Origin of the sequence: Haloarcula marismortui ATCC 43049, from assembly GCF_000011085.1 — an archaeon.
GTDB lineage: Archaea > Halobacteriota > Halobacteria > Halobacteriales > Haloarculaceae > Haloarcula > Haloarcula marismortui.
Genome location: NC_006396.1, coordinates 2,471,249 through 2,525,305, shown reverse-complemented (window position 1 = coordinate 2,525,305; position 54,057 = coordinate 2,471,249). Strand labels below are relative to the sequence as shown.

Genomic DNA, 54,057 nt, shown 5'->3' with positions numbered 1-54,057 from the left:
GAGTCCGTCGATGTGGCTCCCCAACAGTCCCGTCTGTGATTGCCGATTCGACCCGCTCCAGCGCGCGCGCCGTGACCGTCTCGTCCGTGGCGACAATCTCGCCCAAATCCACCGCCGCGGCTTCGACGGCCTCCCGCGACCGCGCTAGAAAGGGGTAGCGTGCGTGGAGCGGTTCCATTGCCACCACCTTTCGGATGGGAGCGAATAAAATTGCCGTCACCGAGACGGTCGGTGTCGAATTCCCGACAGCGAGAGCGACCAGACCGGGGGCTATACATATAGCCCAACGCTGGACGCAGGTGAATACAGCTAGTAGATAGACGGATGCCCGCCACTCTCCAGTGTGCAAGTGTGGTAAGGACACGCGGGTCGGCGACGGCACTCGGTTCAGTCTGGGAACTGGACCGGTGCAGTCATTGCCGACGAGGTAACTGCCAAACGAGACGCGGAGCACACTGATGACGCACGAGCACGACACTAATTCACAAGAGGGCATCCGAGCGACATTCGAAGAGTACGACGTTGGCGTGGATACAGTCGCCCATATCGGCGACCCCGAGAACCCGTCTGCGTGGATTCAGTCGACGGTCTTTGTCGACGTAACCCAGTAGGACCAGTCGACGCATCGGCGGCACCAGCGAAGCGGGCGGTTTTGCGGCTGTATGGAGCGAGTATCCCCGCCCAGCCAATCGGTCGCGGTGGGCAACCCGTTTGCCGGGAAGTGGAGGCCGGTGTTTTGTGCCGACCTCAGAGGGATCGCTGTACCGTTTCCGTGGCACTCCGGACCACTGTCTCGGGCGGGACATCTTCAGTTACAGTGGTCCCAGCCCCGATGACGGCGTTTTCGCCGACCGTGACACCCGGGAGGACCACCGCGCCAGCGCCGACGAAAGCCCCGTTCTCGAGGACGATTTCGTCGAACGTGTCGTTCTGGAACTCCATGCCCGCGTCGGTGAGGTCGTGGGTTACGCCGACGATAGAGGCGTTGGGCCCGATCTGAACGGACTTGCCGAGCGTTGCGTTCTCAACGTAGACGTTTGCGTTGATATCAGTCGGGCCGTGGATGGTCGCCTTCTTGATCGAGGCCCCCTCGTAAATCTGGACGCCGTCGTCTATGTCGGCGTCGTGGATTGTGACGTATTCTCGAATCTCGACGGTGCCCAGTGTCGCATTCTCAATCTGAGCGGTTTCGTGGACAGCCATACCGAGACATCAGCGCCGACACTAATCATCGTGGTGACGAAAACCAGATATTTTAGCCACAACGCAAGAAAGCCACCCGATCGGTTATCGCGTGTCAATTCCATCGGTCGCCGCTCGCAGTTTGGCGACCTTTCGCTACGCTCGGGGTCATCCTACGTCTCACGGCTTCGCCGTTCGGCGTGTTAGTGGTTCTCGCTCCGCTCGAACCACTCTATGTCCGCCACGGGTCGCTTCGCTCCCCGTTCCGGTGCGAAATTCTTCGCACCGCTCAGAATCTCGCTATGTCCCGTGCTGCCAGGAATCCATGTACTCGGCCTGGGTATCAGTCAGGGAATCGAAGTCGACACCCTCGGCGTCAAGTTTGATTTCCGCGACCTCCTTGTCGAGTCGGTCCGGGACAGCGTGGACACCGGCCTCGTAGTCGTCGCCGTTTTCGACCAGTTCTCGGACACAGACGGCCTGCACGCCGAAGCTCTGGTCCATCACTTCGACAGGGTGGCCCAGTGCGATGGGCGTCGCAAGGTTGACCAGTCGGCCCTCGGCAAGCACGTTCAGGCGGCGGCCGTCGGCCATCTCGTAGGTCTGGACGCCGTTGCGGGCCTCGTAGGTGTCGACAGCGAGGTCGGACAGCGCATCGAGGTCGACCTCCACGTCGAAGTGACCGGCGTTGGCGAGCAAGACGCCGTCCTGCATCGCTTCGAAGTGCTCCTCGACGATTACATCGCGGTTGCCAGTGGTGGTGATGAACACGTCACCTTCAGCGGCCGCCTCGGCCATCGGCTTCACGTCGTAGCCCTCCATGTGCGCTTCGAGCGCGCGGCGGGGCTCGACTTCGGTCACAATCACGTCGGCGTTCTGACCGCTGGCTTTCTTTGCGACACCTTTGCCGCAGTCACCGTACCCGGAGACGACGACGGTCTTGCCGGCCCACGAGAGATTCGTCGTCATCGCAATCGAGGCCAGCGAGGATTCGCCGGTGCCGTGGACGTTGTCGAACAGGCGCTTCATCGGCGTGTCGTTGACAGCGAACACAGGATAGTCGAGTTCGCCGTCATCGTCCATCGCGCGCAGTCGGTGGACGCCGGTCGTCGTCTCCTCTGCCCCACCGATGATAGTGTCGATGAGTTCCGGATAGTCCTCGTGGATGGCCGCGACGAGGTCCATTCCGTCGTCGACGGTGATGGTCGGCTTGTGGCCGATGACAGCCTCGATAGCCTCGTAGTACTCCTCGTCGTCGACGCCGCGCTCGGCGTAGGAAGTGATGCCGTCGACGGCGTCGAGTGCGGCACTCACGTCGTCGTGCGTCGAGAGCGGGTTACAGCCGGTGATGGCGACTTCCGCGCCACCGACCGCGAGGATTTCCGCGAGAACAGCGGTCTTGGCTTCGACGTGCATCGCCATGCCGATGCGTTCGCCGGCAAAGGGCTGGTCGGCCTCGAACTGCTCACGGAGCGCGCCGCAGATGGGCATATGCTGGATAGCCCAGTCCATCTTTCGGCGGCCGGAATCGCGAGCCTCGTCAAGGTCATCAAGTCGCTCCGAAATAGGCGTCGTCATGTCACAACAGAGGAAGAGAGTTCCTAAAACGCTACCGAAGCCGTTCAGTTACCGCGTTCGTCCGGCGGGCCAGCGTCGTCCGGTCGGCCGCGGTCGCCGTCGTCATCGTCGTCGCTATCGGTGTCGTCGTCAGCATCGTCGTCCTCGTCTTGCTCTTCTGACTCGTCTTGCTCTTCCGTCTCGTCTTCCGGTTCCTCGGTTTCGTTCTCGTCGTCTTCAGTCTCGTTCTCCACGTCGTCGTCATCGCGGTCCTCGGGTGGCCCAGCGTCTTCGGGCGGACCACGACGGTCGTCGTCCGTCTCGTTTTCGTCGTCCGTTTCATTCTCCGCGTCATCGCTGCCCGGACCGCGGTCTTCGGGCGGTCCGGCGTCCTTGGGCGGGCCGCGGCGGTCGTCTGTCTCGTTTTCAGTCTCGTTCTCGTCGTCACCGAAGATGTCCGCCGGCGGACCCTGTCGTTCGCTGGGGTGGGTCTCGTTGTCGTCGGACTCGTTCTCACCAGTGACGTGTGCTGGCGGGCCAGCGTGGTCCGGCGCGTTGCCGGGGTTGTTCGCCGTCACGAAACTGGCCACGGCCGGGCCGATACCACCGGTCCGGTTCTCGTCGCTCAACAGGTCGTTCACGTAGGCTGACACTTCGAGTCCGAAGGTGTCGAACTCGGTCACGTTGGTAGCGTTCGGCGCGACAGTCAGGTCCGCCGTCGTCGTCGCAGTGTGATTGTCGGCCGTCGCCGTCACGTCGACCGTCACGTTCTGCTCGGGGGCGGGCAGTCCAACCGTCCCGTTGCTGTCGGTCGTGTAGTTTCCGGTCCCGACGTAGGAGGTGTTGTCAGCCGTCTCCACGGCAACTGAGGCGTTTTCGACGCCCGTCTCGTTCTGTGTGACCGATACCGTCGCGCTGCCGTCGTCAGCCTGTGAGACACCGACAGCGAGGGTGTTCCCTGCGTCGGTGTTACCGGCTGAGTCCGCAGCGGCCGCCAGTCCCGGACCGACGGCCAGCAATGTCAGTCCGACAGCGGCGTACAGTGCGAAGAGTTTGGTGCGCATCGTAGCCAATTGGTTCGCCGAGAGAGCGATAAACACCCCCTCTCGTTCAACCCGTTCAGGCCGTTTGCAGAGTCGACAACACCGACTGAGGAATAGCTATACAGTTTAAAGCCAGCTCTCAGCGTTTATTCCACCGGTTCAGTCACCGGCTCGTTCGACCAGCGAAGCCGCGTGCTCGCTGGCCCGTTCGCGGACGGCCTGCTCGTCGAACACCTCGACAGTGCGGTCGCGCATGAGCACCTCGCCGTCACAGACCGTGTGGCGCACGTCGCTCCCGTGGACGGCATAGGCAAGGTGCGAGACGAGGTCGTGGGCCGGCGTCAGGTGTGGGGCGTCGAGGTCGATGACGGCCAGGTCCGCGTTCGCGCCGGTCTCGATGCGGCCGCTGTCGAAGCCCAGCAGGGCCGCACCGTTTGCGGTCGCCATTTCGACGACAGTGCCAGCATCGACCGCGCTGGCGTCGTCGGCCGCGAGTTTGCCGATCATCGCCGCGTCGCGCATCTCGTCGAACATGTCGAGGTCGTTGTTCGAGGCCGCGCCGTCGGTGCCGATACCCACGGTAACGCCAGCGTCCAGCAGGTCCTGTACCGGGGCCATCCCGCTGGCGAGTTTCATGTTCGAGGCCGGGCAGTGAGCAACGCCGGTACCCGTCTCGGCCAGCAGGTCGATTTCACTGTCGTCGACGTGGACGCCGTGGGCCACGTACGTGTCGCCGTCGAGCAGGCCGATATTGTCGGCGTAGGCGAGCGGGCGCTGTCCGTGTTCGTCGACGATAGGCGTCACCTCATCGCGCGTCTCGTTGGCGTGCAGGTGGATCGAAAGGTCGTCCTCAAGCGCCTGTGGGACGAACTCGCGCAGGTACTCCTCGCCGACGGTCGTGAGCGAGTGTGGCTGGAACGTCGTCCGAACCCGTCCATCAGCCGCACCGTCGAGTTTCCGAGCCACGTCGAGGCTCTCTTCGAGGTCAGACCGCGCGGCCTCGTCATCCTTGCCGACGGTGACTGCAGTAAAGCCAAGCACTGCTCGCATCCCAGCCTGGTCGACTGCGTCCGCGATCTCCTCGACCTCGAAGTACATATCCGACAGCGCCGTCGTCCCCGACCGTATCATCTCGACCAGCCCGAGTTCCGCCCCGGCGCGGATGTCGTCGGCGGTCAGTTCCGCTTCGACGGGCCAGACATCCTCCTGCAGCCAGGCGTCGAGGGGCTTGTCGTCAGCGAGGCCGCGAAGCAGTGTCATCGCGACGTGGGTGTGCGCGTTGACCAGACCGGGGATGACCAGCCCGTCGCTGGCGTCGAGTTCATCGTCGCCGTCCAGTGTGCCCGGGTCGTCGACAGCCACGATGTCGCCGCTGTCCTGTGAAACCAGTACGTCCGCACGCTCGACGGTCAGGTCAGGTCGGAGGACCTGTCCGCCGGTGACGAGAAGTTCGCTCATGGCGGTGGCTTCACAACCGCGGACCTTAGTTCGCCGGGTCCACGCCGCCGTCGTGTGGCGTGTTGCCACATCTATGGGCAGGTGTCGCAGTGACAGCAGTGCCTGTTCCGCAGGGGTCTTTCGGCTCCGGTGCGTTCAGGTGGGCAAGAGAATGGCGGCGGCAGAGCAACTCCGACAGCGAGTCAACGCCATGCGGCACGGAAGCCCAGCCCGAATGCTGCTTGCCGTTGCTGCCGGCTGGTTTCTCGTCCTCGGGATGCGGTTTGTGGTTCCTGCGGTCCTCCCGACGATACGCAAGGAATTCGTCATCTCGAACGCAGAGGCCGGACTCGCGGTCACGGTGCTCTGGCTCACATACGCGGCGGTGCAGTTTCCGGCCGGGGTGCTGATCGACCGGATCGGGGAGCGGACACTACTGGTAGCCGCGGCGTTGCTGTCGGGCGTCGGGCTTCTGGGCTACTTCTTCGCGCCGGTGTTCTCGCTGTTCCTTATCGCAACGGGCGCGTTCGGGCTCGGGACGGGGCTGTACGGCCCGACCCGCGGGACCGCCCTCTCGCGGACATTTGATGCCCGCGAGGGGACCGCCTTCGGTGTCGTGATGGCGGCCGGCTCTCTCGGAGCGGCGGCACTACCCGCCATTGCCGCGTTCGTCACCACACGGTACGGGTGGCGGCTGGCACTTGCCAGCGCCGCCCCGCTGTTCATGCTTGTCGCCGGCGCGCTCTGGCTCTCGGTGTCGGACCGTCCGACCGGCGAGTCCGAACGGAGCCTCCGGCAGGACCTCCGAACGGTTCTCACCGGCTTTCGCAACCGACGGCTCGTGCTGTCGGTTTCGGGCAAGACACTGATGCTGTTCGCCTTCCAGGCCGTGACAGCATTCCTCACCACGTATCTGGTCACGGTTCGGGGCCTCTCACAGGGAACCGCTGGGGCGCTTCTCTCGGTGCTGTTCGTCGGTGGCGCGCTCTCACAGACAGTCACCGGCCGGCTCGCTGACCGATACGGAACGCCAAGTGTTCTGACCGCTGTCGCGCTCGTCAGTACCGTTCCACTCGTGCTCATTCCGTCCGTCCGCGGCGTCGTGCCGCTGGCCATCGTTTCCGGCGTCATCGGTGTTCGGATGAGTGTCGGCCCGCTGGCAAACGCCTACATCGTCGATACGCTGCCTGACACCGCCGAAGGCACCGGCTGGGGCCTGCTCCGGACCGGCTTCTTCGCGATCAGCTCGCTGGGCTCGACGGCTGTCGGGCTGCTCGCCGACCAGAACCTGTTTGCGCTCGCGTTCTACGGTCTCGCTGGCCTGACACTGCTGGCTGCGGGTACCTTCGTTGTCCTCCCACGCCGGGACCGCCTGTGACGACTTCGCTCACAGACCCCGGCCTGAGGGGAAAGACAGTTGCCCCGTGGCCTGCCAGTAGGCGTATGCGAATCGCCGTCCCCAACAAGGGCCGCCTGCACGAACCAAGCGAGGAACTGCTCGAACGGGCCGGCCTCCATCTGGTCGACGGGGCCGACCGCCAACTGCACGCCGATACTGTCGATCCGGACGTGACCGTCCTGTACGCCCGCGCCGCTGACATCCCCGAGTACGTCGCGGACGGTGCTGCCGACGTGGGTATCACCGGCCTCGACCAGGTCCGGGAGTCTGACACCGACGACCTCGTCGAACTCCGGGACCTCGATTTCGGCCGCTGTCGCCTCGTTCTTGCCGCGCCTGAAGAGAGCGACATCGAGACCGTCTATGACTTTGAGGACGGCCGCATCGCCACGGAGTTCCCTAAAATCACCCGCCGGTACTTCGACCGGGTCGACGTGGATGTCGACGTGACCGAGGTGTCCGGCGCGACGGAACTGACTCCCCACGTCGATATCGCCGACGGTATCGTCGATATCACCTCGACCGGGACCACGCTCCGGATGAACCGGCTGGCTGTCGTCGACGAGGTGCTCGAAAGCTCCGTCCGCCTGTTCGCTCGTGAAGACACCGCTGACAACGAGAAGGTGAAGCAGGTCGACACCGCACTTGGCTCAGTTCTCGCCGCCGACGACAAACGCTATCTGATGATGAACGCCCCCGAGGATGCCCTTGATGACGTGAAAGACGTGCTTCCGGGCATGGGCGGTCCGACCGTGATGGACATCGCCGGTTCCGACCAGCTCGCCGTCCACGCCGTCGTCGAGGAGCGTGCTGTCTTCGAGACCATTAGCTCGCTCAAGGACGTGGGCGCGAGCGATATCCTCGTGACGGAGATAGAGCGGCTGGTTGAATAGTACTTTTTTACGTCACCCCCTCTCCTCGCGCGCTTTATGAGCGCGCTATGGGGAGCGGGTTCGCAAAAATCTACGCTACAAACGACCTCCGAGTCGCGGCCTGCGGCCGCGCTCGGAGTGAAACCGCGCCGAAGGCGCGGTATGCAGGCCGCGCTCCGCGCCCGCATTCGGCAGACACTCCCACCACAGTCCCGGCTCGGAGGGTCAGAAGAACATAAAAATGTTGTTCAGCGCGAACCCAAGCACCGCCGCAAACGCCAGATGCAGCGCCACGAGCGGGGCCGTCGAGCGGGTCGACAACCGATAGGAGAGGCTGATGGCGATCCCGTCAGCAACGAGAGTGAGCAACAGGACGACAGCGACGCCGAGGTCCGCCGAGACGACGCCGGACTCGACGCCCCAACGCTGGAGGATGAGCGAGACGATTGCCGGCGCGAGGGCCGCCTTTGCGGCGAGTTGGCTCGGCACGTCGCCGATAAAGAACGTCGCAGCCAGGTGGAGGGTCAGAGCGTAAAAGAGCCAGGTGACGAGGACGGTCACGAGGACCGCGAGGATACCACCGCCGGTCAGGCTAGAGAACCCGGACTGGAGCATACTCGGGGTTCGTCGGCCGCTCGCTTGTGCGTTTTGTTCCCGGGCGCGACCGGCACGCTCATAGCCGCTCGCCCACACCGCTCGGGCGTGTACGTCCTCGAACTTGGCGGGCAGGACGACGCGTTCGCGCGGCGGGAAGCCGCAAGCGCCGCGAGCGCCGTCGACGTGCTCGCCCCCGGACTGGCGACGGCACGGGGTATCAGCGACCGCGTTCGCCACCTCGCGTTCACCCACCGGGCCTGTGACCTGATCGGAACCTCGGACCCGGACATCGAAAGCGCCGCCGCGCTGCTATCGGCCGCGACCATCGACCGCGAAGGGAGCGTCGCCGTGCGTGCGGTCGACGTGCGAGCAAGCACCGGTATCGACACCCAACAGGCCGAACGGACGCTGGGCGGCGTGCTCACCGACCGCGGCTTCGCCGTCGACCTTGACGACCCAGACCACGTCCTCTATGCCTATCTCTCAGACCCCGACGGCGACGAGGAGGGCGGGACCGGCGAGGCCTGCTGTGCGCTGGGCTGGCTTACCGCCGAGAGCGTGCGGGACTTCGGCGGCCGACAGCCGACAGACCGCCCGTTCTTCCAGCCCGGCAGCATGGACCCGCTCGAAGCCCGCGCGCTGGTCAATATCGCCGGAGCCGGCCCGGACGCAACGATACTGGACCCGATGTGTGGCACCGGTGGTCTCCTGCTGGAAGCGGGCCTGGTCGGGGCCGACGTGGTCGGCGGCGACGCACAGGAAAAGATGGTCTCGGGGACACGCAAGAACCTGGCCTACGCACTCGACGGCGACGGCCACCCTGAGCGAGCGTCGTACCCGGACCCGGGCGAGTGGGGGGTGTTCCGGTCCGACGCGTCCGCACTGCCAGTGGCCGACGACACCGTCGATGCCGTCGTCTTCGACGCCCCCTACGGTCGTCAGTCCCGTATTGAAGGTGACCTGGCCCCGCTCGTGTCCGGTGCGCTCGGCGAAGCCGCCCGCGTCGCAGGGCGGTGCGTCCTCGTCGCCGACCGCGACTGGCGCGAGGCCGCGACCGGGGCGGGCTGGGCCGTCACTGACTACTTCAAGCGACGCGTTCACCGCTCGCTGGTCAGGCACGTCCACGTTCTTGAGTGACCATACGTTCACTTTCTCTGGACAGGTGTTGTCTTTTGTTTGGGTATGAGCAAAGTTTATGCCGTGACAAATGCTAATGAGTCACAAGTATGCCAACGTGGTCAGACCCCGCCCCATGCGACGACGACGAACAGCTGTTTGAATGCCCGGACTGCGGGAAGCGTCTCTGTAGCGAGCGCTCGACGGTCTCCTGTGGCCGCTGTGAGACAGAAATGCAGAACCTCAGCGTCCCTCGGCCGGAATAAAATCAGTCCGCGCTTTTGCTAGTTAGTTCGACACGAGTGCAATCGCTCGCTCGGCGTCGCCGTCCATCCGCTCCAGCAGCGACCGGACCCGGTCCCGGGCTGTGTCGTCGCAGTCGGCCAGCACCATTCCCTCGTCCGGTTGGCCGTACACGACACTGGCACCAGCAGGCGCGGCAAGCACTGCAGGGAGCGTAGCGAGGTCCTCCTCGCCGTCGACATCCAGAAGTGTCGTCTCGTCGCTGTCGAGACCGTCTCTGAGTGCAGCAAGCAGGTCTGCGGTGAGTGTCGCAGCCGGGTTGTCGACTGAGAGCGTCCGGTCGAAGCCGTCGATTGCCGCTGCCACGTCCGCGTCGACGGCCGAGCGCTCGGTCCGTTCGTCGACTAGCGCGAGGTCGGGCGTCCGCCCGGCCTCGATGAGGTGGTACGTGACCATGTCGCCGACGGCGATGATGGGGTCACCGGCGTCGGCCAGCAGCGCCGCTGTATCAGTATAAATCCGTCCGAGCGGCTCTTTCAGTTCGTGCCGCAAGTCACTCGGGAGTTCGAGAACGACGTCGGACACGTTAGCGGACTTTCAGCGCGTACTTGCCCGGCTCGGTCACTTCCATCTCCTCAGCGATGTCGGACCGCTCCGGGTGCGCGATGACGACGTAGCCGGCCCAGTCCTCGGTCAGTGCGGTGCCGCCGCAGGCCTCACACTGGCTTTCGATCTCCGCGCTCTGGACGCGGTGACAGTCGCGACAGACGAGTCGGTCCGCCATCAGCTATCACCGGCTTCCGCCGTGCCTTCACGGCGCTCGCGCTCCTCCTGGAGCCAGCCGTGCTTGCCCAGGCCGACCTGTTTCGCCGTCAGGCCGATCTTGGAGTCGCGCGGGTTGCGCTCGTCGATACTCTTGGTGACGATACGCGCCCGGACGGCGTCACCGACGGTGAGCGTCCGGTTAGACTCCCGTGAGGCGAGTTGCTGGTTCTCCTCGTCGTAGGCCAGATACTCGTCGGATATCTGGGAGACGTGCAGCAGGCCATCGACCGGCCCGATGCCGATGAAGGCCCCGAAGTTGACGACCTCGACGACCTCGCCGTCGACCACTTCCTGCATCTGTGGGTCGAACGTGAGGGCGTCGAACTCGGCCTCGTAGTAGACGCCGGGCTTGTTCGGCAGCACGGCACCGGTGCCGATGTCGTGGACCTCGATGACGGAGACGACGCTGCCGACGTCTTCGTCCATTCGTCCTTCGAGCTTCTCTTGCAGGAGCCGTTTGACCAGCCCCGGACTGACCTCCGCCAGAAAGCGTGGCGGGACTTCGACCGTATCGCGTAGGCGTACCCGTTTATACATGTGTTATGGTTGAGTGATACCCAGTTTGTTCCGGCCCCTTAAACTAATTACTGGAACGCCCGCGTCCAGCAGGCGTCGTTTGAGGGGGTTGTCGTTCGTAACCGCGTGTGTCGCATCGTCTGTCTGTGCCAGTTCGAGGACGGCGTCGTCCGCGTAGTCCGCCGTCGTCTCCCGAATCGCACACCGGTCGAGCAGGTCCTGCCCGACAGAGGCGGCCGTCGCTTCCGCGCCGGCCCCATCGGCCAGTTTCGCCAGTTCGTCGCGGACGGCAGCGGGCGCGACGTAGTCCGTCGCGTCCGGCAGCACCCTATCGAGTTCCTCGAACAGGCGTACGTTACATTCGACCGGCATCATCAGCGCGTTCGTGTCCAGCACGATCATCACCGCAGCGTGCCGACACCGATGAGCCGCCACCGAGCGCCGACACGGCGGTTGATCGCGATCTTCGAGCCCGACGCCGCACAGACCGGGCGCTTGAGCGCGACTTCACATTCGTCGTCGCGCGCGCTCGTCACCGACCCGACCGTGGTTGCGGTGCCGATAGTCAGCATGAGCGGTTCGCCGGTCGAGATTTCGTCGACCTCACCGCCATCGTCACCGACGATGCGTTCCAGCAGGTCCACGTCCATCGTGAACGTCTCGTGGACCGGCGGGAGGCTCCCGGGCGGCCCGGCGACCTGTCCGGCGAGCGCGTCGCCTTTGGTGATTGCGGGGTCGAGCCCGGTCCCGACGCCGAGCAGGCCACCCGGCGTGACCGTGTCCACGAAGTCGCCGCCGGACTGGAGCGAGCGGACCGTCGTCGTCACGGGCTGCCACTCCGTCTTGCCGCCTTCCTCGACCTCGCGGCCGGGACGGAGTTCGATCTCGTCGTCGGCGTCCAGTTGGCCGCCAACGAGCGACCCGCCAAGCACGCCGCCCATCAGGTCGTCCCAGGTCGTACCGGGACGGTTGATGTCGAACGAGCGTGCGACCATCATGCGGGCGTCCTCGTCCGGGTCCCGTTCCGGCGTCGGAATCTCAGACTGGACAGCCTCGATAAGCAGGTCGATGTTGGCCTCCTGGCCCGCGCTGATGGGGACAACCGGTGCGCCTTCGGCGACGGTGCCCTCGACGAACTCCTGAATCTGCTCGTAGTTCTGCATCGCCCGCTCCTCGTCGACAAGGTCAACCTTGTTCTGGGCAATGACGATGTTGTCGATGCCGATGATATCGAGCGCGCTCAGGTGCTCCTCAGTCTGGGCCTGCGGGACGGGCTCGGTCGCCGAGATGACGAGGACGGCCCCGTCCATGATGGCCGCGCCGGACAGCATGGTTGCCATCAGCGTCTCGTGCCCGGGCGCGTCCACGAACGACACCGTCCGGAGGTGGTCGGTGTCGACGTCGTGGTCGTCGCAGTGCTCGTCGACGGTAAAGGCCTCCGGCTCCTCGGCCTCCGGACAGCGACGGAACGTCGCGTCGGCGTAGCCGAGTCGGATAGAGATACCGCGCTTCATCTCCTCGGAGTGCTGGTCGGTCCATTCGCCGGACAATGCCTGTACGAGCGTCGTCTTTCCGTGGTCGACGTGCCCGACGAGTCCGATGTTCACCTCCGGTTGTTTGTTCGATGTCATTTCGAGAGTAATCTTGGTGGAGTTTCGCCGCGTGCAACTGATAAACCTACTGTTTGCGCCCCGCCGACCCCGGTTCAATCGCCGATTTGGTCCCTGCTGACCGCGGCAACGTCACCGGATTGCTCGGTATTGGCCCCGATATAGCGACGCGACCCCGTCACTGAGCGAGCAGCGGACTGTGCGAGTCGGGTGCTACGCCGGCTATCGCCATTGCGATACTGTCGGGGGCAGCAATCAGCCCATGCTGTCGCCCGTGACGAACCGGTCGAACCCTGCTCAGTGAGCGGGACTGAAACGCTGAAGCGATCGTGTATCGTGGACATCTTCTGTCACCGATATTACGTAACTGTGTTTCTGTGAACGCTTTTGTTTATGCAGGAACAGGTCAACGTACGATGCGAGTCGATGAGTCCCCCGAAACGGATGCCGACATTGACCCGGCGACGGCGTTCTCGGTCATCGCAAGCGAGACGCGTCTGGACATTCTGGAGGCGCTGTGGCGCGCAGATGACCGACCAGTTCGCTTCTCGGAGCTGTTCGACGCCGTCGAGCTAGCCGACAGCGGGCAGTTCAACTATCACCTGCAGGAGCTCACCGGCCAGTTCGTCAGCCAGGGAGCCGACGGGTACGACCTCCGGTACGCCGGGACGCAGGTCATCCGCGCGGTGCGGGCAGGAACGTTCACGCGGACACCCGACATCGACCCGTTCCCGGTGACCGGGGCCTGTACGCGGTGTGGCGGCGGTCTGCTGGCCGAGTACGCCGACGAGCAGTTCGCCATCGACTGCGAGGACTGCGGGAAGGCCCACGGCGAGTACCCGTTCCCGCCGGGCGGTCTGGTCGACCGGACACCGGCGGAAGTCGCGACGGCCTTCGCCGAGCGGGTGCGACACCTCCACTGTCTGGCCGCCGACGGCGTCTGCCCGGACTGCGCCGGTCGGATGGGGACGGAGATATCCCGCGATGGCGACTGCTGTCTCGACGTGTCGGTCCGCGCCGAGTTCGTCTGCGAGCGGTGTCGCCACGAACTCTGTTCGCCTGTCGGGCTGACGCTACTCGATAACTCCCGCGTTGCAGCGTTCTACGACGACCACGGCGTCGACCTGTCGAGTCGGCCTTACTGGACGCTGCCCTGGTGTGTCGACGACCAGTACACCAGTGTCGAAGCCACCGACCCGTGGCGGCTCGCGGTCCAGATTCCGCTGGCCGAAGCGGAACTGACCGCCTATCTGGACGGCGACCTCCAGCCGGTCGAGTTCGAGCGACAGGACTGCGGGCACTGAGCCGACCTGTTGGTCCTGTGGGGGTACGCTGTTTTTCCGCTGACTGAAATCGTTTTCAGGAGATCCCCGATGCGTGTCTCCCGCAGAAATATCATTCAGATTATACTTATCGGCGTTCGGGACCATTGTTTCACTGTAATGTACCAGCCTGCGCCCTACGCCGACCCCGAGCTGTACAGGCCGACGTATCCACCCCTGACCGGCCGTTCCCTGCTGGGAGTGCTAACTGTCTACCTCGGCTTGCTGACGCTACTCTCACAGAGTCCGGTCCTCGCGCTGGCGGCGCTGATCTGTTTCTTCGTCGCCAGCCGGTAACCGGGCGCGGGGCTTTTGCCCGTCCCAGCCCTGCCTCCGGTCGTGCGGGAGTTCGACTTCGAACTGGCGCTGTGTGCCCATCTTGAGCGCGAGGGCCGTCTGGTGAGCCGGCAGCTCGGCGGCGCTGTCCACGGCCGGCGCGTCCTCGACACCGTCGTCGTTGAGCCGGGTCCTGAACTCGACGAGCGGGCGGCCATCACTCCCGAACGGCTGCCGACGGCGGCCATCGAAAGCGACGTTGGCCCAGGTCGGGCGCGGTACTGGAAGGACGCCTTCGACTGTCACCCCGACCGCGCCGAGCGGGCCGTCGAGCTGGCCGCCGAGCGAGGGTTTTTCGAGCGCGAGCGTCGGGGTGGCCGGACATACGTCCGACAGACGACGCGATATCCCGACTGGTTCGGCGAAATCGTCGCCATCGAGAACAAGCCCGACCTGAGTCGCCCCGGCGATCTGGAATCACAGTTGCGGACCGACGTGTCGCTCGCGCTCGCCGACCGCGTCGTACTGGCGACAGCGTCCTACGTTACCGGGGCGCACCTCAACCGGATTCCCGAGGAAGTCGGCGTCTGGCGGTTCGACGCCGACAGCGGAACGATAGACGTCCGTCGAGAGGCGACACCACTGTCGACCGACGACTCTGGCGTCGAACTCCTTGCGGAGCGGCCGGTCCAGACGGACGTGCGGATGGTCGGCGCTTCGGAGAAGGCCCGCGCGCGTCGGCAACTGGCCGAGCGAGCGTACGGCAAGGGATGGCGGAGTTTCGACTACCCCGCATGTGAGCGCTGTTCACCCGACAGTGACGGAATTCCGTACTGCCAGTGGAAGGACCGCGCTGTCCGCGAAAGCGACGACTGCGGCCCGGACTGCGGTGGGCACGAGGCAGCCGACCCGCCGGCCGTCGACGGCGACTCACTCCGGGCCGAGCGGACGCCGTGGCGGGCAGACCCCGACGGACGCGGGCGTCGCCAGTCGGGACTGGATCGGTTCGGATAGCCACGAGAAGTTGTCACCGCTACCGGGTGTCGTCCGTCGAGGGGGTGTCATCGGGAGGGGAACCGCCGTCGCCAGCGGTCGGGCGGCCGTGCTGTTCGTAGTTGTCTTCGGTCACCGCCGGTGCTTCGGTAGCGACTTTGGCCGCGTGTTTCGTTCTGGCCTGATAGTTCGCCGCGGCCGCGATACCGACACAGGTGACCAGTCCCACCACCAGCACCCAGTCGATACTGCCCACGATACCCTGCTGGACGGCGATTGCGAGGACGCCGCCAGCCAGCGACAGCCCACCGACCTCCGCGATGCCGCGCCTGTCCATACAACGGCATTAGCTGCCATGGCCTATAATCTACGGTCCGTTTCACCCAGCCGAATCCGGGTCAGAGCATGAACTGCTCGCCGTCGAGTCCGATGTCGTCGGCGAAGGCCCTGTCCGCGGGGACGTAGTGCGCGGTGTGGACGATACGGTAGTCGTCGGCCTCGATGTCGGCAGCGAAGTCCCGCGCGCCGGGCAGGGTCATGTGTTTCGTGCCGAAGGTTCTCGGAACGCCGTCCTCGTTGTGGTGCGTGCCGCCTTTCGGGTGGTATTCGCAGGCCTCCGGGTGAACGATGCCCTCGACGAGCGCGAGGTCGGCCCCGGTCAGCACGGATTTCGAGCGGTCGGGCACGTCATAACAGGTGTCCCCGGAAATCGACAGCACTGCACCGGTCTGTGGTTCCTCGATGCGCAGGCCGTAACACAGAAGCGGCGGGTGCGTGACCGGGACGAGCGTCACCTCGAAGCCGGCGACGGTGAACGGCTCGAGCGGCGTCTGTGCGTGGACCGATACCGTGTCAAGGTAGTCATAGCGGCTCCGGACGGCCTCAGCGACGCTCTCGTCAGTCACCGGGTCCGTCTCGTCGGCGGCGTGGACCGGCAGTTCGTCGAACAAACGGTAGGCATTGCCGAGGCCATCGAGGTGGTCAAAGTGAATGTGCGTAATGATAGCCGCGTCCGGCAGCGGGACCGACTCGCGGAGGAACTGGTGACGGAAGTCCGGACTCAGGTCGACCAGCAACGACTCGCCGGTTGTATCGTTCTCTACGGCGACGGAGAAGCGCGACCGTTCGACCCCGCCGGTAGGGTCGATGCCGCGCTCGCGAACATTGGCCCGGAGTTCCTCGTCAGGGTCGCGCGCCCGTTCGCACGTGTCACAGTCGCACTGGACAGTCGGCGTCCCCGTCGTGTCGCCGGTCCCAAGCAGCGTGACCTCCATTACCGGTCCTTCAGAGTGCGACCCGCCTAAGCCCCTCGCTTTCGTTACTGGCTATCGAACAGGTTCGCCGGGTCGATGCCCTGTCGCTCCATCGTCGCCACCAGCAGGGACTGGGCGCGTTCGTCGGCGAGGTCGTCGAACAGACACTCGAAGAATCCCTCAAGTAACTCCGGGCGGATGCGCAGGTCGACGTACTCGACTTGCTTCTCGGCGATAACCACGTCTACGTCCCACTCGCCTTCCTGCGGGTCAGTCATGCGAACGTCAACCCACGACTCGGCGGGGTCGTCTGTCTCGGTGAATACGCTGTCGTCAGCCATGGCTACCGAATGGTTCCTGCATTGATAAGTAAATCGCTCATACCGATAGCCAGAACGGGTGCCTGAGCGGGTAAGCAATCGCTCAGTGGTCGTGGTCGTGGTCGCTGCCGCCGTCGCCGGAGAAGCCGCCGCTCCCGGCGACCAGCGCGTCGGCGTCGCCGTCCATCATGTCCATGTTCTTGAGGTTGTCCCGCTCCTCGAAGTCGATGATGGCGTCTTCGAGGTCCTGTTGTGTGAGCGTCGTCCGCTCCTCGGTCAGAGCATTGAGCACGGCCTCACGGAGCACGAGCCGAAGGTCGCTGCCGGTCAGCCCCTCGGTGAGGTCGGCCAGTGTCTCCGGGTCGAAGTCGTCGATCTCCATCTGCTGGGTGACGATACGGAGGATGTCCGCGCGCATGCCGCTATCCGGCTTGGGGAAGTTGACGATTTCGTCGAAGCGCCGCCAGGCGGCGGCGTCGAGCTGGTCAGGGTGGTTCGTTGCGCCGATGAGCAACACCTCGTCCTGAATAAGTGAAATCTCGTCGATGCTCTTGAGGAGGGTGTTGACGGCGCGCTTGATCGCGGCGTGTTCGTCGGAAGAGCGGGTCTTGGCGACGAAGTCGAACTCATCCATGAAGAGGATACACGGCGAAAGCCGCTTTGCGACCTCGAACACCTTCTCGACGTTCTTGGCCGTCTCGCCGAGGTACTGGCTGGTGATCATCGAGAGCTTCACTTCGACAAAGGGGAGGTCAAGGTCATGCGCCAGCGCGCGGGCGACGCTGGTCTTGCCGGTCCCCGGCGGGCCGACAAAGAGGAGTTTCCCGATCTCGCGCAGGCCGATCCGGGCAAGGTAGTCGCGGTGTTCGATGGCCTTGACGATCTTCTGGATCTCGTCTTCCTGGTCAGTGGTCAACACCAGGTCGGCAAGCGTCATTTCCACCTCTTCGGGGGCGCGCACATCGACCAGGTCGAGCATCTCCTCGTCGTCCTCGTCGTCGGTGTCGAACGCCTCCTCCAGTTTAGCGTCGATGAACGCGCGGTCGGCGCGCGACGGTCGGTTCTGTTGGCGGGCCCGCTCGTAGTCAGCGCCCTCGACCTGGTCCTCGAAGGCTTTCGCCAGGACCGGGTTGTCTTCGAGGTCCGAGGCGTCGACCCGTTCGAGGAACCACTCCTCGGCGAGGTCGCGGTCCGTCATGGAAATACTCCCCGAGAAATCGTCGCGGTCGGTGAACATCAAGCCGGAGATGGCCGCCCAGGGCCGCTCGACACCGGTGGCCTCGCTCGCGGTTGAGTTGGTGACCGACAGCGGCCGTTCGATCTCGCCGTCGCTCCAGAAGACGGACCGGTACGAGGCCGGCAGGTCGTCCGGCTCAAGGTCCCGCCGCTCGCTGTAAATAGTGGCCGTCAGCAGAAACTCAACGACATCCAGTTCCGGATTGCTCATTCCCACTGATGTTACCACGCAACCGGTATAAGTCACTCGAAGCCCCGATGGCCGACACCAAGGTAATATACCACCCCTGTGTGTTTCAAACATGGCAACTGGTAACACATTACTCGCAGTGTATCGGAGCCGCATCGGCGAGCCGACGACCGACGACGAGGCCTACGGGTACTGGCTGTTTGTCATCGGCATCGTACTCGGAATCGTCGGCCTGCTTCTGTTTTATTTGACAGCGTCGCGGAGCACGCCCCGACAGTTCGGCTATCTCCTCGGTGCGATTGGTCTCATCTCGCTGTTTGCGGGACCGACAATCAGACTGCCGCTGACACGACGTGGGCTGATACTCACATACCTCGGGGCTGTGGTCGGACTGGTCGCGATGGTGTGGTTCACCACGTTCTACCCCTCGAACTGGACCGGCCCGGAGGGGAACCCGGCAGTGACGCTGTATATCGTCGGCCTCGGGCTGATGGCTGTCGGGGCGGTCGTCTCGCCGTTGCTGACTGGACGGAAAGAAGCGTACGATAAAGCCGTTCAAACGGCAGAGGACGCAACTGAAGTGGCCGAGCAAGCCACACAGGAGGCCGACCGGGCGTCCCGGGAAGCGACACAGCAGTCCCAGACCGCCGACCGAGCGACCCGCGAGCGCAACAGGCTGGCCGAGCAGTTAGCGACCAGCGAGGCCGCCCGCGAGGAACTGGCGACCGTGACCGAGGCTAGCGAGGCGGAACTCGCCGCGGCCCACGCCACCATCGCGGCTGCGATGGACAGCAAGGCGACATTCGAACTGTACGAAGACGCTGGGGGCAAGTACCGCTGGCGGCTCCGCCACCGGAACGCCAACGTCATCGCCGACAGCGCGCAGGGGTACTCCTCGCGCCAGAAGGCGATGCAGGGGCTTCGCAGCGTGCAGTCCAACGCCGCCGGCGGGGCCGTCGTCTTCTTCGAGGACGCGACCGAGGACGACACCGCCGAGGACGTGCCGGTCGTGCCGGCCCCCGAGAGCGACGCGACGTTCGAACTGTTCGAGGATTCGGCGGGGGAGTTCCGCTGGCGCTTGCGCCACGACAACGGCAACATCCTCGCTGACAGCGGCGAGGGGTATGCCTCGAAGTCCAACGTTCGACGGGCGCTGCAGAGCGTCCGCGCACACGTCCCCGGCGCGGCCTACCTCAGGGTCGACCCCGTCGCCTACGAGGTGTACGCCGACGCCGCCGGAGAGTTCCGCTGGCGCTTGCTCCACCGCAACGGTAACATCCTCGCCGACAGCGGCGAAGGATACAGCTCCCGGTCGAACGCCCGGCGGGCGGCCCGTCGAGTCAGCGAACTCGCACCCGACTCCGCGGTCGATGACCGTTTCGAGGTGTATGAGGACGCTGCCGAGGAGTGGCGCTGGCGGCTGCGGGCCGACAACGGCGAACTCATCGCCGACAGCGGCGAGGGGTACGCGAACCGGTCGAAGGCGATGGACGCCGTCGAGCGGGTCCAGTCCTACGCCGCCGACGCCGACTTGCTGGCTATCGGGAGCGCGGCGTTCGAAGTGTACGAGGACAAAGGGGAGGAGTGGCGCTGGCGGCTCCGACACCGCAACGGCAAAATCATCGCTGACTCCGGCGAGGGGTACGCCGAACGCAACAAAGCCGTGGCCGCCATCGAGCGGATCAAGCGCCACGCTCCGGGTGCAACACAGGAGGAGTAACGGTGACCGGGAATGTCCTGACGGGGAGTTCTCTGTATCGAGGAATAGCCGAATTAATTAAGCAGGTTTCGATCGAAGTTACACCTATATGACAATAGACACACTCGAGGCGGCCGGACTCACGCACATGGACGACAGCGACATTGCGGCGTTTCTGTCGAACCAGCGGGTCGGTGTGCTGGGGCTGCCGACCAAGAGCGGACCGTACATGATTCCACTGTCGTTCGGGTACGATGGTGACAGCTCGCTGTATTTCACCTTCATCGGTGGGTCGGCGAGTCGCAAGCAACGGTTGACCGAGGCGGCAGCGGACGCGACCGTGCTCGTGTACAAAGTCGAATCGATGTTCCACTGGGAGAGTGTCCTGCTACAGGGCAATATCGAAGCTGTGCCCGAATCCGAGTGGGCCGATCTTGCAGAGGTGCTTGACGGAGCGTGGCGGCCGGAGGTGTTTGAGGACGCAATCAAAGACGACGATGTCACCATCTACCGGTTCCACATCGACAAGCGGGAAGGGCTCAGACACGCCGGCCTCCCGCCGGGGTTCGAGCGGGAGTGAAACGGCTGCTCGACCGCGGTCAGGCCGTCGGCCGACAACGGTTCCCCCACTGTGTCGAGTTTGTCAGGATTTAACACAGGCCGAGACGTTCCGTTGTCCATGCCCACACCTGTCATCGTGGATGCAGTCAGAACGCCACAGGGAAAGGAGGACGGCGCACTCGCCGGCGTCCGGAGCGAAGACCTCTCTGTGCCGCTTATCAACCAGTTGCTCGCGTCGACCGGCGTCGAGGCCGAGGACGTTGACGACCTGCTGTGGGGCTGTGCCCAGCAGCGCGGGGAACAGGGCAACAACATGGCTCGCGTCATCGCGCTGTTGTCGGACCTCGGCGAGAGCGTCCCCGCATCGACGATTAACCGCTGGTGTGCGTCTTCCGCCGAAGCGCTGATGCGGGCCGCCGACGCCATCGCGGCCGGCCAGCGCGACGTGCTCATCGCCGGCGGTGTGGAGTCGATGTCCCGCGTGCAGATGGACGAAAACACCCACAACGTCCATCCGCGGCTGGCCGAGCAGTACAACATCGGCGAGCTCCAGATGGGGATGACCGCCGAAAAGGTCGCCAGCGAGATGGAGGTCGCCCGGCAGGAGCAAGACGAGTACGCGCTCCGGAGCCACCAGCGCGCCGCCGACGCGACGGAGTCCGGTCGCTTCGACGACGAAATCGTCCCGATCGAGACCGAGGACGGACAGCTCGACGCAGACGGGGGTATCCGCCCCGACACCACGCTCGAAAAGCTGTCCCAGCTACCGACGGTGTTCAAGTCGGACGGGACGGTCACGCCCGGCAACGCCTCGCAGGTTTCTGACGGTGCGGCGGGGCTGATGGTCACCTCCCGTGAGTTCGCGGAAGACCGCGGACTCGACGTGCTGGCGGAGATCGGCTCCCACGAAGTCGCCGGCGTCGACCCGACTGTGATGGGTATCGGTCCGGTCCCCGCCGTTCGCAAACTCACCGAACGAACGGACCGCGAGACGGACGATTACGACCTCGTGGAACTCAACGAGGCCTTCGCCTCCCAGTGTCTGTACTGCCAGCGCGAACTCGGCTTCGACGACGACATCTACAACGTCAACGGCGGCGCAATCGCCATCGGCCACCCGCTCGGGGCCTCTGGCGCGCGCCTTCCAGTGACGCTCGTCCACGAAATGAACCGCCGCGACGCGGAGCTGGGTCTGGCGACAGAGTGTGTCGGCTTCGGTCAGGGCGCGGCTATCGAGTTCCGACTGCCCTGAGCAGCCGCTGTCAGCGCGGTTTCAGTATTCTGCCCCAGCACGACGTTTGCGAATCCGTCGGTTTCGAGTCTGTTCTTATGAATCCGTCATTTGCGACCGCTGTGGCGCTTGCACGAGCGATATTTGAGAGAAGAAGTCGTTAATCGGCAGCCACATCGCCGGCTGTCGTCGCCTCAGCGGGACTCGTCAGGGAGTGGAGATAGTCGTCAAGATCAAGTGCGAAGGTGGCATCGGTCTGGAGGTCGACCCACGAGAACTCGAACTCTGCGCCGCGTTCCTCGCCCGTCCCGGTGACGGTGTGGACCCAGTGGTCCCGGGACTCGTGAACGGGGAGGTGGTAGAACGACCGCACGTACCGCTTCGGGGGCGACTCGCGGCGCGTCCAGACGTCGGTGGCGATGTGTTGCAGGCGCTCGAATGAAGCGAGACCGCTCTCCTCAACAGCCTCTCGCTGTACGGCGACCCGCGGTTTTTCCCCTGGTTCAACGGTTCCCTTCGGTATCTGTAGCCCGTCGTGCCCCGGCCCGTCGAACACCAGCAGTTCCGACCCGTTTCTGGTGATGTAGGCACAGGCTTTCTTGACGTACGTCGCCCGCTGTGGTTGCATAGCATCCGGTAGCTACGGCAAACATATAGTAGTACCCACATATCTGCCTAAAATCATATTAGGTCATCAGGGGGGCAAAGAGGGATGCTGATAGGAAGCGGGGGCCGGTAGCAAGGCCGCTACAGTCTACCGGCATCCTCATTCTCGGTGTACGCGCTGCGATAGTGGCAGTTCGGGATTGTAGATGACTAGTCACTATAAATTAATTTTAGGTTTTATTGTAAGGGTTAAAGTAGTGTCAATAACATATACTTTGTATGGACGGTCACATCACACCGGAAGAGTGGGAGCGAATCGAAGCGTTCGCACAGAAACCGAGCTACTTGCGTCGTCCGGAGCATCTGCTCCCCGAAGAAGCCACGGAGGGCGACGAGAGCGTGACGGAACAGTGGCAGGCGACTAACCGGGACGTGTCCTAAGAAACCGACCACGCCTGACCCGTTGTTGTGCGTTCTCGGAAGCTTATCAGACTCGATTCCGTGGGGATAGCCATGAGTCTCAAATCGATGTTCAACGACATCCCGTTTGTCAAGCAGTTAGGGATGGAAATAACGGCCGTCGACGATGGCTATGCGGCGGGCGAACTCCCGCTAAAGGACGGCCACTCCTCAAACCCCGAATCGATAATCGCACATGGCGGCGTCACGTACTCGCTCGTCGACACCGTCGGCGGGGCGGCCGTCATCTCACAGTCCGGCACCGTCTCGCCAACGGTCGACATGCGGATCGATTACCTCGCGCCAGCGACCGCCGATTTACGGACTGAGGCGGAGGTGATCCGAAACGGCGGGAGCGTCTCAGTCGTCGATGCAGAAGTGTACGACACCGATGGCCATCACATCGCGAGCGCTCGCGGGACGTACAAAACTGACGGCGACCGCGGTGAGTCGCCGTGGACAGCAGGCGTCGACGAATCAGACGTTGCCCATCTTACCGACGACTAGTCGCCGCTGACCATCTTCATCCCGTCGCGCACGGACTCTCGACGGCCCAGCAGGGTCACCATGTCGCCTTCCTCAAGGATATAGTCTGCTGTGGGTACTTCGGCGTTTTCGTGGAGTTCCCCGCTGACGAGCGCGACCAGACAGGCGTCGGGCAGCATCGGCCCGACATCGCGGATCGGCTTCCCGATGAGTTCCTGGTTCTTGACCTCGACCTCCTGCACATCGCCGCTCCGACCGACATCGGTCATCCAGTGGGCGATAGCGGGGCGCTCGATCTGGTTGTCGATGGCCCAAGCCGTCGCCATCGCCGAGGAGATGGTGCGAACGCCGAGGTCCTCGAAGGCCTCAACATTGTCCGGATTGTTCGCGCGGGCGATGACCCGCTCGACGCCGAACTTCGAACTCGCTAGCTGTGACACCAGCAGGTTCGCGTCGTCGTCACCGGTCGCCGCGACGACGGTTTTGGCGTTTTCAGCCCCGGCCGACCGCAACGTGTCGGTGTCGGTGCCGTCGCCGATCTCGACGGCGTACCCCTCGTTGCGGGCTCGTTCGACGCTCTCTTCCTCCTGCTCGATGATGACGACGTTCTCGCCCCGGTCTTCGAGGCGTGCGGCGAGCGCTCGGCCCACCTGTCCGCCGCCGACGATGATGACTCGCATTGGTATCACATCCAGTTTTTCCGCGATGAATCGCGCCAGTCCACCCTCAAACAGGGCGGTCGCAAAGATAACGAGAAAGACAGTGCCAAGCAGGATATCGGCCTGCGTCCCCAGCAGTTCAGCCTGTGCCCCAGTGACCTCCTCGGCTGCGGCGTTCAGTTCGACGGCAAACAGCGTGGCAACAGACGCCGGAATAATACCACGCGGCCCGACAAAGCTGACGAACAGCTTCTCGTTGGTGGTGAATCTGTCACCGACGGTCGAGACGAACACCAGCAACGGCCGGATGAACAAGGCGACGGCGAGGACGACGATGATGCCCGCTAGCCCGACATCAATGAGCGAGGCGGGTTCCAGTTGCGCCGCCAGTGCGATAAACACGAACGACAGCACCAGCAGCGTGATATCGCCTTTGAACTCCTCGATGTCCTCCTCGTACGGGTGGTCGACGTTCCCGAGCGCCATCCCCGCCGTGGCGGCGGCGGCGACACCGGCCTCGGTCGCTATCGTGTTCGCGCCCGCGTAGGCGATGAGCGCCCCGGCGAGCACGAGCAGTCGGGAGTTCCGCGGTGCGTCACCGGGCGAGAGGTCGACGTACTGGAGGAGGTAGTACAACACACCGGCGACGATGAGGCCGACGAGCAGGCCCGTTCCCAACCGGAGTGCGAACGCCCGCAACAGTCCCTCGCTCGACGCCACCGGATTGACCGTCTCGAAGATGACGACGGCGATGATAGCCGCGGTCACGTCGTTGACAATCCCCTCCGTCTCCAGCGCGGCGGCAACGCGGTCTCGAACCGGAACGACATCGAGGATTGGCGTGATGACGGTCGGCCCGGTCGCAACCAGCAGCGCACCGATCAGGAACGCGAGGTTCCAGGAGACGGCCGCGGAGCTGAACGCGAACTTAACGGCGATAGCGGTGCCCACGAGTGCGATAGCCGCACCGACGGTAACGAGTCTGAACGTCGCGGCCGGAGCCTCGCGTAGCCGGTCGAATCGGAGGTGATAGGCCCCCTCGAAAACGATGATTGCGACCGCTAAGCCGACGATTGCCGACAGCGCTCCACCGAAGGTGCCGTCACCGATGATGTTCAGTCCGGGCTGGCCGATGATGACACCGACCAGCAGGTAGAAGATGATACTAGGCACCCGCAGTCGTGCTGCGAGGACCTGTGCAAGAACACCGAGCCCGATGATACCGGCGACAAGCGGAATCAGTAGCCCCGAACTACCAGCCACAGTTGGCCTCCATCTGTCCAGCCTAACGCATCGCCCTCGTATAAACGCATTCACTCACCGGCACACGGGGGCTCCATTGGGACCGCAGTGTCAGGCCTCTGTGACGTTTGGCTATTCGTCCCGGTTATCGAGCGCCACGAGGACGCCGCGGACGTTCAGGCGCATCTCGGCGCGGCCCTTTCGCTCGCCCCAGGTATCGGTGTCGGCCCGCTCGACGAAGTAATCGATGACCGCCTCGTCGTCGTCCAGTTCCTCGCGTTTTCGCTCGACCTCGGCGACCCATTCAGGTAGTATCTCGGTGTATGTTTCCAGCTTATCGCCGGTTTCGACGGCACCGAAGTGGCCGAACATGAGGATGTCCGGGTCGAGGTCCTGTATCATCGCCACGTCGTCGAGCGCCTGGTCGAGCGTGAAGTTGACCGGCGGGGTCGTGACGTGCATCTCGTCGGTCGACGGGTTGTAGATGCCGGCAGCGTCGGCGGTGAACACACCGTCGATGGCAGGGTCGTAGAAGACGACCTGATGTGGCGCATGGCCCGGCGCGTGCAGAGTTTCGAGGGAGTGGTCACCTAGGTCGATCACGTCGCCGTCAGTTAGCGTCTCGATACGGTCTTCGGCGACCGGGATCGGCTTGCCGTAGAACTCGATCTGGTCACCGACGGCGTGTTTGGTCCCCTCCCAGAGCCGCTCGGGGTCGACGAGGTGGCGCTTGCCTGACTCGTGGACGTACACCGTCGCATTCGGGCAGTCCTCGGCGAGGTAGCCGGCTCCGCCGGCGTGGTCCAGATGGACGTGGGTCGCCGCGATGACTTCCAGATCCTCGGGCGCGATCCCGACCGACTCCATCGCCGAGAGGATGGTTTCGTGTCGCGCGCCGGTGCCGGTGTCGACCAGCGCCGGTCGCTCGGCGTCGATTATGTAGACGGGCCCGTACTCGGCGACGCCGTACATCCCGACGTCGACGTAGTGGACATCTATGCAGTCCCCGACCGTCACCTCGTGAACGTCACCGATTCCCATACACGTCCTCGTGACCGGCGGGGGCAAAACCGTTATGCTGTGGCTGTCGTGACAGTCAGGCAAAAGGAAGGGCAAAGCCATTTACCCGGAATCAGAAACACCACTGTATGTACGACGCCGTACTCGTTCCGACCGACGGCTCCGAGGGGTCCGCCACCGCGGCCGAACACGCCATCGACCTCGCACAGCGCCACGATGCGAGGCTGTACGCGCTGCACGTCCTCGAAACCGAGCAGGTAGTCGACCAGATTCCCGAGTTCGAGGACAGCAGCATCTTCGACCGCCTCGCCGACGCCGGCCAGCAGGCCGTCGACGACCTGCGCGCGCAGGCCGAAGACGCCGGCATCGACACGGTGACAACGGCGGTCAAGCAGGGCGTTCCCCACGAGGAAGTCGTAGACTACGTCGAACGCCACGATATCGACGTCGTCGTGATGGCGACGGAGGGGCGAACCGGGCCATCTCGGGAACTCATCGGCAGCGTCACCGAGTCGGTCGTTCGGGCCTCGCCGGTGCCGGTGCTGGCCGTCAAGGTCGGCGGCGAGGCATAGGGCGACGGAGGGGTCGGCGGGCAGGGCCAGCCCCACCGCGGGACCGACACGACTAATTTCTGCCGTCGAGAACCGTCGGCCATGTTATCGAGACAGTTCGTCCGGGAGCACCCCGAGACGGTCCGTGACGCTATCGAGCGGAAGGGCGTCACGGGCGTCGACCTCGACGAAATCCTCGACATAGACGAGGAGTGGCGGGAACTGAAAGCCGAAGGCGACGGGCTCCGACAGGAGCGCAACGAGGTGTCGAGCAAGATCGGCGAGCTCAAGCAGGACGGCAAGGACGAAGAGGCCCAGGAGGCCATCGACCGCTCGCAGGAACTCAAAGACGAACTGCAGGATATCGAGGAGCGCGCCGACGAACTGGAGTCCCAGTTGGAAGAGGCGCTGCTAGAACTGCCGAACATTCCCCACGAGTCGGTCCCGACCGGCGAGGGCGAGGCCGATAACGTCGAGCGCTACCGCGAGGGGTTCGACGACCTCCGGGACCTGCCCGACGAAGTGGTGCCCCACTACGACCTCGGCGAGGATCTGGACCTGCTCGACTTCGAGCGCGGCGCGAAGGTGTCCGGCGGCGGCTACCAGTTCGTCAAGGGCGAGGGGGCACGTTTGGAACACGCCCTCATCCAGTTCATGCTGGACGTCCACCGCGAACAGGAGTACGTCGACGTGCTTCCGCCGATTCCCGTCAACTCCGATTCGATGGAAGGGACCGGCCAGCTTCCGAAGTTCGCCGAGGACGCCTACCGCGTCGGAGCCAGACAGGACGACGACTACGACAGCGATGACCTGTGGCTGCTCCCGACGGCGGAGGTGCCGGTCACCAACATGTACCGCGGCGAAATTTTACTTGATGACGACCTGCCGGTCAAACATCAGGCGTTCTCGCCGAACTTCCGCCGCGAGGCCGGCGAGCACGGGACCGAGACGCGGGGGTACGTCCGCGTCCACCAGTTCCACAAGGTGGAACTCGTCAACTTCGTCCGGCCCGAGAACAGCTACGACCGGCTTGAGAGCCTGCTTGACGAGGCCGCCGAAGTGCTCGACCGCCTCGAACTGCCCTACCGCGTGCTCGACATGTGTACCGGCGACATGGGCTTTACACAGGCGAAAAAGTACGACATCGAGGTGTGGGCACCCGGCGACGACATGGAGGACGGTCCCGACCGCGGCGGCCGCTGGCTCGAAGTCTCCTCGGTGTCGAACTTCGAGGACTTCCAGGCGCGCCGCGCCGGCCTGCGCTACCGCCCCGAACGCCACGAATCCGCCGACTACCTCCATACGCTGAACGGCTCCGGACTCGCCGTCCCGCGTGTCCTCGTCGCCATCATGGAGTACTACCAGAACGACGACGGAACCATCACCGTGCCCGAGCCGCTCCGCCCGTACATGGGCGGCCAGGAAGTCATCGAGGGCTCCGAGAAAATCGGTGAGAGCGCCGTCGGAGCCGGCGAGAAAGAGTAGGCCACCGCGGTCCGTTGCGCTCGGCCGGTGTCCCGCTTTCCCGTATGCGGTGTGTTACACGAAACCATATTTCAATACAGTATTACATTCGTTCGCCGGCACCGCCGAAGTATGCTGGACGACGCTTTCGGGCAGATGGTACTGGACTTCCACCGCGGGGACCTCGCCGAACGGCCCCGCTATCGCCGCGACGACGACGATCTGACTGAAGCACATCTTTCGGGCTACTTCGAGCCGCCATCGGCGTGGCATCCCATCGAACAGAACCTGTTCTCGGCGGTGACGGGCCGTGTCCTCGACGCCGGCTGTGGCGTCGGGCGACACACGCTTCCACTACAGGAGCGCGGCCACAGCGTGCTGGCCGTCGACCGGAGTCCGGGAGCCGTCGCGGTTGCCCGCGAGCGCGGCGTCACGCGTCCCGTGGTCGGCGACCTCCGACGGCCGCCGGGCAACGGATTCGAGACGGTCGTTGCCCTTGGCAAACAACTCGGCCTCGGCAGTTCGCTGGCCGACCTCCGGACGACGCTCACCGAACTGGCGGCGGTGACACAGCCCGGTGGCCGACTCGTCGCCGACATGGACACGCTCGACCGGGCAGAGCCGGAGACTGACGCGGCCCACCGCACCCAGCCCGGTGTCGCTTACCGGACCTTCCGCGTCGAGTACGACGGGCTGGCCGGCCCGTGGACCGACCTGTTGCTGGTCACGCCGTCGGAGTTCCGCGACGCGGTCAGCGAAACGCCGTGGACCATGGACACGCTCGTCGGGACCGAGACCGACGGGTCGATGTACGGCGTTCAGCTGTCGCTGCCCGGACAGTAAAATAGCAACTCCGCGACGGGCAGGATTCAGCGCGTGTACGTCTCTATTCGCTCGATGTCGTCCCCAGCGAAGGTGAACACATCGACGAACCCGACGATGCACTCGCCTTCAGCATCGAGCAAGCGGCCGCGAGCAATGACTGCCGCCGTCGTCGCGTCGTCGCTGTCGGCCGGCTCAACCGCGCTGTCTTTCTGGCGACAGTAAAGGCCGTCGAGCGGATGCGTGGTGTCTGTCTGGGGTCGTTCCTCACGCATGAACTGTACGAACCGGTCCCGGCCTTCGATGGTCCGGTCGGGGCGGTCGTGGACGAACGACGGGGCGAGCAGCGAGGCCAACTGGTCGTAGTCGTCGCCGTCGATGGCGTCGTAGTAGGCCCGCGTCCGCTGACGGAGAGCAGGTCGCGTCACGGGCCTGGTTCGGGTTCGTCACCCGTGTCTCTATCGCTCTCCGCGTCGGATGTCTCGTCAGCCGCGTCCGGGACCGAATCGGCAGCTTGCTCGGGGTCGGCTGATTCTCCCGTGTCGCCGCCGTCACCGTCGGCCATCGGGTCGGCCAGATCCAGTTCGACTGCGTCGTCAGTCTCCGTCTCGGAGTCAGTGGCGGCGTCCGATGACGCGTCGGGGGTCGACTGCTCGCCGTCCGACGCGTCCTGTGTCGAGGTGTCGTCGTCCGCGCTGCCGACCGTGTCGGGAGGCTCTTCAACCATCGCGGTCGGGGCCTCGTCCAGCGGGTCCGTCGGCTCGTTCTCAGCTTCGCTGGCGGCCAGTTCGGCCTGAATCTCCTCGATATCAGCGTCGTCGACATCCGAAAGCTCACCCTCGCCGTCAGGCGTCGGTGCCGACTCCGGTGAGGCATCGTCAACCGACGAGGCATCGGGTTCCGCCGCTGTCGACTGGTCCGCGTGAGCGGTCGCGTCGTTGGTTGCGGTCGGTGGATTCGTTGACTGGGTAGCTGTCCCCGTCGTCGTCCCCTCGGTCGATTCTGCCGTCGGATCGTCGGCTGTGTCTCGTATGTCGTCGGCCGCATCGGCGGCTTCAGATGACGGCGTCGACTCCAGCGACTCGGTAGCCGACGACGCCGTCTCTGTCAGCTCGTTGTCTGTCCGCTCGACTTCTGCGTCGATGTCTACGTCGAGCGAGGTATCCACAGCGGTCTCGTCCTGTGTGAGGAACGTCGGCCGGTCGTTGTCCGTCTCTTTTTTCAGTGTCTCCAGATCTGGCGGCCACGGACCGTCGGGGTCGGGTGGTTCCTTGTAGCCGCGGGCAGCTTCAAGCGGCCGCTCTGCGTCGTCCCGGAGTTGCTGGCCCTCGGCACCGTCCCCGCTAGAGTAGGCGCGAGCGGCCTGTGTGAGCCAGTCGCTGGCCTGCCACAGCGAGTTCGCCTTCGTCTTTGTGTCCTCGTAGATCGGTTTCAGGGACTCGTCGTCGACGAACCGGACAGCGGTGTCGAAGTGGTCTTCGGCGTCGGCGAACTCCTCGCGTGCCTGCTGGAAGTCGCCCTGTGCGACCATCCACTCCGACTCCCGGAAGGCCCCCATCGCCGACGTGAACGCGCGCCGTCCCTCAGTGTAGTGGGCGTGGCCGACGCGGTAGCGGGCGAACGCGGTGTCGTCGCCACCGGTGTCGGCGATAGCGTCCTTGATTTCCCCGACACGAGGGAGTTGCTGGAGGTTGTCGGTACTCCAGGCGTACTGCACGTCGCCGTCGTGGTCGATGACGACGACAGCGCGCTCGATCAGTTGCTGGCCGATATCGTCGATAAAGTCGAGTCCGTACTCACGGGCGACATCGTGGTCAGTGTCGGACAGGAGCGGGACTTTCAGGCCGTAGCGGTCGGCGAAGGCCCGGTGGCTATACACCGAATCCGGGCTGATGCCCAGGATCGTCACGTCCTTCTGCATCGTAAAGAGGTCGAGTTCGTCCAGATCACAGGACGTGTCGTCACAGGCCGGATTGAAATCCGCCGGATAGAACGCAAGGATGACCACGTCCTCGCCAAGATAGTCGGATAGTTCGACTCGCTGGCAGTCGCCATCGACGAGCGCCGGCAGTTCGAACAGTGGTGCCGCCGTCCCCTCTGAAAGCACACGTTGTACAACCAATTCCGGCTATAACAGTGTTTGCACAGTGTCACTGAACGAGTCGCTTTTATTCGCCAGCGTAGTAGCGCTCGTGTGGAACTGCACGTCCGGTACGAGGGTGACGACGACCCAGATAAATGTAGCGCACGGAAACTGGCCCGGATGGACGAGGCCGAACTCCACCGCGCGACGCGGTCGACGCCGCCCGGCATCGTGCTCAACCCCTTCGCCGAGCAGGCGCTGTCTCCGGCGGACCGACCGACCGCCGGCGACGGCGCTCGCCACAGCCGTCTGGTTGCACTCGACTGTTCCTGGGAGACCGCCGAACGGGAAGCGTTCGACCTCGAAGGGGTGCACCGCTCGCTCCCCTTCCTCGTCGCCGGCAACCCGGTCAACTACGGCACGGCCTTTCAGCTCAATACCGTCGAAGCCTTCGCGGGTGCGCTCGCCATTCTCGGGGAGCACGACCACGCCGAGCGGATTCTCTCGACGTTCTCCTGGGGCCACACGTTTCTGGAACTGAACGAGGAACCACTGGAACGGTACGCGAACTGCGAGGATTCGAGCGACGTCATCGACGTACAGGACGACTATCTCGCCGAGGAGTAGTCATCGGGGCGTTGCTGGCTTTTCGAGGAGCGGCGCATCACAGTGTGGACAGGCCCGCCGCGCATGTGCCTCCAGTACGTCGTCGATGCGTTCTCCGCAGGCTTGACACCGCATGACAATAGTTAGCCCTCCAACAATAATGTAGCTTCGGCTTCATATTTAAGGCCGCTTACGAGAAGCTGGTGCCGATACCGGCTGGCGCGTCGGGAGGGGTGAGCGGACTCGTCGGCAGGTCCGCGTCGGGGTCGGGGTCGTTATACCCGCCGGGCGCAACGTCGTTTGGCCCATCAGGATAGCACAGCGACGCTAGCGCCTGGATATGGTCGCGGCCGACACCGAGTTCGAACTGCCCGCCGCCGTACAGGTCGATACCGTGTGCCTCGCAGTAGTTGATAGTCGCAAGCACGGACTCGACGGTCCCGCAACGGGATGGTTTCATATTGAGCCACGCCGGTTCGAAGGGCAGCGACTCGATGCTTTCAACGCCGGTGATAGGTACGTCCCAGGTGACACGGGCCTCCTGACCGTCGAAGATGGGTCGGGTCGTCTCGGTCAGGTCGGGGTCCTCGACCAGCGCGTCCGGGAGGCCGTCGACGACACGACGGTAGAACTCCGGGTCGGCCGCGACATCGACATCTGTCCCCTCGTACAGCCCTTTCAGGTCCAGCACGCGAACATCGTAGTCCGCCAGCTGGTCGACAAGAGCGTCACTCCAAGACGGCGTCGGGTCGAGTTTGAACGACAGGTCGCCGTAGCGCTCACACAGCATCGCCAATCTGTCAGCCGTCGGCGGCGTGTCGTCGTCGGCGTTCGAGAGCCGCGTCGAGACGACGAAGTTCACTGGGTCGTACTGTCGGCCGAGTGCTGCCCCGAGGTCCGTGTCATCCTGCTGCAGCGCCAGGTCAAGCGCCGCGCTCTCGAACCCCCAGCGGCGGTAGTGACGGAACCGCTCCTCGTCGGGGGGCTCGGACCACAAATCGGTCGCTTCCAGCGTCGCCGAAAACGAATCAACGGTGTACTCGCCGGCCAGCGGGGAGTCCTCGCCCGGCAACGCATCGCTGTCCTGTAGCGCGTCGTGGGCTTCGGCTGTGTACGTCACGTCCTCGCCGCTGCCGGTCTCACCCGCACCGGAAAGGTGGATGACCGTCGTCACTCGGTCGAATCCGCTGGAGGTCGCCCGTTCTCGACGCTCGAATGAACAGCTCTCGATGGTGACCGGTAGGTCTGCGACCTGATCGTACATACTCCGGCTTCGTCGCTCGGGCATCTAAAGCCGGCGACGACTGGGAGGTGTCTCCCTGGTCTTTCACCGTCGTTCCACGCTGAATCGGTCCCGGACCGAAACTCAAAGCTTAAACGCGCGCACCGGGAATGACCGCGCATGGCTAGCTTCGAGACAGCGTCCGACCGACTCCTCAACAAGCAGATCTGCATGCGGTGTAACGCTCGGAACCCACAGCGCGCCCAGCAGTGCCGGAAATGTGGCTACGGCAACCTGCGTCCGAAGGCGAAAGAAACCCGCAGCGCCTGATTTTCGGGTCAGTTGCCACCGACATCCGGTGGCAGTTCGTCACCACTCGGCTACTGCCCAGTGAGTTCTTCATCCGCTGACTGCCGGTCGAGCGTCGCCATGCGAACCGACGCGTGTGAGACGAGAAGCTCCAGCAGCTTCTGGTCTTCTTCACCGACAGTCGTCTCGTCCGTCGTAACCGAGATGACGACTGTCGTCTCGTCTTCATCGTCCAGAACCGCTGCCGACACGCAATCGGTGACTGACTCGGGGATGTCGACGGGGAACGGCCGGTCGTGAACGATGACCGCTCCCTGTTCCTGTGCCCGGACGGCCTGCGCGAACTCGGCGACGACGTCGACGGGGACGGTCCGAACCGTGTTCGCGAGCGCCACCGCATCGCCGTCCCTGAGCTGGATGACGGCTGTCTCCTCCATGCCGGTCATCGTGCCGAAGGCCTCAACAACGAAGGCAGCGACGCCGTCGACGCTGGGGGCGCTGGCGATGGCGCGCCCGTAGTTGTTCACGTCGGCCGCCTTCCCGGCGAAAGCCTCGACGCGGTCGCGCTCGGCCGCCAGTTCGCGGAGCCGACTGCGGCTCCGGGCGTCGTACAGGCCGACCAGAACGCCCGCCAGCGCGCCGACAGTAACGAGGTCAACCGTCAGGTACGACGCTCGGGCGAGTGAGCCAGAGGTCACGCGCTGACTGAACAACAGGAGCGCCGCCACGGCGGCGAACGTCACAGTTCCGCCGGCGGCCCACGCGGCCACTCGGGACGTGGCCCCCTCAAATGCCGTGTCGCGGGCGAGCCAGACGCCCGCGTACGTCACCGCGAGGCCCATCGCCACAAAGGGGAGCGCATCGACCGCGACCGCCACCGGAATCCGGGTCTGCTGGACCGCGTGAAATACCTGCATCGCGGCCAGTACGACGCCGGAGACTGCCAGAGCCGCCCCCGTCAGAAGTCGCTGGTTCATAGCGTCGAATATCGGCCCTATCACTAGAGCGTTGTGCCGGTTTCGAGTGGTCAGTCGTCGGGATACTTCGGCTCGCGGCGCTCGGCCCGTTCGAGGGCGCGCTCGACGACCTCGCGGACATCGCCGTGGAAGACGCCGCCGTGACCCGAGTACATGTGTTCGACGCCTGCCGGCATTCGGTCGAGAATACGCTCGATGCTCTCGATGAGGCGCTCGCGGGACTGGCCGGGGCGGTCCGTGCGGCCGAAGGAGCCGTCGTCGAACGCGCCGTCGTCGTGGACGACCACGTCGCCGGAGAACAGGGCTGACTCGGAGACGAGCGAGACGTGGTCATCGGCGTGGCCCGGCGTGTACACGACCTCACACTCTTCATCGCCGACGGTGAGCGTGTCGCCGTCAGCGAGTGCGTGGTCCCGGCGGGGATGGGAGCCGTAGGCGTACAGCGGCGCGTCGAAGGCGTCGAGGACGGTATCAAGTCGCTGGACGTGGTCGCCGTGCTGGTGGGTTAACACGACGGCATCGAGCGCGTCGGCGTGCTCCCGAATGACGTCGACGACGCCGCGCATCGCACCAGCGTCGACGAGTGTCGTCTGCTCGCCGGTCGCGAGATAGGCGTTGCAGGTGAACGTCTCGGCTTCGGCGGTGACGTTGTGAACGTCCATACACGAAGCCTGTGGCGCGGCCCGCTTGAGTGTACTGTCCCGGCCGCCGGTCGCCACAGCAGTTCCGAGAGTGAGACCGAAGAACATCGTATTAACGCGCTAACACGCTGGAGTCGGCGAGTGATTTTTTACTGTGAACGTCATAGTTGTACACGTACCATGGGGTTCGGGAGCTACGACGAATCGGAACAAGACAATCAGGAGTACGACACAGACTTCGAGGACGAGGACGGCCTCGATGCTGAAGAAAACGCCCACGAGGGCGACATCGAGTACGAGTTCACCGCGTCGAACGACGAACTACTCGACAGACTGGAAGACATCAAAGACAACCAGAACACGTGAAAGCAGGGGCACGGGCCCTCGGCGTCGCGGAGTCGTATCGGGCTGAAACCAGTCAGTTTGCTGGCGCTGTCGTCCGCGCCAGTAGAGTGGCCGACGGCTTTGTTTTCAGTACTGCCACGGTCGGCGGGAGCGACGCGACCGAGACAGTGTGTGCGATGGTCGACCGACTGGACCGCGAGGACATCCGCTACCTGCTGGTGGCGGGTCTCGCGCCGGCGTGGTTCAACGTCCTCGACCTCCGCCGGATTCACGACCACACCGACCTGCCAGTCGTCTCAGTCACCTTCGAATCCTCGCCGGGGCTCGAGGGGGCCATTCGTGAGGCGTTCGACGATCCCAATGTCGTACAGGACCGGCTGGCGACCTACCGTGCCCAGCCGGAGCGCCGACCGGTGTCGGTGAACGACGAGACGGTGTACGTTCGGAGCGTCGGTATCGACGACAGCGCCGCCGCAGATGTCGTCCGGGCGTTCACGCCGGAAGGCGGCCGTCCGGAACCGCTCCGGGTGGCCCGACTGGCAGCGCGGGGACTGGCCGAGATGGAGTGAGTCGGACAGCGGTAGCGGCCGACCGGCGACGCTGTGACACTGGTCGTCAAGACAGTGGAACAGGCCAGAGTTATTGCTGTCAGGAGCCACAGCGAAAAGTTGTCTATTGCTAAGTCATATCTGCGGCCCGAAAGCATCCTGCTAGCTAGTACTGCCTCATCATTGTCTACAGTTAGTAATAGCTAAAGATATCCTGATTAGCTGGCACTGTGTTTGTACGAATACAATGGCAGAGAGCAAGACACAGGCGAGGAATGCTGTAGACCCCGCAGAAACGAACGAGCAGACGAATATCAACAGTAGCGTGACCCGGTCCGAGGGCGACCAGCCGACAGAGCACAGCGTGTACGGCAAGCGCCAGCAGGACAGCCAGCTCATATTCTTCGACGGGCAGGTTCCGGACGCGGACACGGCTCGCAACGGCGATGTGCAGGAACAGACGCTGGCCGCACTCGACCAGATTCGAGCGATGGCTGCCGAATCCGGTCTCGAACCGCGTGACCTGCTGCGGACGACGGTGTACCTCACGGAGATGGACCAGCTACCAGCGGTCAAGCAAGCGTACGCGGCGTTTTTCGACGGACAGCGACCGTCACGAAGCGTCGTCGGCGTTGCAAGCCTGCCAAACGACGCGGCGGTGCAGATCGAAGCAACCGGTGTAAAGCGGTAGTCACGGCCAGCGTCCGCGGTCGGGTGCCTGCCGGCGGACCGCTGCGTTTGAGAGCCTTCGGTGCAAACGACGCTGCATGGAGCAGATGGACGGCCTCGATGTCGTCGGCTGTGAGCGCTGTGATGACCTCTGTGGCTCGCGCTCGCGCATCGTCAACGGCGTCGGCCCCGCGGACGCGGACCTGCTGTTCGTCGGGGAAGCCCCCGGCGCGAACGAGGACGAACAGGGCGAGCCGTTCGTCGGCCGGAGCGGCGACGTGCTCGACGCTGGGTTACGCGATGCCGGCCTCGACCGCGGCGACGTGCGCATCACGAACTGCGTCCGCTGTCGCCCGCCGGACAACCGCGACCCCCGAAACGGTGAACTCGCGAACTGCCGCGACTATCTGGAGACGGAAATCGACCGTGTTGACCCCGAAGTCGTCGTGACGCTCGGGAAAGTGCCGGCCGAGCACCTGCTAGAGCGTGATGTCGCCGTCACCGGCGAAGCGGGCGACGTGTTCGACGTGGCTATCGCCGGCCAGCCACGGCGCGTTCTCGTCTCCGTTCACCCGGCGGCGACGCTGTACGACCCGAGCCAGAAAGAGACGTTCGAGGCGGCGCTGACGACTGCCGCGGAGTTTACCGACGCCCAGAGCGGCCAGTCACGACTCGGCGAGTTTTAAAAGTCGGATAGTGCGCTCGGAACCGCTAGTTCGCTGCGATGTCCATCGCTTCTGCTCTGGTATCGACCAGCGAAATGTCAACACCCGGAATCTCGCCGACCTGACTCTTGAGCGCCATTTTCTTGATCCCCTCGGAGACGATGACCCAGTCCGTGATACCGAACTCCTTGCCCGCTTCCGCGGCCTCCTGTGCTCGCGAGAACACGTCGTCGTTCAGTGACGCCTCCATCTGGAGATTTGAGATGTGCGTATCGACCGCCGGCTGTGAGGCGAGTTCTTCGAATCGTTCGTTGACTTTCGCAAACGTCTCATCCGTCATCTCCATCTCTTCGGGAAATTCAGCGATGAGAACGTTACTGTCGACATACAGGACTTCTGTAAGGTCAATCATCAGCGGCTGTATGCGGTAGGTGGATAAAACTGGGCCGGACCATTCTTAGCTTTGATACTCTTGCAGGACCGGACGTGTGAGCGGGGTTGAGACCGCCCGCTTGACAGTGGCGGTGCTGAAGGCTTGTTCGAACAGGAACTCACTTACCCCCCGTTCGCCTACGAGAAGGTATGAGTGTCAGACAGACGACTGCGGACGTGGTCGTCGTCGATTACGGACTGGGGAACCTCCGGAGCGTCACGCGCGGGCTCGAACGCGCCGGCGCGAACGTTTCGCTCTCGGAGGACCCCGCAGAGTTCGACGCGGCTGACGGCATCGTCCTGCCCGGCGTCGGAGCCTTCTCCGAAGGGATGGACAACGCTGGGCCGTTCCGCGAGGCGCTGGTCGAACAGGCCGAGGCCGGGAAGCCCCTGTTCGGAATCTGTCTCGGGATGCAGATGCTCCTGACGACGAGTGAGGAGGCCGACCACGAAGGACAGGGCGACGCCGAGGGGCTGGACCTCATTCCGGGGAAGAACGTCCGGTTCAGCCGCGACCAGACCGTGCCACACATGGGCTGGAACGAACTTGACGTGACGCGGGACCATCCCCTCGTCGAGGGCGTCGACAGCGTGGGGTCGAAGACCCCACGGGCAGACGGAACCGGTGGTTCCGTCGACGGCGAACACGCCTACTTCGTCCACTCCTACTACGCCGTTCCTGACGACGAGAGCGCGACGGTGGCGACGACGGACTACGGGACAGACTTCGCATCGATTGTTGCCAACGACGCCGGCAACGTCTTCGGGACGCAGTTCCACCCGGAGAAGTCGGGCGAAACCGGGCTTCGCATCCTCCGGAACTACGTCGACTACTGTCTCGACCACTGAGTTCTGGATTTGGGTTCGTTTGTATGTCTACAGGAGCTTCTGTCGTGCTGCTCACCGGCGCAGCGTCGGGTATCGGAGCGGCGACGGCGCGGGCGTTCGCCGACGACGGCTGGACCGTCTACGCGACGGATGTTCGGACCGAGTTTCCAGCGGATATCCCCGAGCGCTGTCGCTGTCTCGAACTCGATGTAACTGACAGCGAGCAGGTCGAGGCTGTCGTTGACCACATCATCGAGGAAGCGGGACGACTCGACTGTCTGGTGAACAACGCCGGGTACGGGGTCGCCGGCCCAGTCGAGGATGTTTCCAGCGACGACGTTCGCGAGCAGTTCGACGTGCTGGTCCACGGCCCACACCGACTCGCACAGGCAGTGCTGCCCGAGATGCGCGAACACGGCGGGCGCATCATCACCGTCTCAAGCGTCCTGGGCCACACCGCGTCGCCCGGACTCGGCGCGTATTCAGCCGGGAAAGCCGCCGTTGAATCGCTTTCTGACGCAGTTCGGATAGAGGTGGCCGGCGCGGACGACATCCATATCTCGCTCGTTGAACCGGCGTGGGTCGAGACGGGGTTCGCCGATGGCGCGCTGGAGAGCCTGCGTGATGCGGACCGGACGCCGACCTACGACCGGACGTACGACGCGCTGGAGGACGGCTGGGTCCTCACCGGTGGACCGCTGGCGACAACGCCAGAAGCCGTCGCGGCGACGGTACTCGCCGCAGCGACCGACGACCCGCCGAAGGCCCGCTATCCTGTCGGGGCCTTCGCCACGTTCGTCCGATGGACCCACTGGCTCCCGGCGCGACTGCAGGACCCGATACACCGTGGGTTCGGTCGGGCGAGCGCGCTTCTGGGGCGGTGGTTATGATACACCTGTCCGACGGCGACCGGGTTCGGCTCTCGACCGGCCACGAAGTGACGCTGCCGCTGGTCACCGAGGCGACGGTTGCCGGCGCGGTGCTCCCGGCGCGATACGACGTTGCCGAGTCGCTGCTGCCCGATGGACTGACACCGGTTCGAGTAACGGCCCGGCAGGCCGCAGTCGTGCTCCTCTGTGTCGAGTATCACCGTATCGGCGACGACGCGATGGCCCCCTACGACGAGTTCGCGGTGCTGATTGGCGCAACGGCGGACGAGTGGCAGTCACCACTGGTGCCACTGCTGACCCGCGATATCGGTGGCTACGTCTGGTCGCTCCCGGTGACAACTGAACCCGCTCGCGCCCTCGGCGACGAAATCTGGGGCTATCCGAAAACAGTCGCCAACATCAGCCACCACGACAACACGACCCGCCGCGAGACGACGGTCGTCGAGGACGGCGACCGCGTGGCGACGGTCAGCATCGACTGGCCCCGGACCTGGGAACACCGAGAGCAGATAGAGAGCTACGCGGTTCGGGAGGGACGACTCGAACGAACATCTGTCGAGTTCCAGGGGAAACTAGGGGCTGCGCCGCTGAGCAGCTGCATCGACGTGGACCCGGGTGACCACGAACGGGCCGACACGCTCCGCTCGCTCGACCTCGGCTCCCGATCCGTCCTTCGGTTCTCGCTGGAAGGGCGGATTACATACGGCGCTGGGCGGTCAGTGGAGCGGTAGCGGGGGCAGTAGCAGGAGCGGAGCAGTGCGGTAGCAGTAGCAGAGCGGTGAGGAAGCCGTACCGCATAGCATACCGCGCGCCGACGGCGCGCGGTTTCACGCGAATCGCTCCGCGATTCGCGCCTTTTTCGCCCACGTTTTTGCCGCGAGAGGTGAGCGCTATGCGCTCACCCGAGCGGGAAAAAGGTGGTCTAGAGGAACTCCCGGACCTCAGAGTACCACATGTCGTGCTCGTCAACGGCGTCGATAGCCGCAGCGATGCGAACCGCGATAGCGTGCCAGCAGAGCTGGTCGGGGTCGTCGGCGTCGAGGTTGTACTCGCTGTCGGCGCAGGTGCAGCCGCCGTCTTCAACGATGTACTCGTCGTCATGGCCGACAACGACGGTGAAATCGCGGTACTGCTTGACGCGGCCCTCGCCGACGGCCTCGATAGCTTGATGACCGCGGTCATCGTGGACGGCGACGATAGCCGACACTGCATCGGGGGTCAGCTCACCGGCGGCTTCGAGGTCGGCCACCCACTCCTCGACATCAGTCACATCCGTGCTACGGAAAGGGGTGACAAAACGGCGTCGGCTTCAGCAGCCAGATTCCAGCTGGCTCGCAACCGGCGGCGAGAAGTTATCAATGCTTGTACTGTGCCCAGAAACATAAACACGGAGTACAGATTTATTCCGGCATGAACCTCGACCTCCCGTGGCTGGCGCTGGGCTCGTTTGCCTCGGGATTCGGGTCGCTGTATCTGCTGGCCCAGCTCCAGGCACACTGGGACAAGCCCGGCGCGCGGTGGTTCGTCGCGACCATCGTCACACAGACGGTCTGGTGTTTCAGCTACGGCGCGGCACTGCTGGTGTTCGACCCGACACTGCGCCTCGCTCTGGAGATGGTATCCTGGCTGGGCATCATCTGGATTGGCTTCTGTTTTCTCTCGTTCGCGCTGGGATACACGGGCCGGACGAACGTCCTCGAAAGCGGCTGGTACCGTGGCGTGGCGGTGCTGCCGCTCGTCGAAACGGCGCTCGTCGTCACAAACCCACTCCATACTGTGGTCTGGCAGGGATTCCGGGTCGTACCGGCTGCCGGCAGCGCGGGGGCCGACTACGCCGTCTTGCCGGTGGGACTGCTCACAATCATCGTCGCGATGCTGTTCGTCAGCTTCGGGACCCTGCTGGTGTTCGATACGGTCGTCAGCTACGGCCCGCTGTACCGGCGCGAGGCGCTGGCGGTCGGCTTGAGTCCGATACCGCCCGGGGCCGCGGTGTTGCTGTGGGCCGGCGGTATCGGGCCGGTTCCGGCAGTGAATCTGACGCCGCTCCTGTTTCTGCCCCACGTCGCGCTGGACCTGTACGCGTTCGTTCACAGCGATATGTTCGAGTTCCACCCGGCGACCCGGCGGGCCGGCGAGCGGGCAGCAATCCACGACATCGCCACGCCGGTCGCCATCGTCGACGAGCAAGGGCGCGTCGTGAATCTCAACGCCGCCGCCGAACAGATGCTCGCCGTCGACAAGCACGAGGCACTGACGGAGCCGCTGAACGATTTTCTGGGCGGCGATGACATCGCAACCGACGGGGGGAGTTCGCGGGTGTCCATCGAGGCCGATGGTCGGCACCGCGAGTACAAGGTCCAACAGACGGCGCTCCGAGACGAGACGGGCACGCAACTGGGATACACCGTCGTCTTTCAGGACATCACCGACGAGATCCGGCGTGAACGCCGCCTCGAAGTGCTCAATCGCTTTCTCAGACACAACGTCCGCAACGAGAGTGTCGTCATCCAGGCTCGGTCGGAGTTGCTAGCGACGGAACTCGACGGCGACCACGCGGACTATGCGGCGACCATCGAGCAGTCTGTCGGTCGTCTGGTCGACTCCGGCCAGAAGGCCCGGACCCTCGCCGAAGCGGGGGCCGGAGGTGCGACCCCCGAACCCGTTGTGCTGGCCGACCTCGCCACCGAGGTCGTAGAGACCGCCCGGGACGAGTACGACGGCTCGGTCACGGTTGAGATACCCGACGACCTCCGGCTGACGACCCAGCCCGCCCTGCTGAAAATCCTGCTTACCAATCTCGTCGAGAACGCTCTCCAGCACGTTCCGGACGCCGTCGTCACCGTCGGTGCGAAGGTCAAGGGCGACGATGTCGTGCTGACCGTCAGCGACGACGGCCCCGGCGTGCCCGAACACGAACTCGGCGTACTGGAGCGGGGCCGCGAGACGGACCTGAACCACGGCAGCGGCATCGGCCTCTGGCTCGTCCGCTGGACCGCGACGACGCTGGAGGGCGACCTCGATTTCGACACGAGCGACGGGACGACGGTAACCGTTCGACTGCCCCGAGAGCGGACGGCCGCCGAAGCAAGATGAGTGTGGTAATCACGGGGACAGTCTGCCGACCGTGCTGAGTGCGACTGCACAGCCGGCATGCACAATGCGATTACACTGCCAACACGGGTGGGACTGGAAGGGGCGAGGCGCTGGCGGACGGGGGGCGACGCAAGCACTGCACGAGCGACTGTAAGGAGCGAGGCAGCGCGCAGCGAGACCTCCGATACCAGCGCCTCGGGGCTTTCTGGCTGTTCACGCCACCCTCAAGTACGGAAGCATCAACAGGCAGGTTCGAACGACTTAACGGCGCCCGCACGGACCGGAGAGTATGCGCGTCAGTGAGGGCCGGGTGACGGTCACGGTGCCGGAACAGCCGGAGGCGGGGAAGGGTGCGGACGTATTCTTCAACCCCGTACAGGAGCTGAACCGCGACATCACCGTGGCGGCGCTGCGGGCCTACCGAGAGCGAACCCCCCGCGTGTCGACGTATCTGGACGCCACCGCCGCCAGCGGTATCCGTGGCGTCCGCGCGGCGGCCAACGACTGGGAGACGACGCTGTGTGATATCGACGACGACGCAACGGCGCTGTGTGAACAGAACCTCGAACGCAACGACCTCGCGGCCTCGGTCCGGCGGTCGGACGCGAACGTGCTCATGCACTCCGAGGCGTTCGACGTAGTGGACGTGGACCCCTTCGGCACGCCGATTCCGTTCGCCGACGCGGCGGTGCAGGGGACCAAACACCTCCTCTGTGTGACGGCCACCGACACCGCGCCGCTGTGTGGCGCGCACTTCGAGAGCGGCGTCCGCTCGTATGGCGCGGTACCACGAAATACCGAGTTCCACGCCGAGATGGGGATGCGCGTCCTTCTATCGGCGATGGTCCGCACCGCCGCCCGCTACGACATCGCTGCCCGACCGATTCTCAGCCACGCGACCAAGCACTACGCCCGGACCTATCTGGAGTTCGACCACGGCGCGAAGGTCGCTAACGACTGCATCGACGAACTCGGCTACGTCCACCACTGCCAGCACTGCCTCTGGCGCGACCACGACTACGGCCTCATCGCCGACCCGCCCGAGGACTGTCCGGTCTGTGAGAAGCACCTCCAGACGGCCGGCCCCATCTGGCTGGGTCGGACCTGTGACCCCGAGTTCGTCAGCGCCGTTTCAGAGCAGGTGAGCGAAGAGATGGGCACCGCCGACGAAGCCAAAGAACTGCTGGCGACGCTCGGGGCCGAAATCGACACGCCGACCCACTATGACCAGCACCGCCTCTGCAAGCGCTGGGGGCGCGGCGCTGAAGCCATGGACGAGTTCATCGAGAAGCTCCGTGACGCTGGCTACGCGGCCTCCCGAACGCACTACGGCGGCACGACGTTCAAGACGGACGCCGACGTGGTAGAGATACGCGAGGCGACGGCAGACTGAGACCGCCGGGTGCTCGTTGACCGCCCGCGAACAGCGGTACCGGTACTAGCGGGATGCAACATGTTGCTGTAAGCGTCACCTCACTGTGTCCGTTCTGTGTACATATGGAACGGAACGAACACCGTTCGAACAGTCACGTCGCAAGTACGGCTACCGTCCCGAGAAAGATGATTCTCGTGTTGTTCGTGCCGGCGCTATTCGGGGCCGCGCATCACGTCGACCACATCGTCCGCGGGAACCACGTGGGTTGGCCGCTGACCCCCGAAGTAAACGCGTTCACGCTCAGTCTCGCCGTCTACCCACTCCTGGCAATCGGCCTCGTCCTCACGGTAACCGGGCGGACCGGACTGCGGTACTGGCTCGGATTTTTTACGGCGAACAGCGTGGTGCTCGCGTCCGTCCACCTCGGTCCCTGGGCTATCGAACCACCGTCGGACATCATTGCACCGTACAACGATCCGATGCTCGGCTACGGGGCCTTCGGGGTCCTGCTTGCACTCATCGCTGCTGTCGCCATCGGGGCAGCGTACACCGGGGTCCTCGTTCTTCGAGGTGGCCGATGAGCCAAACGCTGTCCCACGCGCGCCCCAAGCCGGTGAGCGCAGTCGTCTCAGCAGTCGTGACGGCGGCCACACTGCTCATTGCGTTCGGATTGCTGGCACTGGGCGTCGAGTCGTTCTGGCTGGCGTTCGTCGTCGGCTTTGGTGTGGTCCTCCCGGCGGCAGTGGGGGTGGTCGAATACAATCAAGACAGTGACACCCGCAATACGACCACCGACCGGGAGAGCGAGACAGAGTCGGCGCTGGCCACGCTTCGCCAGCGGTACGCTCGGGGCGAACTCTCAGAAGTTGAGTTCGAGCGGCGGCTTGAACAGCTTCTCGAAGCGCCGTCATCGCCGGCAGAACGCACACGTGAGACGGCTCACTGGACCGAGGAGCAACACGGTGTGTCCAGAGTGAGCGACCAGTAGTTGTCACTCACGGTTAGCGATTCTCCGGGGACTGCGAGGCCGCCGTGGTGAGAAACCACTTGACAATTCGCGTCTGTCCACGTCTGAGCACACGGCTCGCGGTCGACTTGTCGATATCGAGCGCCGACGCTAGGTCGGCGAGCGTGCAGTCGCGGGGCAACTCAAAGTAGCCCGCTCGGAGCGCAGCCATGAGGACGTCCCGCTGGCGCTCTGTCAGGAGTCCGGACGGATCTGTGCTGTGAACGAGCGACAGCAGCTCGTACTGCCTACCTGCGTCCTCAATCGCCGTCCGGAAGTGGTCGAACTCCGCACGGGACCCGGTGAGGTCAAACTCGTACCAGCCGTTCTCGGCAGTGACCGGGTACTCGATAGGGAGGCCGGACTCAGCGACGAACTCGTACAGGTCCGTGTCCGTCGTCTCGTACTTCGCGAGTACCCGATCGGCAGTGCGTTCCAGTTCCTCGTATGCGGTAACCGAGGGATGCGTCGCGATGGCGTCGCCGGCGGTCGCGGGGTCGTCAGTCGTCACCTCGCCGAGTTCGACCGCCCTCGTCGCAGCTCGAATACCGGAGAGCAACCGGAACGTGGCCTGCGGGTTCGCCTGTGAGACGTCAGCGATCCAGATGTCCTCTGGGAGGCGAATTCGAAGCCGAGCGGCAATCACGCCGACCGCCTCCGGCAAGATGTTGGCTGTGGCCACGGCATAGTGTCGCCAGTCGTACCACACAGCCGGACTGTGTAAATCCCGTGGCGAGCGTCGCCGTCGGCAATCGCCTCACCGACCGTTCGCCCGGCCGACGCTCTCTCGAACCGCGGAGACGAGGTCATAGCCCAGCAGATACACCGGGCGCAGGAAGTAGTTCGCCATCCCCGCGAGCCCAAGCAGCCCGCCGATAGCCTGCACCTCGCCGGGTGTGGCCGACAGGCGAACGAGCAGCGGCAGAGCCGTAACGAGCGGCGCGAGCCACAGCGACTGGACGACGCCGTCCAGATCGACACCGGCGACGGAACCGAATCGGTCCTCGTCAGGGCGGACGGCGTACAGCACAGCCGTCAGTACCAGCAGGCCCACGGCAATCGGCAGGGACGCGCCGACCCCGGCGACGCCAAAGCCAATAGCCAGCGCGGCCGCGACGAGCAACAGGATCGTCACCTGCATCGTCCCGTTCCGGATGGCCGCTTCCGTATCCATATCCGGTCGTTGCGGCGGCGCTGTATAAACCCTGTGAGGGCGGCTCCCCTTTCTTAACGCCTTTGCTGTTCGACCGCAAAGGAGGGGCGAACACGTGCCCTCCACGTACAATCCAGTCCGTGGCGTCCTGCTGCTCGTCGGCAGCTTGCTCGCGCGGTTCGGGCTTGTCGAACGCGAGCGGGTCCGGCGAGCGTCGGACCTGTCCTGGCCCCGGATCGTCACCGGACTCGCCCGGATGTCGAAGTCGACGGTCGACGTGGCGATGGTGGGGCTGGCGCTCGGACCGACCGCCATCGCCGGCGTCGGCTTCGCCGCGCCGTTCTGGGAACTGGTGTTCGCGCTGGGCGCAGGTGTTGCTGGTGGGACTATCGGCATGGTGTCACAGCGCTACGGGGCCGACGCCGGCGAGGAGCTAGCGGTCACCGTTACGACCAGCAGTGTCGTCGTGGTAGCGGCCACTGTCCCGTTCGCAGTGGTGTACTGGGTCCTTCCAGGCTTACTCGTCGATCTGGTTGGGACAGGGCCACAGGCAATCAGGTACGGTGTGCGGTACTTGCGCGTCGTCGCCCTCGGTGTGCCGTTTGCAGTGCTCAACCTCATCGGGAGCCGAGCACTCGTCGGGGCTGATGACGCATGGACGCCGATGCTGTTACGGGCCGGCGGTGCGGTCGGAAACATCGTGCTGAGCGCCGTCCTCATTTTCGTGGCTGACCTCGGTGTCGTCGGTGCGGCGCTCGGGACAGTCGTTGCGAACGTCCTCGTCACGGTCGGGTTCGCTGTCGGGCTGACTCGTGGACGACTCCCACTCGTCGGTACACTGCCGATACAGATACCGGTCACCCGGCCGTTCTTCGATAGCGGACTGGCTCGCGACCTCACGAGGACCGGGGCCCCGCTCGTAGGGGCCAACCTCGCACGGACCGGGGCGCAGTTCCCCCGGCTGTTCATCGTCGGCCTGTTCGGGCCCGGCGTCGTCTCGGCCTACGTCGTGGCACTCCGCGTCCGGGCGCTGCTTGATACGCCGAACTGGGGGCTGAGCCTCGCATCGAGTAGCCTCGTTGGGCAGGCACTCGGCGACGATGACGAGGCCGAGGCGACCGTCTGGGCGGAGACAGTACTCCGGCTGAGTATCGGCGTGTACATCGTCGTCGCAGCAATGCTGCTCCCGTTCTCGCGGGGCATCGCCCGTCTGTTCGTTTCGGACCCCACAGTGCTCCCGCTGGTGACAGTGTTCGTCGCCGTTGCGTGTGCCAGTGTCGTGTTCCGTGGCGTCGACGGCGGCTCAGTCGGGCCGCTCCGTGCCAGCGGCGACACGCGCTGGCCGTTTTACTCACAGCTGGCCGGGATGTACCTGTTTGCCCTCCCACTGGCGTATCTCGGCTACGTCACGCCGCTTGGCAAACTCGCGCTATACGCCTCGCTCGTCGTCGAAACGGCGGTTCCCGCGGCGGTGACCTACTATCGGTTCCGGTCGGGGACGTGGCGGGTCGTGAGCCGGTCGTACCGGCCCGACGCAGCGCTCGACGACTGAGATAGCGTCGATGGCCGACTGACATCAGCCAGTCGACAGTATATTTGTGGCTCCACTCTGACGTGCTCGCGTGGACCGCACACGCGCTGTCTCCGTCGGTCGGGCTGTCATCCGAACCGTTCAGGAAGAGGAGGTCTCCTTTCTCGCCGCCGGCATCGCCTACTACATGTTCGTCTCGCTCCTGCCGCTGTTGTTGCTGACGCTGGTCGTCGGCACGCTGGCGGGCGGAGAAGCCTTCGCAGAGCGAATCGTGACGGCGGCGGGGGATGTGCTCACACCGGCGGCGTCGACACTGCTCGAAGATGCGCTGACCAGCGGGGCCGGTCGCGGTGGTGCGACTGTGCTCGGTGTCGGCGTGACGCTGTGGAGCGCGCTCAAGGTGTTTCGCGGACTGGATACGGCCTTCAGCCGCGTCTACGGGACGGACGGCCCCGACTCGATTGTCCGAGAAATCGTCGACGGGCTGGCCGCGCTAGGCGGCATCGGCATCGCACTGGTCGGGCTCGGTATCATCGGCGCGTTCGGGACGGTGCTCGGCGTACAGGTCGCGCTCGGCGGGCTCGCGCTCGTTCCCGTGCTGGCAGTCGCCTTCCTCCCGCTGTACTACCTCTTTCCCGACCAGGAGATGACACTGCGGGAGGCCGTTCCCGGCGCGGTGTTTGCCGGTGGTGGGTGGACGCTGCTCGGGACGGGGTTCAACGTCTATGCGGCGCAGGCCGATTCCTATCAGGTGTATGGCGTCATCGGCGGGGTCCTGTTGCTCGTGACGTGGTTCTACTTCGCCGGACAGGTGCTCCTCGTGGGCGCGGCGGTCAACGCGGCGCTCGCGGACCGGCAACTACAACAGGTATCGCGCCGACGGTCCGGCAAAGCGATGAGTGAGGACGCTGACGAGACCGACACGCCCCCGCCAGCCGGAACCGGGCCAACCGGACGAGACACTGATACGCTGACAGACGAGGAACTACAGGAACTCCGCGAGGAGTTCGAGTCGTTCCGCGAGGACATCGAGGGCCGGACGCTCCACCGTGACGAGGTGCGGTCGGACCTCAAGCAGTACGTCCGCCGCCGGATGCGCCGCGGCCACGCCCGACAGTGGGGCCCCTACATCGTCTTGCTGTACGGCACGATCATGACCCTTGGCGCGTTCTACTACCTGAAGGGGCTCTGGGCCGTGCTGGCGATGCTGGTCATCTGGCTGTCGGTACTGGGCCTTTACGCTATCATGATTGCTGTCGGTGTGACGCTTACTGCCACCGGCCTCCCCGGACGACTCGTTGACCGCGTGCGCGACTGGCGACAGTGATACGGGCTGTCGGCGTCACCGAGGTGCTGTCGGCGCTGCCCGGCGCAGTCGTCGTGCTGTTCTCCCTAATCACCCAGCTGGGTGATTTCTGGTTCACGTTTCTGGCCTGTGGCCTGCTGTACTGGCTCGGCCCGTGGACGCCAAAACTCGGGCAGGACCTCACTCGCGACCGGACGGCGATGCTGGTGGCACTGCTCGCCGTCGGCGTCGCGCTCGTCGTGTCACTGAAAGGCGTGTTCGCGCTGCCACGACCGCCCGGGGCGGGCACGGCCACCCACGCCGAACTGCTCCCGGCGGCGCTGCGGGGCGTCTATGAGTCGATGGCGACCGGCGAAGGGTTTGGCTTCCCCAGTGGCCACGCCACCCTTTCGCTGCTCGTCTGGGGCGGTATCGCGTGGGCGCTCCGGGTCGGCACGCGCCGACAGCGCACCGCTGTCGCCGCGACAATCGTTGCCCTCATCGGGCTCTCCCGGCTAGTACTGGGCGTCCACTACCTCGCCGACATCGTCGCGGGCTTTGCCATCGCCGGGACAGCCCTCGTACTCGCCCTCAGCGCACTCAAAACGCCCGAGCGAGTATTCGGCTTCGCGGCCGTCATCGCCGTGGCAGGGCTGTTCGTCACCGGCATTTCCCGCAATTCGGCCGGCGCGCTGGGTGTCGCTGTCGCGGGTGCCGTGGTCTGGGCGCTCTTAGGAGATTCAATCCCGGAACCGACCCGGCACGGTGTCGGTATCACAGCGCTGCTGGGCGTTGTCTCGGTTGGAACGTTGCTCGGGGTGACGTTCGAGTTAGACCCGACGCCGGGCGTCATCACGTTACTTGCGGGGCTTGGGACCGGGGTCCTGCTAACGCTACCGCTGGCCGGTGAGCAACTCGCAGAAAAATACTGAAGTGGAAGCCGTTTAGAACTTCTCGAGGTAGCGGTCGAGTTCCCAGTCGGAGACGTCGACGAGGTACTCCTTGTGCTCCTGCGTTTTGGCCTCGACGAAATTCTCGTAGACGTGCTCGCCGAGAGCGTCCTGAATCACTTCGTCGTCTTCGAGCGCTTCGACGGCTTCGCCGAGGTTCGACGGGAGCGTGGTGATGCCGTACTCCTCGCGTTTCTCCTCGTCGAAGTCGTAGATGTTCTCGCGGACAGGGTCGTCGCATTCGAGGTCCTGCTCGACGCCGTCGAGACCGGCGTGGATGAGTGCGGCGAAGGCGAGGTACGGGTTACACGACGGGTCGGGGAAGCGAGCCTCGATACGGCTTGCGGCCGGGGTGCGGGCGGCCGGCTTGCGGATGAGCGCCGAGCGGTTACGGTCGGACCAGGCGACGTAGACGGGTGCCTCGTAGCCCGGGACCAGACGCTTGTAGGAGTTCACGGTCGGGTTCGAGACGGCCGTGATAGCCGGTGCGTGCTTGAGGATACCGGCGGTGAAGCTCTTTGCCGTCTCGGAGAGGTTGAACTCGTCGTCCTCGTCGTGGAACGCGTTCTCGCCGTCCTCGGTGAACAGCGAGAGGTGCGTGTGCATCCCGGAACCGTTGATCTTCGGGATGGGTTTCGGCATGAACGTCGCGTGCAGGTCGTGCTCGGCCGCGATGGCGCGGACGACAGAGCGGAAGGTTGCGACGTTGTCGGCCGTCGAGAGCGCGTCGTCGTAGGTGAAGTTGATCTCGTGCTGGCCCTGAGCGACCTCGTGGTGGGAGGCTTCGATGTCGAAGCCCATGTCTTCGAGGCCGTAGATGATGTCACGGCGCACGTCGGAGGCGAGGTCCTTCGGCGCGAGGTCGAAGTAGCCACCGGCGTCGTTGGTCTTGGTCGTCGCACGGCCCTCTTCGTCTTCTTCGAACAGGAAGAACTCGGGCTCGGGGGCGGCGTTGACCGTATAGCCCATGTCGTTTGCGCGCTCGATCGCACGCTTCAGGACGCCGCGCGGGTCACCGGAGAACGGTTCGCCGGTCGAGGTGTCGATGACATCACAGATGAGACGGGCACTGGAACCGCCTTCGACGTTTTCTCTCCACGGGAGCACGGAGAACGTCGAGGGGTCCGGGTCCAGACGCATGTCGGACTCCTGAATCCGGACGAAGCCGTTGATCGAGGAGCCGTCGAAGTAAATCCCCTCTGTGAACGCTTTCTCTGCCTGGTCGGCTGTGATCGAGACGTTCTTGATCGTGCCGAGGATGTCGGTAAACTGGAGCCGGAGGAAGTCGACGTTCTTCTCGTCGATTTCGTCGAGTACCTCCTGTGCCGCCTCTGAAAGTTCGCTTGTCATCTTTGGACACCCGATAGGAGCGGTGCTACTACTAAAACCCTGCTGATTTGCGCAAAGGTTTCGACGCTTTCGCCTACATTTGGACATTCGTAAAATTCTAATCCCTGGGGGGCGTCCCCCGATGTAATGACGTACGAAAATCTCGACCGTGAGCTAGTGAATGCCCTGCTTGGGGATGGCCGTGCCAGCCTCCGAAGCCTCGGAGAGGACCTCGACGTATCGGTAACAACCGTCTCAAATCACCTCTCCGATCTTGAGGACGAGGGGATCATCAACGGGTACACCCCCAAGGTCGATTACGACAAGCTCGGCTACGACGTGACGGCAATCATCCAGCTCAAGGTGGAGGGGTCGTCGCTCCCGGCAGTCACCGAAGACCTCAAAGAACACAAGCAGATGATCTCCGTGTACGAGGTCACCGGCGACTACGACATCATCGCGGTCGGGAAGTTCACCGATACCGACGGCATGAACGCCCAGATAAAGGAACTCCTCACTGACCCGGACATCAGGGAGTCGAACACCTCCGTCGTACTCAACGCCGCAAGCGAACACGAACAGTTCGACCTCGACCTGAAGGAGTAGCGACTGGCCTTCTGCCGTCGTTCCGACCTCTCCCAGAGCGACGGCTCCCGCGAGTCTGAGCCCGATATAGCAGGGCATGCGAACCCGCCCGCAGACGGTACCGACGAATACTTGACTGACCAGTCAGTTAGTAACACGTAATGGATGACGGCGATACGGCCGACGATATTATGGATGCAACCTACCGTGCGCTGTGTACGCACGGCTACGCGGATCTGACGATGCAGGACATCGCTGACGAGTCGGACAAGAGCAAGGCTGCCCTCCACTACCACTACGACAGCAAACACGACCTCCTCTGTGCGTTCCTCGAATACCTCTATGACGGGTTCGTCGACCGGATCGAGGACCCCGCCGGCGAGACCCCACACGAGCGCCTACTTTCGCTCATCGATTCCGTGCTGGACAAGCCGGACGACGGGAGCGAAGAGTTCGGGACAGCGATTCTCGAAATCCGCGCCCACGCGCCATACGAACCTGGCTTTCGCGAGCGGCTCACGAAGTTCGACGATTACCTCGTCGACGAACTCGAAGTGATTCTCGAAGACGGTATCGCTGACGGGACGTTCAAGTCGGACCTCGACGCCGATGAGACCGCCCAGTTCATCGTCACCGTGCTGACCGGGGCTGCGACCGAGCGCGTCACGACCGGACGCCCGGTCAAGTGTACCAGACGGATGCTCACCGAGTACGTCGAGACGCACCTTCTCGACGGACAGCAGGAGGTCACAGCGTGAGCCTCCGGCAGAAACTAGGCCGCTTGGGAGCGCGACTCGGGAACCTGTTCAAGGGGCAAGAGGAACTAGAACTGACAAGCGGCGACATCGGCAAGCCGCTGCTGTTTCTCTCCTTCCCCATCGTCATCACGAACCTGCTCCAGGTGGCGTACAACCTCGCCGACACGTTCTGGCTCGGCCAGTATTCCACGACAGCGCTTGCGGCAATCTCCTTTGCCTTCCCGATGATCTTCCTGCTCATCTCGCTCGGCATGGGACTGTCAGTGGCAGGCAGCGTGCTGGTCGCCCAGCATACCGGGGCTGAGGAGCACCGCGAGGCCGAATACGCCGCCTCCCAGACTGTGACGTTCGCGCTGCTGGCTTCCGTGTTGCTCGGCACGGCCGGCTACTTCTTCGTCGAAGACTTTCTGTCGCTTTTGGGCGCATCCAACGAGGTTCTCCCGGGCGCAACGGGCTACCTACAGGTCGTTTCACTCGGGCTGACGGCGATGTTCGGCTTCTTCGTGTTCATCTCACTGATGCGCGGGGCCGGGGACACCATCACGCCGATGCTAGTGATGTTCGGAACCGTCGTGCTGAACATCGTCATCGACCCGTTCCTCATCTTCGGCTGGTGGGTGTTCCCCGAGATGGGCGTCGTCGGCGCGGCCGTCGCGACCATCTTCTCGCGTGGCGTCGCGCTGGTCGTCGGCATCGGTATCCTCCTGTCGGGGAGGCGCGGGGTGCGGATTCACCTCAGCGATATGGCCCCCGACCTGGAGTACCTCCGGAAACTGCTCAGGCTGGGCATCCCGGCCTCCGTTGAGGGGACTGGCCGCGCGCTGTCGGTCAACGCCATGCTGTTCATCGTCGGGACGTTCTCCGTGACCGTCGTGGCAGCCTTCGGCGTCGGTATCCGCGTGTTCTCGCTGGTGTTCATGCCGGCCATCGCGATGGACCGCGGCGTCGAGACGATGACCGGCCAGAACCTCGGTGCCGAGCGGCCTGACCGCGCAGCGACGGCGAACCACTTCGCCGCAAAAGTCTCGTTTGCCATCCTCACCGTCCTCGGCGTGGTTACTATCTTCGCCGCCCCAGCCGTCGTGAGCGTGTTCAGCGACGACCCCGAGGTCGTCCGCATCGGGGCCGAGTTCCTCCAGTGGGTCGCCCCGACCTTCGGCTTCATCGGCATCGTTCGGGCCTACTCCGGCGGGTTCCGTGGGGCCGGCAAGACGCTCACCGCAGCGGCGCTGGCAGTTACCATGCTGGGAATCATCCGCCTGCCGGTCGCCTGGGTCGCCTCCCGCCCGGTCTCGGTCCCGGCATGGCTCGGCCCGCAGGTCGTCGACCTCTTCGCGTACTCACTGGCCGAACAGGGCATCTGGCTGGCCTTCGCCGTCTCAAACGTCCTCGCGGCCGGCCTTGCAGCGGCCTGGTTCCTCCGAGGAACGTGGCGTGAGGCCGACCCCCGGAACAACAGCGAACCGGCCGTCGCCGACGACTGACGGCGCTGCTTATTAGGAGATAACTGAAAACAGTCTGACAGCGTGTCAGCGCCGGTCGGCCCGCTCGAAGCGCTCGTCGGTCAGGTACACGTCGCCGTCCCGAACCGAGACCTCGATACTGTCGAGAGCATCGCCAGCGCAGGGCCCATGCGTGCAGACGCCGTCGTCGGGTTCGAACTGCGCGCCGTGTTTGTGACACACCAGCTGGTCCCCCCGTACAATCGCGCCCCGACCCGGGTCCAGCGGGACCTCGGGCTGGTGGGGACAGGAGTTGCGCCAGGCGGCGACGGCGTCGCCCGAACGGTGCAGAATGCAGTTGACACCGCGCCGACCGTCGCGCGCCTCGAAGACGAGCGTGCTGTCGGTGGGCACCGAATCGAGGTCGACGATACGGCGCGGCTCGTCACCGTCGTCGTTGTCGTCGGGTGACTGCTCGTCGTCACCGCTGGACTGCACATCGTCGCCAGTCCCAGAAAAGCTGAATCGGACGGTCGCGTCGCCGGCTT

64 protein-coding genes (2 of these 64 only partly in view) are annotated in these 54,057 nt (G+C 64.5%); 35 read left to right on the top strand and 29 right to left on the bottom strand.

Going from position 1 to position 54,057, the window contains the following annotated elements:
• Positions 1-178: the 5' portion of a DNA primase regulatory subunit PriL gene (gene priL, locus RR_RS16660; protein ID WP_011224464.1), read on the bottom strand. It extends 899 nt beyond the left edge of the window; the window shows 178 of its 1,077 coding nt (coding positions 1-178); the start codon lies at positions 176-178; its stop codon lies beyond the left edge, outside the window.
• A gap of 280 nt (positions 179-458) precedes the next feature.
• Between priL and RR_RS22530 the strand changes: the two genes are divergently transcribed.
• Positions 459-611 carry a hypothetical protein gene (locus RR_RS22530; RefSeq protein ID WP_004960429.1) on the top strand — a complete coding sequence of 51 codons (153 nt, stop codon included), beginning with the start codon at positions 459-461 and terminating at the stop codon, positions 609-611.
• A gap of 136 nt (positions 612-747) precedes the next feature.
• On the opposite strand, the gene RR_RS16655 is transcribed toward RR_RS22530, so the two are convergent.
• The 4 genes from RR_RS16655 to RR_RS16640 form a co-directional block, all read right to left on the bottom strand.
• Positions 748-1,203: an acyltransferase gene (locus RR_RS16655; RefSeq protein ID WP_004960432.1), complete on the bottom strand. Its 456-nt coding sequence runs from the start codon at positions 1,201-1,203 to the stop codon at positions 748-750.
• Between the two features lie 279 nt (positions 1,204-1,482).
• Positions 1,483-2,760 (bottom strand): adenosylhomocysteinase, encoded by a 1,278-nt coding sequence (locus tag RR_RS16650; RefSeq protein WP_011224463.1) that lies wholly within the window; start codon positions 2,758-2,760, stop codon positions 1,483-1,485.
• Between the two features lie 44 nt (positions 2,761-2,804).
• The gene (locus RR_RS16645; RefSeq protein ID WP_011224462.1) at positions 2,805-3,803 is read right to left on the bottom strand and encodes a hypothetical protein; all 999 of its coding nucleotides are present in this window, start codon (positions 3,801-3,803) and stop codon (positions 2,805-2,807) included.
• Between the two features lie 138 nt (positions 3,804-3,941).
• Complete coding sequence (locus RR_RS16640; RefSeq protein WP_011224461.1) at positions 3,942-5,240, bottom strand: amidohydrolase; 1,299 nt, start codon at positions 5,238-5,240, stop codon at positions 3,942-3,944.
• Positions 5,241-5,454: 214 nt separating this feature from the next.
• Between RR_RS16640 and RR_RS16635 the strand changes: the two genes are divergently transcribed.
• On the top strand, positions 5,455-6,597 hold the full coding sequence (locus tag RR_RS16635) for an MFS transporter (RefSeq protein WP_049939186.1): 1,143 nt from the start codon (positions 5,455-5,457) through the stop codon (positions 6,595-6,597).
• Between the two features lie 65 nt (positions 6,598-6,662).
• Positions 6,663-7,511 (top strand): ATP phosphoribosyltransferase, encoded by an 849-nt coding sequence (gene hisG, locus RR_RS16630; RefSeq protein ID WP_004960442.1) that lies wholly within the window; start codon positions 6,663-6,665, stop codon positions 7,509-7,511.
• Positions 7,512-7,715: 204 nt separating this feature from the next.
• Here the strand turns inward: hisG and RR_RS16625 are convergent, their stop codons facing one another.
• Positions 7,716-8,105, bottom strand: a complete 390-nt coding sequence (locus RR_RS16625; protein WP_004590159.1) for a DUF7473 family protein — start codon at positions 8,103-8,105, stop codon at positions 7,716-7,718.
• 87 nt (positions 8,106-8,192) lie between these two features.
• On the opposite strand from RR_RS16625, the gene RR_RS16620 reads away from it, so the two are divergent.
• Positions 8,193-9,224 carry an RNA methyltransferase gene (locus RR_RS16620; protein WP_049939185.1) on the top strand — a complete coding sequence of 344 codons (1,032 nt, stop codon included), beginning with the start codon at positions 8,193-8,195 and terminating at the stop codon, positions 9,222-9,224.
• An 89-nt stretch (positions 9,225-9,313) separates the two neighbouring features.
• A complete protein-coding gene (locus RR_RS21935) occupies positions 9,314-9,469 on the top strand; it encodes a rubrerythrin-like domain-containing protein (RefSeq protein WP_004960444.1) in 156 nt (51 codons plus the stop codon).
• Between the two features lie 22 nt (positions 9,470-9,491).
• Here RR_RS21935 and RR_RS16615 read toward each other — a convergent pair whose 3' ends face one another.
• The 5 genes from RR_RS16615 to RR_RS16595 are packed head-to-tail and all read right to left on the bottom strand — an operon-like array spanning position 9,492 to position 12,418.
• Positions 9,492-10,031, bottom strand: coding sequence for a GTP-dependent dephospho-CoA kinase family protein (locus RR_RS16615; protein WP_049939062.1), 540 nt, complete (start codon positions 10,029-10,031; stop codon positions 9,492-9,494).
• A 1-nt stretch (position 10,032) separates the two neighbouring features.
• The gene (gene spt4, locus RR_RS16610) at positions 10,033-10,230 is read right to left on the bottom strand and encodes a transcription elongation factor subunit Spt4 (protein ID WP_004960449.1); all 198 of its coding nucleotides are present in this window, start codon (positions 10,228-10,230) and stop codon (positions 10,033-10,035) included.
• Positions 10,230-10,808, bottom strand: coding sequence for a DNA-directed RNA polymerase (locus RR_RS16605; RefSeq protein WP_004516007.1), 579 nt, complete (start codon positions 10,806-10,808; stop codon positions 10,230-10,232). Before RR_RS16605 ends, spt4 begins: the two co-directional genes overlap by 1 nt.
• A 3-nt stretch (positions 10,809-10,811) precedes the next feature.
• On the bottom strand, positions 10,812-11,189 hold the full coding sequence (locus RR_RS16600) for a hypothetical protein (protein ID WP_011224457.1): 378 nt from the start codon (positions 11,187-11,189) through the stop codon (positions 10,812-10,814).
• Positions 11,189-12,418 (bottom strand): translation initiation factor IF-2 subunit gamma, encoded by a 1,230-nt coding sequence (locus RR_RS16595; protein ID WP_004960453.1) that lies wholly within the window; start codon positions 12,416-12,418, stop codon positions 11,189-11,191. Before RR_RS16595 ends, RR_RS16600 begins: the two co-directional genes overlap by 1 nt.
• A gap of 395 nt (positions 12,419-12,813) precedes the next feature.
• Here RR_RS16595 and RR_RS16590 point away from each other — a divergent pair, with 395 nt between their 5' ends.
• From RR_RS16590 to RR_RS16580, 3 genes are all read left to right on the top strand, one after another.
• Positions 12,814-13,701: a DUF7351 domain-containing protein gene (locus tag RR_RS16590; RefSeq protein ID WP_011224456.1), complete on the top strand. Its 888-nt coding sequence runs from the start codon at positions 12,814-12,816 to the stop codon at positions 13,699-13,701.
• A 138-nt stretch (positions 13,702-13,839) separates the two neighbouring features.
• The gene (locus tag RR_RS16585) at positions 13,840-14,016 is read left to right on the top strand and encodes a hypothetical protein (RefSeq protein ID WP_004960459.1); all 177 of its coding nucleotides are present in this window, start codon (positions 13,840-13,842) and stop codon (positions 14,014-14,016) included.
• A 42-nt stretch (positions 14,017-14,058) separates the two neighbouring features.
• Positions 14,059-15,009, top strand: a complete 951-nt coding sequence (locus RR_RS16580; protein ID WP_049939061.1) for a DUF5787 family protein — start codon at positions 14,059-14,061, stop codon at positions 15,007-15,009.
• Positions 15,010-15,028: 19 nt separating this feature from the next.
• On the opposite strand, the gene RR_RS16575 is transcribed toward RR_RS16580, so the two are convergent.
• The 4 genes from RR_RS16575 to RR_RS16560 form a co-directional block, all read right to left on the bottom strand.
• Positions 15,029-15,325: a hypothetical protein gene (locus tag RR_RS16575; RefSeq protein WP_004960466.1), complete on the bottom strand. Its 297-nt coding sequence runs from the start codon at positions 15,323-15,325 to the stop codon at positions 15,029-15,031.
• A 61-nt stretch (positions 15,326-15,386) separates the two neighbouring features.
• Positions 15,387-16,262, bottom strand: a complete 876-nt coding sequence (locus RR_RS16570; RefSeq protein ID WP_011224454.1) for an MBL fold metallo-hydrolase — start codon at positions 16,260-16,262, stop codon at positions 15,387-15,389.
• A 44-nt stretch (positions 16,263-16,306) separates the two neighbouring features.
• Positions 16,307-16,582 (bottom strand): hypothetical protein, encoded by a 276-nt coding sequence (locus RR_RS16565; RefSeq protein WP_004960471.1) that lies wholly within the window; start codon positions 16,580-16,582, stop codon positions 16,307-16,309.
• Positions 16,583-16,664: 82 nt separating this feature from the next.
• A complete protein-coding gene (locus RR_RS16560) occupies positions 16,665-18,008 on the bottom strand; it encodes an ATP-binding protein (protein ID WP_049939060.1) in 1,344 nt (447 codons plus the stop codon).
• Between the two features lie 91 nt (positions 18,009-18,099).
• Here RR_RS16560 and RR_RS16555 point away from each other — a divergent pair, with 91 nt between their 5' ends.
• From RR_RS16555 to RR_RS16545, 3 genes are all read left to right on the top strand, one after another.
• Positions 18,100-19,707, top strand: a complete 1,608-nt coding sequence (locus tag RR_RS16555) for a DUF1508 domain-containing protein (protein WP_011224452.1) — start codon at positions 18,100-18,102, stop codon at positions 19,705-19,707.
• Between the two features lie 88 nt (positions 19,708-19,795).
• Positions 19,796-20,266 carry a pyridoxamine 5'-phosphate oxidase family protein gene (locus tag RR_RS16550; RefSeq protein WP_011224451.1) on the top strand — a complete coding sequence of 157 codons (471 nt, stop codon included), beginning with the start codon at positions 19,796-19,798 and terminating at the stop codon, positions 20,264-20,266.
• Between the two features lie 99 nt (positions 20,267-20,365).
• Positions 20,366-21,499, top strand: coding sequence for a thiolase family protein (locus RR_RS16545; RefSeq protein WP_011224450.1), 1,134 nt, complete (start codon positions 20,366-20,368; stop codon positions 21,497-21,499).
• Between the two features lie 139 nt (positions 21,500-21,638).
• Here the strand turns inward: RR_RS16545 and RR_RS16540 are convergent, their stop codons facing one another.
• Entirely contained in the window at positions 21,639-22,106 is a 468-nt protein-coding gene (locus RR_RS16540) for an NUDIX hydrolase (protein ID WP_004960485.1), read from the bottom strand.
• A gap of 257 nt (positions 22,107-22,363) precedes the next feature.
• Here RR_RS16540 and RR_RS22525 point away from each other — a divergent pair, with 257 nt between their 5' ends.
• Positions 22,364-22,525 (top strand): hypothetical protein, encoded by a 162-nt coding sequence (locus tag RR_RS22525; RefSeq protein WP_011224449.1) that lies wholly within the window; start codon positions 22,364-22,366, stop codon positions 22,523-22,525.
• 72 nt (positions 22,526-22,597) lie between these two features.
• The gene (locus tag RR_RS16535; RefSeq protein ID WP_011224448.1) at positions 22,598-23,050 is read left to right on the top strand and encodes a PaaI family thioesterase; all 453 of its coding nucleotides are present in this window, start codon (positions 22,598-22,600) and stop codon (positions 23,048-23,050) included.
• On the opposite strand, the gene RR_RS16530 is transcribed toward RR_RS16535, so the two are convergent.
• Together RR_RS16530 and RR_RS16525 are read right to left on the bottom strand one after the other, a co-directional pair.
• A complete protein-coding gene (locus RR_RS16530) occupies positions 23,047-24,951 on the bottom strand; it encodes a cation:proton antiporter (RefSeq protein ID WP_049939059.1) in 1,905 nt (634 codons plus the stop codon). The genes RR_RS16535 and RR_RS16530 overlap by 4 nt on opposite strands.
• Positions 24,952-25,062: 111 nt before the next feature.
• The gene (locus RR_RS16525) at positions 25,063-25,971 is read right to left on the bottom strand and encodes an MBL fold metallo-hydrolase (protein ID WP_004960493.1); all 909 of its coding nucleotides are present in this window, start codon (positions 25,969-25,971) and stop codon (positions 25,063-25,065) included.
• Between the two features lie 107 nt (positions 25,972-26,078).
• Between RR_RS16525 and RR_RS16520 the strand changes: the two genes are divergently transcribed.
• From RR_RS16520 to RR_RS16510, 3 genes are all read left to right on the top strand, one after another.
• On the top strand, positions 26,079-26,522 hold the full coding sequence (locus RR_RS16520; protein WP_011224445.1) for a universal stress protein: 444 nt from the start codon (positions 26,079-26,081) through the stop codon (positions 26,520-26,522).
• A gap of 81 nt (positions 26,523-26,603) precedes the next feature.
• Positions 26,604-27,986, top strand: a complete 1,383-nt coding sequence (gene serS, locus RR_RS16515) for a serine--tRNA ligase (protein ID WP_011224444.1) — start codon at positions 26,604-26,606, stop codon at positions 27,984-27,986.
• A 111-nt stretch (positions 27,987-28,097) separates the two neighbouring features.
• Positions 28,098-28,808, top strand: coding sequence for a class I SAM-dependent DNA methyltransferase (locus tag RR_RS16510; protein ID WP_004960499.1), 711 nt, complete (start codon positions 28,098-28,100; stop codon positions 28,806-28,808).
• Between the two features lie 26 nt (positions 28,809-28,834).
• Here the strand turns inward: RR_RS16510 and RR_RS16505 are convergent, their stop codons facing one another.
• Positions 28,835-29,215: a nuclear transport factor 2 family protein gene (locus RR_RS16505; protein ID WP_004960512.1), complete on the bottom strand. Its 381-nt coding sequence runs from the start codon at positions 29,213-29,215 to the stop codon at positions 28,835-28,837.
• Complete coding sequence (locus RR_RS16500) at positions 29,212-30,894, bottom strand: redoxin domain-containing protein (protein WP_049939058.1); 1,683 nt, start codon at positions 30,892-30,894, stop codon at positions 29,212-29,214. The genes RR_RS16505 and RR_RS16500 overlap by 4 nt, the downstream gene beginning before the upstream one ends.
• A gap of 87 nt (positions 30,895-30,981) precedes the next feature.
• Here RR_RS16500 and RR_RS16495 point away from each other — a divergent pair, with 87 nt between their 5' ends.
• The gene (locus RR_RS16495; protein ID WP_049939057.1) at positions 30,982-31,497 is read left to right on the top strand and encodes a DUF367 family protein; all 516 of its coding nucleotides are present in this window, start codon (positions 30,982-30,984) and stop codon (positions 31,495-31,497) included.
• A 169-nt stretch (positions 31,498-31,666) separates the two neighbouring features.
• Here RR_RS16495 and RR_RS16490 read toward each other — a convergent pair whose 3' ends face one another.
• Positions 31,667-32,740 carry an enolase gene (locus tag RR_RS16490; protein WP_049939056.1) on the bottom strand — a complete coding sequence of 358 codons (1,074 nt, stop codon included), beginning with the start codon at positions 32,738-32,740 and terminating at the stop codon, positions 31,667-31,669.
• 138 nt (positions 32,741-32,878) lie between these two features.
• On the opposite strand from RR_RS16490, the gene RR_RS21565 reads away from it, so the two are divergent.
• A complete protein-coding gene (locus RR_RS21565; RefSeq protein ID WP_004960523.1) occupies positions 32,879-33,028 on the top strand; it encodes a 50S ribosomal protein L40e in 150 nt (49 codons plus the stop codon).
• A 50-nt stretch (positions 33,029-33,078) separates the two neighbouring features.
• Here RR_RS21565 and RR_RS16485 read toward each other — a convergent pair whose 3' ends face one another.
• Both RR_RS16485 and RR_RS16480 read right to left on the bottom strand, forming a co-directional pair.
• Complete coding sequence (locus tag RR_RS16485; RefSeq protein ID WP_011224439.1) at positions 33,079-33,984, bottom strand: hypothetical protein; 906 nt, start codon at positions 33,982-33,984, stop codon at positions 33,079-33,081.
• 50 nt (positions 33,985-34,034) lie between these two features.
• On the bottom strand, positions 34,035-34,646 hold the full coding sequence (locus RR_RS16480; protein WP_049939184.1) for an MBL fold metallo-hydrolase: 612 nt from the start codon (positions 34,644-34,646) through the stop codon (positions 34,035-34,037).
• A gap of 159 nt (positions 34,647-34,805) precedes the next feature.
• Between RR_RS16480 and RR_RS16475 the strand changes: the two genes are divergently transcribed.
• The 4 genes from RR_RS16475 to RR_RS16460 all read left to right on the top strand — a co-directional run bounded on the left by RR_RS16475 (position 34,806) and on the right by RR_RS16460 (position 36,873).
• Positions 34,806-34,991 carry a DUF5786 family protein gene (locus RR_RS16475; protein ID WP_004515979.1) on the top strand — a complete coding sequence of 62 codons (186 nt, stop codon included), beginning with the start codon at positions 34,806-34,808 and terminating at the stop codon, positions 34,989-34,991.
• Positions 34,988-35,539 carry a DUF99 family protein gene (locus tag RR_RS16470; RefSeq protein WP_049939055.1) on the top strand — a complete coding sequence of 184 codons (552 nt, stop codon included), beginning with the start codon at positions 34,988-34,990 and terminating at the stop codon, positions 35,537-35,539. Before RR_RS16475 ends, RR_RS16470 begins: the two co-directional genes overlap by 4 nt.
• A 226-nt stretch (positions 35,540-35,765) precedes the next feature.
• Positions 35,766-36,209, top strand: a complete 444-nt coding sequence (locus tag RR_RS16465; RefSeq protein WP_004960539.1) for a RidA family protein — start codon at positions 35,766-35,768, stop codon at positions 36,207-36,209.
• Between the two features lie 76 nt (positions 36,210-36,285).
• On the top strand, positions 36,286-36,873 hold the full coding sequence (locus tag RR_RS16460) for a uracil-DNA glycosylase (protein WP_004960548.1): 588 nt from the start codon (positions 36,286-36,288) through the stop codon (positions 36,871-36,873).
• A 25-nt stretch (positions 36,874-36,898) separates the two neighbouring features.
• Here RR_RS16460 and RR_RS16455 read toward each other — a convergent pair whose 3' ends face one another.
• The gene (locus tag RR_RS16455) at positions 36,899-37,264 is read right to left on the bottom strand and encodes a hypothetical protein (protein ID WP_011224436.1); all 366 of its coding nucleotides are present in this window, start codon (positions 37,262-37,264) and stop codon (positions 36,899-36,901) included.
• 170 nt (positions 37,265-37,434) lie between these two features.
• On the opposite strand from RR_RS16455, the gene hisH reads away from it, so the two are divergent.
• The 3 genes from hisH to RR_RS16440 are packed head-to-tail and all read left to right on the top strand — an operon-like array spanning position 37,435 to position 39,733.
• Positions 37,435-38,133, top strand: coding sequence for an imidazole glycerol phosphate synthase subunit HisH (hisH, locus tag RR_RS16450; RefSeq protein ID WP_011224435.1), 699 nt, complete (start codon positions 37,435-37,437; stop codon positions 38,131-38,133).
• Positions 38,134-38,156: 23 nt separating this feature from the next.
• Positions 38,157-39,002, top strand: coding sequence for an SDR family oxidoreductase (locus RR_RS16445; RefSeq protein ID WP_011224434.1), 846 nt, complete (start codon positions 38,157-38,159; stop codon positions 39,000-39,002).
• Entirely contained in the window at positions 38,999-39,733 is a 735-nt protein-coding gene (locus RR_RS16440; protein ID WP_011224433.1) for an acetoacetate decarboxylase family protein, read from the top strand. The genes RR_RS16445 and RR_RS16440 overlap by 4 nt, the downstream gene beginning before the upstream one ends.
• A gap of 191 nt (positions 39,734-39,924) precedes the next feature.
• Here the strand turns inward: RR_RS16440 and RR_RS16435 are convergent, their stop codons facing one another.
• Complete coding sequence (locus RR_RS16435; RefSeq protein ID WP_049939054.1) at positions 39,925-40,272, bottom strand: hypothetical protein; 348 nt, start codon at positions 40,270-40,272, stop codon at positions 39,925-39,927.
• 140 nt (positions 40,273-40,412) lie between these two features.
• Here RR_RS16435 and RR_RS16430 point away from each other — a divergent pair, with 140 nt between their 5' ends.
• From RR_RS16430 to RR_RS16415, 4 genes are all read left to right on the top strand, one after another.
• Positions 40,413-42,095, top strand: coding sequence for a histidine kinase N-terminal 7TM domain-containing protein (locus RR_RS16430; protein WP_011224431.1), 1,683 nt, complete (start codon positions 40,413-40,415; stop codon positions 42,093-42,095).
• 289 nt (positions 42,096-42,384) lie between these two features.
• Positions 42,385-43,488 carry a tRNA (guanine(26)-N(2))-dimethyltransferase gene (locus RR_RS16425; RefSeq protein ID WP_011224430.1) on the top strand — a complete coding sequence of 368 codons (1,104 nt, stop codon included), beginning with the start codon at positions 42,385-42,387 and terminating at the stop codon, positions 43,486-43,488.
• A 104-nt stretch (positions 43,489-43,592) separates the two neighbouring features.
• Positions 43,593-44,051: a hypothetical protein gene (locus RR_RS16420; RefSeq protein WP_049939053.1), complete on the top strand. Its 459-nt coding sequence runs from the start codon at positions 43,593-43,595 to the stop codon at positions 44,049-44,051.
• Positions 44,048-44,458, top strand: a complete 411-nt coding sequence (locus RR_RS16415) for an SHOCT domain-containing protein (protein WP_011224428.1) — start codon at positions 44,048-44,050, stop codon at positions 44,456-44,458. The genes RR_RS16420 and RR_RS16415 overlap by 4 nt, the downstream gene beginning before the upstream one ends.
• Before the next feature lie 13 nt (positions 44,459-44,471).
• On the opposite strand, the gene RR_RS16410 is transcribed toward RR_RS16415, so the two are convergent.
• Positions 44,472-45,158: a helix-turn-helix domain-containing protein gene (locus RR_RS16410; RefSeq protein WP_198409019.1), complete on the bottom strand. Its 687-nt coding sequence runs from the start codon at positions 45,156-45,158 to the stop codon at positions 44,472-44,474.
• A gap of 75 nt (positions 45,159-45,233) precedes the next feature.
• Positions 45,234-45,650: a hypothetical protein gene (locus tag RR_RS16405; RefSeq protein WP_004960138.1), complete on the bottom strand. Its 417-nt coding sequence runs from the start codon at positions 45,648-45,650 to the stop codon at positions 45,234-45,236.
• Positions 45,651-45,744: 94 nt separating this feature from the next.
• On the opposite strand from RR_RS16405, the gene RR_RS16400 reads away from it, so the two are divergent.
• The 3 genes from RR_RS16400 to RR_RS16390 all read left to right on the top strand — a co-directional run bounded on the left by RR_RS16400 (position 45,745) and on the right by RR_RS16390 (position 49,377).
• Positions 45,745-47,181 (top strand): MATE family efflux transporter, encoded by a 1,437-nt coding sequence (locus RR_RS16400; RefSeq protein WP_049939052.1) that lies wholly within the window; start codon positions 45,745-45,747, stop codon positions 47,179-47,181.
• 70 nt (positions 47,182-47,251) lie between these two features.
• The gene (locus RR_RS16395) at positions 47,252-48,487 is read left to right on the top strand and encodes a YihY/virulence factor BrkB family protein (protein ID WP_004960133.1); all 1,236 of its coding nucleotides are present in this window, start codon (positions 47,252-47,254) and stop codon (positions 48,485-48,487) included.
• Positions 48,484-49,377 carry a phosphatase PAP2 family protein gene (locus RR_RS16390; RefSeq protein ID WP_049939051.1) on the top strand — a complete coding sequence of 298 codons (894 nt, stop codon included), beginning with the start codon at positions 48,484-48,486 and terminating at the stop codon, positions 49,375-49,377. The genes RR_RS16395 and RR_RS16390 overlap by 4 nt, the downstream gene beginning before the upstream one ends.
• A 12-nt stretch (positions 49,378-49,389) precedes the next feature.
• Here RR_RS16390 and glnA read toward each other — a convergent pair whose 3' ends face one another.
• Entirely contained in the window at positions 49,390-50,745 is a 1,356-nt protein-coding gene (glnA, locus tag RR_RS16385; RefSeq protein ID WP_004960127.1) for a type I glutamate--ammonia ligase, read from the bottom strand.
• Between the two features lie 126 nt (positions 50,746-50,871).
• Between glnA and lrp the strand changes: the two genes are divergently transcribed.
• The 3 genes from lrp to RR_RS16370 all read left to right on the top strand — a co-directional run bounded on the left by lrp (position 50,872) and on the right by RR_RS16370 (position 53,551).
• Positions 50,872-51,330: an HTH-type transcriptional regulator Lrp gene (gene lrp, locus RR_RS16380; RefSeq protein ID WP_004960124.1), complete on the top strand. Its 459-nt coding sequence runs from the start codon at positions 50,872-50,874 to the stop codon at positions 51,328-51,330.
• A gap of 140 nt (positions 51,331-51,470) precedes the next feature.
• The gene (locus tag RR_RS16375) at positions 51,471-52,067 is read left to right on the top strand and encodes a TetR/AcrR family transcriptional regulator (RefSeq protein WP_011224422.1); all 597 of its coding nucleotides are present in this window, start codon (positions 51,471-51,473) and stop codon (positions 52,065-52,067) included.
• Positions 52,064-53,551: an MATE family efflux transporter gene (locus tag RR_RS16370; RefSeq protein WP_049939050.1), complete on the top strand. Its 1,488-nt coding sequence runs from the start codon at positions 52,064-52,066 to the stop codon at positions 53,549-53,551. The genes RR_RS16375 and RR_RS16370 overlap by 4 nt, the downstream gene beginning before the upstream one ends.
• A gap of 45 nt (positions 53,552-53,596) precedes the next feature.
• Here RR_RS16370 and RR_RS16365 read toward each other — a convergent pair whose 3' ends face one another.
• On the bottom strand, positions 53,597-54,057 hold the 3' portion of the coding sequence (locus RR_RS16365) for a Rieske (2Fe-2S) protein (RefSeq protein ID WP_007187830.1). It continues 82 nt past the right edge of the window; the window shows 461 of its 543 coding nt (coding positions 83-543); the start codon falls outside the window, past its right edge; the stop codon is at positions 53,597-53,599.

Excerpts from the sequence above, each read along its gene's own strand:
- RR_RS21935 (WP_004960444.1), top strand. The coding sequence starts at position 9,314 with ATGCCAACGTGGTCAGACCCCGCCCCATGCGACGACGACGAACAGCTG.
- RR_RS16560 (WP_049939060.1), bottom strand. The coding sequence starts at position 18,008 with ATGAGCAATCCGGAACTGGATGTCGTTGAGTTTCTGCTGACGGCCACT.
- RR_RS16480 (WP_049939184.1), bottom strand. The coding sequence starts at position 34,646 with ATGGACGTTCACAACGTCACCGCCGAAGCCGAGACGTTCACCTGCAAC.
- RR_RS16510 (WP_004960499.1), top strand. The coding sequence starts at position 28,098 with ATGCTGGACGACGCTTTCGGGCAGATGGTACTGGACTTCCACCGCGGG.
- RR_RS21565 (WP_004960523.1), top strand. The coding sequence starts at position 32,879 with ATGGCTAGCTTCGAGACAGCGTCCGACCGACTCCTCAACAAGCAGATC.
- RR_RS16420 (WP_049939053.1), top strand. The coding sequence starts at position 43,593 with ATGGAACGGAACGAACACCGTTCGAACAGTCACGTCGCAAGTACGGCT.
- RR_RS16415 (WP_011224428.1), top strand. The coding sequence starts at position 44,048 with ATGAGCCAAACGCTGTCCCACGCGCGCCCCAAGCCGGTGAGCGCAGTC.
- RR_RS16465 (WP_004960539.1), top strand. The coding sequence starts at position 35,766 with ATGGCAGAGAGCAAGACACAGGCGAGGAATGCTGTAGACCCCGCAGAA.
- RR_RS16455 (WP_011224436.1), bottom strand. The coding sequence starts at position 37,264 with ATGATTGACCTTACAGAAGTCCTGTATGTCGACAGTAACGTTCTCATC.
- RR_RS16520 (WP_011224445.1), top strand. The coding sequence starts at position 26,079 with ATGTACGACGCCGTACTCGTTCCGACCGACGGCTCCGAGGGGTCCGCC.
- RR_RS16440 (WP_011224433.1), top strand. The coding sequence starts at position 38,999 with ATGATACACCTGTCCGACGGCGACCGGGTTCGGCTCTCGACCGGCCAC.
- hisH (WP_011224435.1), top strand. The coding sequence starts at position 37,435 with ATGAGTGTCAGACAGACGACTGCGGACGTGGTCGTCGTCGATTACGGA.
- RR_RS16605 (WP_004516007.1), bottom strand. The coding sequence starts at position 10,808 with ATGTATAAACGGGTACGCCTACGCGATACGGTCGAAGTCCCGCCACGC.
- RR_RS16590 (WP_011224456.1), top strand. The coding sequence starts at position 12,814 with ATGCGAGTCGATGAGTCCCCCGAAACGGATGCCGACATTGACCCGGCG.
- hisG (WP_004960442.1), top strand. The coding sequence starts at position 6,663 with ATGCGAATCGCCGTCCCCAACAAGGGCCGCCTGCACGAACCAAGCGAG.
- RR_RS16375 (WP_011224422.1), top strand. The coding sequence starts at position 51,471 with ATGGATGACGGCGATACGGCCGACGATATTATGGATGCAACCTACCGT.
- glnA (WP_004960127.1), bottom strand. The coding sequence starts at position 50,745 with ATGACAAGCGAACTTTCAGAGGCGGCACAGGAGGTACTCGACGAAATC.
- RR_RS16600 (WP_011224457.1), bottom strand. The coding sequence starts at position 11,189 with ATGATCGTGCTGGACACGAACGCGCTGATGATGCCGGTCGAATGTAAC.
- RR_RS16570 (WP_011224454.1), bottom strand. The coding sequence starts at position 16,262 with ATGGAGGTCACGCTGCTTGGGACCGGCGACACGACGGGGACGCCGACT.
- RR_RS22525 (WP_011224449.1), top strand. The coding sequence starts at position 22,364 with ATGGACGGTCACATCACACCGGAAGAGTGGGAGCGAATCGAAGCGTTC.
- RR_RS16550 (WP_011224451.1), top strand. The coding sequence starts at position 19,796 with ATGACAATAGACACACTCGAGGCGGCCGGACTCACGCACATGGACGAC.
- RR_RS16635 (WP_049939186.1), top strand. The coding sequence starts at position 5,455 with ATGCTGCTTGCCGTTGCTGCCGGCTGGTTTCTCGTCCTCGGGATGCGG.
- lrp (WP_004960124.1), top strand. The coding sequence starts at position 50,872 with ATGACGTACGAAAATCTCGACCGTGAGCTAGTGAATGCCCTGCTTGGG.
- RR_RS16645 (WP_011224462.1), bottom strand. The coding sequence starts at position 3,803 with ATGCGCACCAAACTCTTCGCACTGTACGCCGCTGTCGGACTGACATTG.
- serS (WP_011224444.1), top strand. The coding sequence starts at position 26,604 with ATGTTATCGAGACAGTTCGTCCGGGAGCACCCCGAGACGGTCCGTGAC.
- RR_RS22530 (WP_004960429.1), top strand. The coding sequence starts at position 459 with ATGACGCACGAGCACGACACTAATTCACAAGAGGGCATCCGAGCGACA.
- RR_RS16535 (WP_011224448.1), top strand. The coding sequence starts at position 22,598 with ATGAGTCTCAAATCGATGTTCAACGACATCCCGTTTGTCAAGCAGTTA.
- RR_RS16625 (WP_004590159.1), bottom strand. The coding sequence starts at position 8,105 with ATGCTCCAGTCCGGGTTCTCTAGCCTGACCGGCGGTGGTATCCTCGCG.
- RR_RS16475 (WP_004515979.1), top strand. The coding sequence starts at position 34,806 with ATGGGGTTCGGGAGCTACGACGAATCGGAACAAGACAATCAGGAGTAC.
- RR_RS16640 (WP_011224461.1), bottom strand. The coding sequence starts at position 5,240 with ATGAGCGAACTTCTCGTCACCGGCGGACAGGTCCTCCGACCTGACCTG.
- RR_RS16525 (WP_004960493.1), bottom strand. The coding sequence starts at position 25,971 with ATGGGAATCGGTGACGTTCACGAGGTGACGGTCGGGGACTGCATAGAT.
- RR_RS16425 (WP_011224430.1), top strand. The coding sequence starts at position 42,385 with ATGCGCGTCAGTGAGGGCCGGGTGACGGTCACGGTGCCGGAACAGCCG.
- spt4 (WP_004960449.1), bottom strand. The coding sequence starts at position 10,230 with ATGGCGGACCGACTCGTCTGTCGCGACTGTCACCGCGTCCAGAGCGCG.
- RR_RS16655 (WP_004960432.1), bottom strand. The coding sequence starts at position 1,203 with ATGGCTGTCCACGAAACCGCTCAGATTGAGAATGCGACACTGGGCACC.
- RR_RS16405 (WP_004960138.1), bottom strand. The coding sequence starts at position 45,650 with ATGGATACGGAAGCGGCCATCCGGAACGGGACGATGCAGGTGACGATC.
- RR_RS16650 (WP_011224463.1), bottom strand. The coding sequence starts at position 2,760 with ATGACGACGCCTATTTCGGAGCGACTTGATGACCTTGACGAGGCTCGC.
- RR_RS16585 (WP_004960459.1), top strand. The coding sequence starts at position 13,840 with ATGTACCAGCCTGCGCCCTACGCCGACCCCGAGCTGTACAGGCCGACG.
- RR_RS16490 (WP_049939056.1), bottom strand. The coding sequence starts at position 32,740 with ATGTACGATCAGGTCGCAGACCTACCGGTCACCATCGAGAGCTGTTCA.
- RR_RS16445 (WP_011224434.1), top strand. The coding sequence starts at position 38,157 with ATGTCTACAGGAGCTTCTGTCGTGCTGCTCACCGGCGCAGCGTCGGGT.
- RR_RS16565 (WP_004960471.1), bottom strand. The coding sequence starts at position 16,582 with ATGGCTGACGACAGCGTATTCACCGAGACAGACGACCCCGCCGAGTCG.
- RR_RS16485 (WP_011224439.1), bottom strand. The coding sequence starts at position 33,984 with ATGAACCAGCGACTTCTGACGGGGGCGGCTCTGGCAGTCTCCGGCGTC.
- RR_RS16575 (WP_004960466.1), bottom strand. The coding sequence starts at position 15,325 with ATGGACAGGCGCGGCATCGCGGAGGTCGGTGGGCTGTCGCTGGCTGGC.
- RR_RS16430 (WP_011224431.1), top strand. The coding sequence starts at position 40,413 with ATGAACCTCGACCTCCCGTGGCTGGCGCTGGGCTCGTTTGCCTCGGGA.
- RR_RS16595 (WP_004960453.1), bottom strand. The coding sequence starts at position 12,418 with ATGACATCGAACAAACAACCGGAGGTGAACATCGGACTCGTCGGGCAC.
- RR_RS16460 (WP_004960548.1), top strand. The coding sequence starts at position 36,286 with ATGGAGCAGATGGACGGCCTCGATGTCGTCGGCTGTGAGCGCTGTGAT.
- RR_RS16555 (WP_011224452.1), top strand. The coding sequence starts at position 18,100 with ATGGCAACTGGTAACACATTACTCGCAGTGTATCGGAGCCGCATCGGC.
- RR_RS16545 (WP_011224450.1), top strand. The coding sequence starts at position 20,366 with ATGCCCACACCTGTCATCGTGGATGCAGTCAGAACGCCACAGGGAAAG.
- RR_RS16540 (WP_004960485.1), bottom strand. The coding sequence starts at position 22,106 with ATGCAACCACAGCGGGCGACGTACGTCAAGAAAGCCTGTGCCTACATC.